Consider the following 57,671-nt stretch of genomic DNA (forward strand, 5'->3'; position numbering starts at 1 on the left):
AAGCACGGGTCAATCTGCGGGCAATATGACCTGTGGAAAAACCTTCACGTCATAAAGCATAAATCTGATATCTTTCTTCTTGAGTGAGATGAGAATAGTTCATTGAGCAACTTTGACTTTGGTCGGTCTGGAAGCAAAATGCTATCTCATCTTGCTTCCTGGCTAAATTAATCTCTGTTGCACTTCATCTGAGAATCTAAGCTTTATAAAAACCTTATAAAACACGATGCTTATAAGTAAAAATATAATGATGTCGAATAAAACAAATATCGGTATTGGTTTGGTTGCAGCAATACTGGTTGTTACTTATTTGGGTTTGGAACAAAACCAGCAAAAAATGAATCAGCTTCGCCCATTATTCAACCATCCTCAGAGCAAACTCCTCATACACAGCTTCCAAAACAATATGACACACAGCACCAAACCGCAGAGCCGGGTCAAGACAGCCAAAATCAAGCGGGTATACGTGTTATTCAAAAAGCTTATGAAAGCAAGTTAAGCAATATTCAGGTATGGGCTACCGGACGAGTCAAAGCGGTTTTAGCGGATGATAATAACGGTTCACGTCATCAAAAGTTTATTTTGGAATTGGGTAATGGGCAAACGGTATTGGTCGCTCACAATATTGATTTAAGTCCGCGTATTGATGGTTTGCAAAAGGGGGATGCAGTCGAGTTCTATGGGGAATATGAATACTCTGAAAAAGGTGGTGTAATTCACTGGACTCATCATGATCCACAACAAAGACATGTGGATGGTTGGTTGAATATAAAGGAAGAACCTATCAATAAAGGTTCTTCAGAAGGCTAAAACGATAATGGGTCTTAAATTGCGTTGATTTGCGATTTTTGACGTGTTTTATATTTTGGTAGTAGTTTGCTTAGATAAGAATTCATGCACCATGCAGGGCCAATGAGGAGGAATTGGAGGTCTTTGAAGAATGAAGGCTTTTTTTCTTCGACTTTGTGTCTGTAAAATTGCCCAATCCAGGCTAAAATGAAAAGCGCAATATAAAATCCTGTTCCTACAGGTAAAATAAAAATGAGCCATCCCATGACTGCAATAAGAGCAGTCATTGCGACAGCAAGGACTAAGTCTAGGCGTGCATAAAAGAGCAAAGTTAAAATCAAAAGTAGGGCTGTCAATAACGCGCTGAAATGAGCCAAAATGCCAATAATGGAAAACAGGATGGTGGGCACGCAAACCCAGTGAATGGCTTTGTTGGTTTTGTTCTGATGGCTCTCACTATATTCATCTAACCATTCTGTCATTGTTTTCATTTTTCACTCCAGTTTTTTATTGATGAGCATCCATCAATCTAAACCTTTTTTATTGAGATAAAATATAAACGAGAAAACAGTGCCGTTCAAAATTCAGCACCAGCAATTCATCACTCATATGATGCACGGTGGAGTGATGCTGCATCACAAAGTGAGGGAGAAGGCGGAGGGATTGCACTTTTGGCCAGGCATTAAAAAAGCCACAAGAGGTGGCTTTTAAGTCAAATGTATCAGGAGTCTGGCAAGTTCTTATGAATTTGGACCATCTACACGTTCGATATTCACTTTTGCAGTACCTGCATTGGTAATACCTAACTGTTTTGCAGCGCCATAAGACAAGTCTAGAACACGGTTACCATGGAATGGGCCACGATCGTTTACTTTTACGACTACGCTCTTACCATTGTTTTTATTGGTTACGCGAATATAACAGTTCAATGGCAAGCTACGGTGAGCTGCAGTCAAACCATTCATATCGTATGTTTCACCACTTGCAGTTTTACGGCCGTGGAATTGACGACCATACCAAGAAGCGGCACCAGTCTGGCTAAATTTACGTACTGTGTTAGATGCGACAGTATTTAGCTTTTCAATCACTGAAGGCTCATCGTTAGGGATTTCAATTTTCGAAGCAATGGTTTGACGACGAATTTTATCACCAGAACGCTCAGTGATTGAGAGGCTGTTTAAGTTTGAAAAGTGCGAGTTAAACGTTTGAGCATCTTTATTTAATACACGCGTGGCTAAACGTGAGTTGTCATGATCCGTATTGAATGATGACTGTACCAGTTCTGCTTGAGACTGACTCAGGGCAAAAGTGGCCGATAAGGCTAAAATATATTTTATTGAAGACTGCATTATTAAACTCCTAAAGACCGTTGCTTTTATTTCAATTAAGCGATTGAAAATTAAGCTATCAAGTCTGTTAATTCTCTTTTGCAACTACATTCGACGAGATGGATAATATTCATGCCAAGCTAAAGCTGTCTACTCTTTAATTAAAATAATTACAAAAACCACAGAAATACATCGTTTTTTGATCAAAATATGATCAATATTGTAACATTGTATGTAAAAGGTCTAATTTGTGAGCTAATTTATAAAAAAAATTATTGACTTTATTACTTTTTGGTAAAAGCCAGCCTTAACGGCTGGCGATTTCAGTGCCTAATTGCCATACCGCTGTGGCATACATTCGACTCTTGTTATACGTCGTAATCACCTGAAAATTTGGATAAGTAATATAGTAAATAGGGCCATAACTATCTTGAAGTTGAATAATATTTACCATATCCAGGTCATCAATTTTTACAATCGGATTGGTTGGAGTAATGCCTTGACTTTTTAAGGCACCATAGGGAGTAGGTTGTTCCAAATCTTTGGCAATAATAGAAGTAGGATTATTGCCGCTATAGCGGCCAGCAAAGCCGATCGGTTGGTTACGTTGCCATCCATGTTGGGCCAAATAGTTGGCAATAGAACCAATGGCATCCACGGCAGAATTTCTTAAGTCGATATGTCCATTTGCATCATAGTCCACCCCCAATTTCGTAATGTTACTCGGCATAAATTGCGGATAGCCAATGGCACCGGCATAGGATCCTACCACCGAGCTGGCAGGTACCCCATCTTTATAGGTCCATGCAATCAATGCCGCGAGTTCATCCTGAAAATATTGCGCACGACGTTCATAACCAAAACCTAGGGTCGCCAAGGCATCTCGGGTGATGAAATTGCCTTTATTGGCCCCAAAACCGGTTTCTACCCCTAAAATGCCTAAAATGACCGACTGTGGTACACCAAACTGCTGTTCGGCACGGTTTAAGGTATCGGCATACTGAGTTTTAAAGCGCACCCCACGCTGAATGGTGCTTTCGGCCATAAAATTGGTTTTATATTCGTACCAGGGCTTACTTTCCCCAGGGCGATTCATAATATTGATGATATTAGGCAGGTTTTTTGACCCATTCATGGCCCAGTCGACTTGTTCTGCACTTAAGCCATAGGTCTGCATGGTTTTTTGCTTAAAGCTGTTATAAGCAGGATCGTTGTAAAAATCATTGGCCTGGCAGAAACTGGTGATGGAAAGTGCACCGAGAAGTAAAGGAAGACGTTTCATTTTGTTATAAAAGTTGATACTTAACATATTACTCAAAGTTCCAAAAACATAATCAGTGTGTGTAAATCGACATCACGATGCTAAAAGACAGCATTACAAATATAATTGCCGAAAATCCATCTCATGAAAGATAACGGAATTTTTCTAAGGGGCTAAGATAGCATTGACCAAGGCTATATCAACAAGTATGCATACAAAAAAAGACAAACATGGAGAGACTGCGCGTAAATCCACCTCTCAGGCGGATACTCTAAGCCGGGCTTTATTATCCTGATCAGAACAATAAAAAAATTGAGCAATTTTCATCAATCTGACCTAATCTTTACATGACTTATCATAATACGAGCTATCTCGGTTTCGAGTAAGGAATTTAGTCACGATTGGACATTTTCAAATGGTGTTTGGTTGAAAAACCGTCAGTCTTTATCACTATTTAAAAAGTTAGAAATAGCACACTTACGTATCAATAATAGCTAAGGATGTGGAAGTTTAATCTTGCTCTTTATTCACCTTGCTATAGAAGTTGGAATAGGTAAAATTTAGGAATAAGTCATACTCTAAGAGAAAACAAAATCGGGCAGAATTCAACTTTCATCATCACTTTATATAGCAATAATCTGGATATAAAAATAAAAGGAAAAAAGTAATGCAGAAGATGTTTCTGAAATCAATACAGTAAAAATCGTAAAGTAGGAATTGAGTCAAGTTAAAGGCTCATAAAATGATGAATTCTTTATCATTTGAGCATGAAATTGGACAATAAAAAACCTAGCCATGGCTAGGTTTTCGATGGTTTTATAAATGCTTAAGCATGGAATAAAGTATCGTGATATTCAGCAAGTGCCTTCAACTCATCTTTATTCAGATTTGGAATGATTTTATCCACTGCAATATGCACGGCTTTAATCACTGCAGCAGAACCAAGATCTGCCGCTTTGCGTTTAATCATGCCTAAATCAAGGGTCTTGTTAAAGTCGCTCATAAAATGACGTACAGTCGCTTCAGCAAATTGCTTATACGATTCCGTGAGCGCTGCCTTATTGACGTCATTCCCGGCTTTGATTTCCGCATAACTATGCTTAAGATTAGTCACCAGGCTTGCATCTAATGACTCACCTACGCGGAAGTTGCCTTCAGCATCTTTAAACAAGCTTTTTTCAGAAAACTCAATCGATTGCTTGACCACATCATTTGAAGATTTACTCATTAACTGTTTCAATAAAACAGCAACGGTTGATTTGATATAACCCGCAAGTTTTTCAGCTGTATCACGTTTATCACTGGCTGGAAAACGACGCACAAGCTCAGTCAAAATAGCATCAATGATTTCTTCATTAATCAGCAATGCTGTTTTGTCGCGTAAAGGGTAAAGCGGTTCGCTGGAATTTCTCTTTTCCTGAGCTGTTTGAATACTGGTTAATAATTCTGCAGTCGGAATAAAACCAAAAAATGGCATGTTAAAAAACCTCAATATTCTTCATTTTATTGTCGCGCCAAACGAATGGGGCGAGGCATCCATGTCGCATCCGATACACGGCAAGGGTTGATGTCTAATCCGCCACGACGTGTATAAGTTGCATATACCATCAGTTTATCTGGAGCAAGGTTTTGCCAGATGTCGGCAAACATCTGTTCCACACATTGTTCATGGAATCCATTATGCTGACGGTAAGAAATAATATAAGCTAAAATACTGCGATAACAAGGTTTTTTACCCTGATATCGAATAAAAACTGTGCCCCAATCGGGCTGGCCAGTGACTGGGCAGTTACTGCGTAATAAATGCGAATAGAGTTGAACTTCAACTTGTTCACTATTTTCTGAATCTAACTTTAATAAAGTTGGGTCTGGATGATTCTCTAAGCGTTCAGGGCTTAAATCATCAATACAGATCCCTTCCGGTTGGGCAATGGTTAACTCATCGGTCTTAAATAGAGTCAGGGTGATAGGAGCGCCTGCTGCCGCAGATAAATCTTTTTCAACTGTTGCAATAAAAGCGTCTTTTGAATCAAATTGGGTGAAGTTCATACTATTAAAGTAGAGCTTTAATGATTTTGATTCGATCAGGTTGGGAGAAGATGCTGGCAAAGTGATACGACCAATCGCAACTTGAGGAATGCCGGTCGCATTGAGCCAGGAAATTTCAAAAACATGCCACCAGTCTTTACCTTGCTGAATGCCTTCAACATGGGCATATTTTTCACGCGCTTGTGCACGTGCAATGGGAAACAGAATATCGGGCTGATATTCTGTTGGATAATTGGTGTCTTTACCTAATAGAGAATGTTCTACACTCATTATTCACGCATTCCTGAACCACGAGAAAGTAAATAGTAAGCTATACCGTAAAGCACAACACAGCATAGGGTAATAACAGTCAATGAAATGGAAACATTGACATCACTATGACCCAGAATGCCGAAACGGAAGGCATTGACCATATATACGATCGGGTTAATTAAAGAGAGATTTTGCCAAAAAGGACTTAAAGCACTAATGGCATAGAATACACCACCTAAATAGGTGAGTGGAGTCAGCACAAAAGTGGGAATAATTGAAATATCATCAAATGATTTTGCATAAACTGCATTAATAAAACCACCTAATGAAAATAAGAAGGAGGTAATAAGTACTGTATATATAGTTACGAACCAGTTGGTAATATATAAGTCGGTAAAGAACATGCTCATGGCAGTCACAATAATGCCGACCAGTACACCACGACACACCCCACCAATCACATAGCCCCAAAGCACCATATGTAAAGGTACCGGACTCATAATCAGTTCTTCAATGCTTCTTTGGAATTTGGCACTAAAAAAACTGGAAGACACATTGGCATAGCTGTTGGTGATCACCGCCATCATGATCAGGCCAGGGACAATAAACTGCATATAGCTAAAGCCACCCATTTGGCCAATTCGAGAACCGACCAGATTACCGAAGATCACAAAGTACAGACTCATGGTAATGGCAGGCGGCAATAAGGTTTGTGGCCAGATGCGCATAAAACGGCGCACTTCTTTATGCACAAGGGTATAGAGCGCAACGCTGAGTTGATTAAAGTTCATTGCGCAGCTCCATCAAGATTTTTTTCGACCATTTTCACGAACAGTTCTTCCAGGCGGTTCGACTTGTTACGCATACTGCGGACTTGAATGCCTTGCGCTTCCAGAAGTTGAAACAGTTCGTTCAAGGTATGAGCTTTGTCCATAGTCACTGCTAAGGTGACAGGATCAATTAAATTAAAACGAACGCCGATAATTTCCAGATGCAGCGGTTGAATCGGTTCAACCAAGTCGAAAATAAAGGATTCTTCACTAAGCTGATTGAGGAAAGATTTCATGCTGGTATCTTCCTTAATTACACCGCGGTCGATAATGGCGATGCGACGGCACAGCATTTCAGCTTCTTCTAGATAATGCGTAGTCAGAATAATAGATGTGCCTTTTTCATTCATTTCTGTGAGGAAATCCCACATGGAACGACGCAGTTCAATATCGACCCCGGCAGTTGGTTCATCCAGAATCAGCAGTTTAGGCTGATGCATCATGGCACGGGCAATCATTAAGCGACGTTTCATCCCGCCAGAAAGCATGCGCCCCTGTATACCGCGTTTTTCCCATAAGCCTAATTTTTCCAGATATTCTTCAGCACGGCTTTCTGCAGTTTTTTTAGGGATACCGTAATAGCCGGCTTGAGTGACCAAAATATCAAAGGTTTTTTCAAACTGGCCAAAGTTAAATTCTTGCGGCACCACACCTAAGCATTGTTTTGCTGCTGAAGGATGGGTATCCAGATTGTGGCCAAAAATTTCCACTGTACCGGAGGTTTTTTTTGTCAGTGAGCTGATAATGCTGATGGTGGTTGATTTTCCTGCACCATTAGGACCAAGAAGGGCATAGAACTCACCATCGGGTACCGTTAAATTAATACCTTTAAGTGCCTGAAAACCGTTGCGATAGGTTTTAGATACGTCCTTCAAAGTCAATGCATCAGTCATGAAATTCTCACCTGGTGAATAGTATGAGTATTGTGAGTGATCTGGCTGAATAAACCAAGTAAATAAGCAGGAATTGTGTGTTGCAATTCTGGAACATTGATCAAAGTGTAAGCACAAAAAATGATGAGTTCTATATAGTTGCTTTACCTTGCTGATTTTTTTGTTATGATGTGCACGCGCGCTCATAGCTCAACTGGATAGAGTACAGGTCTCCGAAGCCTGTGGCGTGGGTTCGAGTCCCGCTGAGCGTACCACAAATTATTATAAAATCAATAACTTATATATACTTTGGCGTAATATTGGCGTAATCCATTTTTTTAGACAAGAAAAACCCTGCCATATTTTCCGGGGTCTACCTACTGCTTTTTTCAAATCTTCCGGCCTTTCATTTAACCAGTCAGATAATTTTTTCAAGTTCCATCTTCGGCCTTTTACAGTTTCTGTAACATACTTTGGTTTTGGGAATCCTTTTAAGCAAATAATAGATGCTTTGAAATATCCTTTTTCATAACTTAAAAATTCTGCCGCCTGATTATCTGTCAACCAAATGTCTGAAGGTGGTAGGGCAACAATAAAGTTACCCCTGTTTGCCATTGCTGTCATTGATTCACCTCTATACAACTTTCTATATCTGGCATCTTCATAAAAGTAATCCAATGCGTATTTACTGTTGATGTGGTGTCAGCATTCGATAAGCCCACAAGGTCAGCAGCCACCTGATCAACCAGAACATCAAGACGAGCCGGTTCAATTTTCACTAGGTCGATATTCAGCAGCGGAAAACAAGGAGCGAACAATTCAGGTTTAGTTTGAGCGTTCATGATAGGTCTCCATAAGTTGCCAATTGCATTGCAACTCTTTCCTTTTTCCCATTTAGCTAAAGCTTCTGCTTTTTCTTGCTCAAGCTTTTCTATTTCAGCTCTGCGCTCAGCTACAAGTTTGTAGAAATCTTGCTGCCAAGGGCCTTTATGAATCCAACCATAAAATTCAGTCCAACCAGGGTGACCACCAAGAATTCCATAAACCTCAATACAACCATGTGGCGCATTAATTCCCCCTAGTTTAATCTGAAAACCTTCAGGAACGACAAATATTTGGAATGTTTGTCCACGAGCATGGTGAGGAGAAAGAAGGTAGAGATTCCCATACTGAGCAGATTTAAATAAACCTGCATATTCATGTGCACCATTCATTTCCCTACCTCCATCTGAAACTTAACTACCTGCACAGCTTGACGATCTGCATCATCTGAACAGCTGCGAACTGTAAATAGGGTTGAAACAACGGTGATGCCAATTAAAGAAATAGCAGCAAACTCTTTTAAAACCGCCTTAACCTTGGCAACTTTATTTGCCTTAGCAATCTGCTCACTTGATGGTGGCTGTTGGTAAAGAATCCCTGTTGATGGGATGTGGCTAAACTCTGGGGTTTGACTATCCAAAAATATGAAGTTGTGCGATGCCACAGATCAGGCTGAAGTGTATATACGGAAGCCAAAGAATTGAATTTAAGAGCTCACTAAATAGGGGGCTTTTTTAATGCCCTGAGAAATGTTCTGTGTAAGCAATATCAGGGCACCTTATGGCGGCTTCCCTTATTCGTAGTGGTTTAAGATTAATTGCCGCCACTAGATTTTTTTTGATCACAAATTTATATAAAAAATTAACAACACAGAAAGATGGCACTTCTATAATTCTTTGGAAAAAAATAAAAAGAGTTATTGGAAATGTCTAAAATTTTTATATTAAAAGAAGTAAAAGCTATAAGTCGTTGTGGTATGAAGATAGTGGTAAAGCGGGTGTTTGAAAAGATTTTCAATGAATACGGAACAAAACCTGTATGTGTACCTTTGCCTCAAATAGTGATTAATGAAAAGGTGATTGGTCTAAATGATGAAAATACTTTTATTCATCCTGGAACAAAAAAAAGAGTTCAGGGTGACAAAAAATGAAGTAATGTTTAAATCAAAATTGCCATACCTTAAAAAGAAAAATAACCCAAAGTAGACGAGTAAAAACAGTTCCTGTGCATTCTCAATACTTTGTAAATCAAAGCATGGTGATATATTTTTTTTGCTCCAAAGAGAAAGTGCAATAAAAATAAAAAAGATGATACCCCGTACTAGTCCGCTTAGCTTCCCCAGGTTAAGCGGACTTTTTTAATATTTAACAAATAATTAATTATGTTTTTATAATATATTGATTTATTTTGTATTATCTTAATTTTTGGAATATTCAGCCAGTGAAAACTATTTGAATAGTGTACAAAATAACCAATAGAAACTGCTGTAGTTTCTGAATGACCTCCCAAGGTCCTTAGTTTATAAGCCCACATCACTTTCCTTGAGTGGGCTTTTTTTTTGCATGTGGGAAAGCTGTAGACCTTATTTAATTCCAATTCCCAATAGTACTGTATGTTTAGATTGTGAGTTGGGTGTAGGGAATTCAGTTAACAAGATGGTGGGGTATGATTAAGAGAATTATCAAATCTATTTTTTGTAAGCATGATTACAAGCTGATTCGAACTATTCATGGGGGATCAGATTAACCATTTAAATGCTCGCAGTGAGTGGCAATGTGGGAAGTGTAAATGGATTACATATGGTCGCTATTTAGATCGAATTAAATAAATCCTGTTTCACCATGATTAAAATATCCTGATGGTACCTTCACAAATGAAGGGACCATATCGTTGAGGGTAATATATGCTCCGATTCTTAATGTGTTTATTCGGCCTGCATGGTGCGACAGAAATCGATTACACGATTGATGATGAAGAAATTAAAGTGTGTCAGGATTGTTTGAAAGAGGTTAAGTAATAATTGATCAAAAAAAATGCGATTAATTAAATTAATAATCATGTTTTTTTTATTTTAATAATGTTGAAATAATTTAATCCTATATTTAGTGAAAACAAATAATAACTCCAAAAATTCTAAGGTATTAGTGGAATTAGGCCTGTTTAATTTGGGAGAGTTAAGCAGGTTTTTTATTGAAGATTTTTATATTTTGTCGAAAGTATTACGACATATAAGCCTCGTCATTCATATGTCGGGGCTTTTCTTTTTCTAGGATATGTATAAAAACCAAGGCATGAAAATACTCTGGTTTTTATTTATAAACTTTCATTTTTTATAGATTTGGTAGTTTTTGCTATTCATATATTTTAAATACATGTTTATAATACGCCAACGAATTGAAACGCTGTAGTTTCTCTTGTTTTAGTCCTATGCATCCCTCGCATGGGACTTTTTTTTTGGAAAAAATTATGCTCCAATTCTTAATGTGTTTATTCGGCCTGAATGGTGCAACAGAAATTGATTACACGGTTGATGATGAAGAAATCCAGGTGTGCCGGGATTGCTTGAAAGAAGTTGAATAATACCAAACCAGAAAACATAAGCCTGATCATTAATTTGATTGGGCTTTTTTATTGCCTAAAGGATAGTGAATCAATGAAAGCAAAACTACTAGCAGTTGGCTTGATGTGTGCAATTGGAATTGTAGGTTGTTCGCGTGATGCTCAAGTTGCTTCGCGTAACTTGTCATATGCAGCTGACAACTTTCAGCTAGATCCGCCGTATTGTTTTCTACAATGGCATCACTGGTGAATACATCTTAACAATTGAAGGTAAGTGTTCTTTTGATCCAGTTGGTGAGCGCAAAGTTGATGTGACTTGTAAGACTGGTGCGGATGAGTTCAAGAAACACTCATGAGGTATTTCCGATAATGTCACTTATTTCTCCGAGCAACTTAATGGCAAAGGTGTGAGTACATATCGCTATAAAGTTGATTTCAGACCAAGTACTGTAATTCCAGACGTTGATTTGAAATTACCAAAGTAACTTTTGCCGGACGTATTTAGTAGCAATGCTATTTTTTAGTACTTATAAAATAAGAAAATTTTAAATCTATCTGCCAAAAATTTTGATGATTGTTGCATATAAAACAGTAGTTCAACATTTTTTAGAAAAAAAATAAACAAGGCGCTGTATGTCTATTAAATAAGTGGTTGATATTATTGATAATGATAGTTGGCACATAAATTGAAATAGATACTGCAATATTTATTCAAGTCTCACATTGTTTTTACAAACGATATGAGGAGGAAGTTTTGCAGAATGTCGGCATCTATGCACAGTCTTATTTCTTTGTTGGCTTATCACGCACAACTTAGACCGAAAGCAATAGCACTCAGACATAAAAAATTAGGTCGATGGGAGCAATGGACCTGGCATGAATTACTAAAAAGAAGTGAAAAATATGCATCAGCATTGGATAAATTGGGTTTAAAAAAAGATCAGGTTTTTTTAATTTGTAGTAGTCCCAATGTTGATATTGTTGCAATCAGTCTGGCCATACAGGCATTAGGTGGCAAGGTTCAATTATTTGATCAAAGCTTTGAAAATTCCATTAAGCATGATTTTGTCAAATATTTAGCAGCATTAAAACCTGACTATATTTTAGTTGAGCAATTGGAGTGGCTGGTCTCAATCGAGTCTTTAAATTGCGATCCAGCGTATATTTTTTATCTTGAACAAAATAATCTGAAGCAGATTCAGCATGAACATATTGTCGATTTGACAAGTTTGCTAGCTGAAAATAAAACGCCATTGATTGATTTTAACAGTATAAATATTCCAGCTTCACAACTTGCATTTAGTTTTGAACATTTTGAAAACAATCAAAGATTCAGTATTGATTACTCACATCAAGATCTAATTCAGGAAGCAGAGTTACTGGTTCAAACCCATGAACTAAATGAAGATGAAGAAGCATTTATTGCTCGAGCATTTTCAAGTATTGGGCATATTCGTTATTTGTGGTCAGCATGGTTACTTGCTGGATTCAGCTTAAATATTCCTGAGACTTTGCAAACACGGGATCAGGATAGACAAGTGATCGCACCTACCTTGGTACTTGGAACGAAGTCAACTTATGAGCGTGTTGAACAGCTCATTATTCAACGTTTGCCACAATCAGGCAGTTGGCTCAGAAAAGCTTATTACACTGTATTACTGCAAGCTCAGCAGCAGTTACCGCTGAGTCTTCTCCAAAAAATTCTTCTTGGATTATTCAAACGAGCCATTTTGGAAGAGCTTGGATTTTCTCGATTAAAAACAGCTTTGATTGTAGGGGAAGGGCTTGATGAAATTACTCAACATTTTTACGAAAACTTAGGCGTAAAAGTAGAGTATTGGGGACAGCAGGCAGAATGGAATATCACCCAGTTTGCTGACTTTAATCATGAGACAACAGTAATTTCAGTCAGCGTAGTGCAGTAGGAGATGAGTATGACATCAATCACTACAACCTATTTAGAAGTCAAGGATATTGATCTGGCTTTTGGTACATCTAAAATACTGAAAAAACTGAGTTTTAAGGTAGATAAAGGACATATTTGTTCTTTGATCGGGCCGAACGGTGCAGGAAAAAGTTCTGTTATTAACATTATAAACGGTATTTACCAGCCACAGTCGGGCCAGATTATTTTGTCAGGAAAACTGCTTAATCATTACAAAGCGAAGCATGCACCGCATTTAGGAATCGCTCGGACCTTTCAAAATCTGGCTTTATTTAAACAAATGTCGGTATTGGATAATGTCCTGGCGGGGCGAGTATTAAAAAGTAAGTATTCGTTATTTGCTGCCATTTTATCGTTACCACAAGCTAAAAAAAATGATGATGAGCAACGTCATAAAGTCGAAGAAATTTTAAAACTGCTTAATTTGCAGGAATATCGTGAGCAGATTGTCAGTACCTTATCGTATGGCTTGCAAAAACGGGTTGAACTAGCACGTGCTTTGGCAGCTGAGCCTGAGTTATTGCTTTTGGATGAGCCAATGGCGGGTATGAATCATGAAGAAAAGCAAAGTATTGCTAATTTTATTCAAAAGATAAACCAGTGTTTGGGAATCACTATTTTAATGATTGAGCATGATTTAGGTGTGGTTATGAATATTTCGGATCACATTGTTGTACTGGACTATGGGCAAAAAATTGCAGACGGCTCAGCAGCAGATATTCAGGCACATCCAGAGGTGTTGAGTGCTTATCTGGGAATGCAAGAGATTGACGCCAGTTAAATACATAAAAATTCATTAAAAAATTGAGGTCTATTTCATGTCTTTCTTTCTTGAAGTATTACTCGGTGGGACTTTCGCAGGGGTTATGTACTCTTTAGTCGCCATCGGTTTTGTGTTGATTTATCGTGCATCTGGAGTATTTAACTTTGCTCAGGGAGCGTTAGTACTTTTTGCTGCATTGACCTTTGTTAATTTAACAGAGCTCGGCATTCCATTCGTTGTCGCATTCATTGTGACTTTATTCTCGATTTTTATTTTAGTTTTGCTGATTGATGCATTGATTTTACGGCATTTGATTAACCGCTCTGTGATTACCTTATTTATGGCAACGCTGGGATTAAGTTATGTCATTGAGGGTGTTGCACAAACCGTATGGGGAACACAGGTTCATGGTCTAGATCTGGGAATTTCTGACACCCCTATTGATGTCTTTGGAATTATGCTCAGCAAATTTGATCTTTTTGCGACTGCGATAGCAGGAAGTTTAGTCATCATTTTATCTTTACTTTTTAGCAAGACACGTTTTGGTATTTCCCTTAGAGCAGTTGCCGATGATCCACTTGCAGCTCAGTCAATTGGGATTCAGCTCAATAAAATTTGGATTCTCGTCTGGACTGTAGCAGGCTTTGTTGCATTAGTTGCAGGTCTATTGTGGGGAGCTCGTTTAGGTGTGCAATTCTCATTATCACTGGTTGTACTGAAAGCATTACCGGTGTTGATCATCGGTGGCTTTACTTCAATTTCAGGCGCTATTGTGGCAGGGCTTATTGTTGGTGCAAGTGAAAAGCTCGCAGAAATCTATTTAGGCGGATTAATTGGTTCAGGTATAGAAAATTGGTTCCCATACTTACTCGCTATCCTATTTCTATTGGTACGACCAACAGGCTTGTTCGGTCAGCAGCAAGTTGCGAGGGTCTAATATATGTTTCTTTTTAGTCAATCAGGACAATATTCTCAGCATTATCAAGATGAACAGCGTATTTTTCGTTTAAAAGAACATCGTATTTTGTTCTATTTTGGTCTGTTAATCGCTTTTGTCTTCCTGCCTTTTGTGGGTTCGGACTATTTGTTTAATGCCATTTTAGTCCCTTATTTAGTGTTGGCACTAGCAGGTTTAGGGTTGAATATTTTGACTGGCTATGCAGGGCAATTGTCATTAGGATCTGCGGCGTTTATGGCTGTGGGAGCATTTGCAACTTATAACCTGGAGTTACGTGTTCCTCAATTGCCGTTACTGCTGAGTATTCTCTTGGGGGGACTTATTTCCGCTGTCTTTGGGATTTTGGTGGGTTTGCCTAGTTTGAGAATTAAAGGATTTTATTTAATTGTTTCTACGCTGGCTGCTCAATTTTTTGTTCCCTGGTTATTCACGCAGTATGGCTGGTTCACTAATCACAATGCTTCAGGGGTGATTTCTGTCCCACCTATGGAAATATTGGGTTATTCGCTGAGTAGTCCGGCTGAACATTATTTGCTGACATTGAGCATTGTGGTCGTACTGACTTTTTTAGCCCGCAATCTTATACAAAGTCAATATGGGCGGAATTTTAGAGCCGTCCGAGACATGGAAACAGCTGCCGTCACTATTGGTATCCCAGTCGGAAGAACCAAGTTACTAGCATTTGCCATCAGTTCCTTTTATCTCGGAATTGCCGGTGCACTGTGGGCCTTTGCCTATCTTGGAACAATTGAAGCGAATGGACTTGATCTGAACCGCTCATTTCAAATTCTATTCATCATTATTATTGGTGGGCTAGGCAGTTTAGCAGGCAGCTTCTATGGTGCCGCTTTTATTGTATTGCTTCCGATTTTTTTGAGTGTATTTGGCCAAGCTATTTTTGGTCAGGGGATTGACCAGGCGCTATTACAAAATCTGCAAAAAATTATTTTTGGTGCTTTGATTATTTATTTCCTCATCAAAGAGCCTGAAGGTCTGAGCCGTTTATTACGCATGCTTTATCAACGATTAAGAGCCTGGCCATTACGTTATTAATTACTTTGAATGAATTCCATTGATTTACTTATCTATTTAGAGGCATAAAATGAAATTGTTTAAATCCTTATGGTTCTGGTTGGTTGCTATTGCGATCATCCTTGTAATCATTGTTTTGGTCACCAAAAAGGATAAACCTGAACAACCATTAGAAAAAGCACCAGCACAGGCACAAGCAACTGCTGTAGAACCAGCACAATTGTCAGATCAGAATGCACAATATTTCCCATTGCAGAGTTACCGTGTTGGTCCTTATGCATCAGGTGGAACAGGTTTCTTTGGCGGCTTTATTGATTATCTCAAAGCGATTAATGCCAAAGGCGGCGTGAATGGTGTAAAGATGGTCTGGTCAGAATGTGAAACCGAATATGTTGTTGAAAAAGGGGTTGAGTGCTATGAACGTTTGAAAAAAGGTTTAAATGGAGCACCAGCAGCAGCTACCAATCCATTATCTGTGGGAATTGCCTATGCAACACTAGAACGTTCTACAAAAGATAAATTGCCGTTGATTACCATTAACCATGGTCGTACAGATTCTACAGATGGTCGTGTATTCCCTTATGTATTTCCCTTGCAGTTAAATCCATATAGTGAAGTATCTGCCATTGTGAATTATTTAGGACAACAAAGTGGTGGAATTGAAAATCTTAAAGGCAAGAAAATTGTCGTGCTTTACCATGGATCACCTTATGGTAAAGAAACAATCCCTGTAATTGATATTTTATCTAAAAAATATGGTTTTGAAGTCACCCATATTGAAGTACCGCATCCAGGGAATGAGCAGCAATCACAATGGTTGAACATTCGACGCATTCAGCCAGACTGGGTTATTTTACGGGGCTGGGGTGTAATGAATCCCGTTGCTTTAAAAACGGCACAAAAAGTTGGCTATCCAACAAATAAAATTATTGGGAATATCTGGTCAAACTCTGAAGAAGATGCAGCGCCAGCAGGTAATGCTGCAAATGGCTTTATTTCTATCACAACCCATCCATCAGGAACGAATTTCCCAGTATTACAAGAAATCAAATCTTTAGTTTTAGATAAAGGACAATCAGATCTAGCTGATAAAAAACGTTTTGGTACGGTTTATTATAACCTTGGCGTTGTGAATGGTATTTTAAATGTAGAAGCTGTTCGTGTAGCTCAAGAAAAATTTGGTAAGCGTCCTTTAACGGGTGAAGAAGTTCGCTGGGGCTTTGAAAACATTCATTTAACAGATGAGCGTTTAAAAGAACTCGGTGCCTATGGTTTGGTACAACCTTTAAAACTGTCCTGTGAAGATCACGAAGGTGGTGGAGCAGTGCGTTTCCAACAGTGGGATGGGCAATCTTGGAAAGTGATTAGTGACTGGGTACAGGCAGATCGTGAATTATTGCGCCCTATCATTGAAAAATCGTCACAACAATATGCTAAAGAACAGGGTATTACTGTCCGGAACTGTGCTACTGAAGGTTAAGAGAGGGATTGAGGCATGTCCGGATTATCAAACACGATTGAATCAGCCAAAACTGGGCCGCTATTAAATGTCAAAGATATTGAAGTTGTTTATGAAGAAAGCATTTTAGCTGTAAAACAAGTCAGTTTGACTGTACCTAAAGGTTCAGTTGTAGCCTTATTAGGTGCAAATGGCGCAGGGAAAAGTACGACACTCAAAGCAATATCGCAGCTGATTTTTGCAGATAATGGAAAAATTCAGCAAGGTGAGATCGAATATCAGGGAGAGTCAATCCGTGGTAAAAATCCGAGTGATATTGTGAAAAAAGGCTTGGTTCAAGTTCTTGAAGGCAGGCATTGTTTTGCACATTTAACAGTGGATGAAAATCTACGGACAGGCGGCTTTATACAACACTTATCTACGAAAAAACTCAATCAGGCTTTGGAAAAAATTTATCATTATTTTCCAAGACTGGCTGATAAAAAGCAGACATTAGCTGGTTATACTTCAGGTGGAGAACAACAAATGTTGGCCATCGGTCGGGCATTGATGACTGAGCCTGAATTGGTTTTACTGGATGAACCATCTATGGGATTAGCACCAAAAATCAGTTATGAAATTTTCGAGTTAATTCAACAATTACGTCAGCAGCAAGGAACAAGTTTTCTGGTTGCAGAGCAAAATATACGTTTGGCACTTGAATATACAGATTATGCTTATGTAATTGACAATGGATCAGTTTATGCTTCAGGCCAAACAAGGGAATTGTATGAAACAGGCGAAATTCAAAAGGCCTATTTAGGTAAAGCAGTATGATTCTGTGGATAACAGTTCTTTAAGTCATATTTCAAGGTAACTTGAAATATGCTGCTAAGTTTTATAAAAAAGCGCTGATTTATCAGCGCTTTTTTTTGTATGACAAAATGAATAAGTGTTGTTAGGGGAACACTATTCCAACAAATAATGTATTTAAGAAGAAATAGGTTTTAATATTATTTTATTTAAATTATTGAAATATAAGTATAAATATATTGGCATGATTTTCGCGTATATAAACCTAAACAGAATACTGATTTATGTATTTTAAGCCCAATTCAGGTTATTTATGATGAGTTTAATATCTTCTTTTCACCCTTTAAAGCTAGTGGCTGTTACAGGCTCAGCTCAAACACCTTCAAAAACAGAAGCATTGGTCGATGCAATATTAGCTGAGTTACAGCAACACATTGATATCGAAATAAAATATGTAAAATTAAGTGAAATTGGTCATTTAGTGAATGGTGCCACCAGACGGGATTTACTTGCAACTGAAGTTCAGGATGCACTTGATCTTATTGAAACAGCAGATGCTTTGATTGTGGCTAGTCCAGTATACCGGGCTTCATATACGGGGTTATTTAAACATTTGTTCGACTATGTCGATCAATTTGCATTAGTTGATAAGCCAGTATTATTGGCTGCATCTGGGGGCAGTGAGCGTCATGCCTTAATGCTTGATCATCAATTTCGTCCCCTATTCAGCTTTTTTCAAGCCCAGATTTTACCTATAGGCGTGTTTGCAACAGACAAAGATTTCGAAAATTATCAAATCGTAGATCAATTATTGATTGAAAGAATCAAACTTGCTGTGAGCCGCTCAATTCCCCAATTGTTATTTGCCAGCAATTTAGCTTTTAGTAGTAAAGATCAGGATGAGAAATATATTAAGTTTAATCAATATATTAGCGATAATCGCACGCCCTATTTCTTAAACATATTCAAAATTTAAAAGTGACCCAAAATGTGGGTTAGTTCTTATCTATTTAATTTATTTTCTAATGATACAAATTAAGGAGTTTTAACATGGCTATAGAAAATACGAATAATTCTCACGACATCCGTTTTGCATATTGGGTGCCTAATGTTAGTGGTGGCCTTGTAGTCAGTAATATTGAACAACGTACTGAGTGGAATATTGATTATAACCGTCGTTTGGCACAGGTTGCAGAAAAAAGTGGTTTTGATTATGCATTGTCTCAAATCCGTTTTACTGCGGGTTATGGTGCTGAATTTCAGCATGAATCAGTTTCATTCAGTCATGCAATTTTGGCTGCAACTGAAAAATTAAAAGTCATTGCAGCTATTTTACCTGGTCCTTGGAAACCCGCATTAGCTGCGAAACAGTTGGCAACAATTGATCATTTAACTCAAGGCCGTATCGCTATCAACGTGGTCAGTGGCTGGTTTCAGGGGGAGTTTGATGCGATTGGTGAAGAATGGCCTACGCATGATGAACGCTATGCCCGTTCTGAAGAGTTTATTCGCGCCTTAAAAGGAATCTGGACTCAAGATAACTTTAATTTTAAGGGTAAATATTATCAGTTCAAAGATTACACATTGAAGCCAAAACCATTGCAGCAACCGCACCCAGAAATCTTCCAAGGCGGGAGCTCACGTGCTGCACGAGATATGGCATCAAGAGTATCGGACTGGTACTTTACCAATGGAAATACGGTTGAAGGTATCGAAGCACAAATTCAGGATATTCGTGAAAAAGCTCAAAAAAATAATCATCAAGTCAAGATTGGTGTGAATGCTTTTATTATTGCTCGAGATACGGAAGAAGAAGCAAGAGCTGTTCTACAGGAAATCATAGATAAAGCCAACCCAGAAGCGGTTCATGCATTTGGTGATGCAACGCGTCAGGCTGGTGCAGCCAGTCCAGAGGGTGAAGGTAACTGGGCAAAATCAACTTTTGAAGACCTGGTGCAGTATAACGATGGCTTTAAAACCAATCTTATTGGAACACCGCAGCAAATTGCTGAGCGTATTGTTGCATTAAAAGCGGCGGGTGTAGATCTGATCTTGTCTGGTTTTTTACACTTTATTGAAGAAGTTGAATACTTTGGAGCAAAAGTTCTGCCTCTAGTGCGTGAACTGGAAGCACAAGAAAAAGAGAAAATTAAGGCAGCGGGTTAAAATTAGCCAAATCAACCATAAGAAAATTCTATTTTTAACATCTTGTTTAAAGATGTATACAGGAAGCAGATATGACAACTTTGCAAAATATTACTGATTTAAACCATAGTGCGGATTATGAAGTACTTGCACAAAAATATCGTCCCATTTTTACTAAAATTGCAGAAGGGACAGTACAGCGTGAACAGGATCGTATTTTACCTTTTGAGCAGATCAATTGGCTAAAAAAAGCAGGTTTTGGAGCAGTCCGTGTACCAGTTGAACATGGAGGGGATGGTGCTTCTATTCCTCAATTGTTTAAGCTTTTAATTGAGTTGTCTAAAGCGGATTCCAATGTAACTCAGGCATGGCGTGGTCATTTTGCATTCGTAGAAGATCGACTGAATGCGCATCGGGATATAGATCAGAGCCATTGGTTTCAGCGTTTTACTGATGGTGAAATCATTGGTAATGCCTGGACAGAAGTTGGTCCGGTAAAAATTGGTGATGTGATTACCAAGGTCTTTCAGGAAGGTGAAAAATGGTTAGTCAGTGGAAAAAAATATTACACTACTGGTAGTATTTTTGCGGATTGGTTAGATTTATATGCTCAAGATGCTGATACGGGTGAATCTGTTATTGCTGCAACTCGTACAGCACAGCACGGGGTGAAAATCGAAGATGACTGGGATGGTTTTGGTCAACGAACTACGGGAAGCGGAACGACAATCTTACTGAATGCTGAAGTAGATGAGATTATTCCATTTGATACTAGATTCAAATATCAAACCGCATTTTATCAGTTATTTCATCTATCTACACTTGCAGGTATTGCACACGCAGCTGTTGAAGAATTTAGTCATCAAGTCCGCCAGAGGACACGCGTGTTCAGTCATGGTAATGGGAATCGTGTGGATCAGGATGTTCAAGTTCTGCAAGTCATTGGGAAGGCATCTGCTCAGGCCTATGCAGCTGAAGCTATAGCTTTACAAGCTGCCAGAGCATCTCAGCAGGCATATCAATCACATTTTTCTCTGGATCAGGAATCTGAAAAACAAGCTAATCTTCTGGCCGAGATAGAATCTGCACAAGGACAAGTTGTGATTTCAGATTTGGTACTAGAGCTCACCAGTAATTTGTTTAATGCATTGAGTGCATCAGCAGCGAGTCGTGAAAAATCCTTAGATCGTTTCTGGCGTAACGCTCGTACAGTGTCTTCTCATAATCCACTTATTTATAAAGAAAAAATTATAGGGGACTGGGAAGTTAATGGAACAGAACCGATTTATGTATGGCAAATAGGTGGTGGAAGTAAAGAATAGAATCAAAGTTCTCAATAGTAGAACATGCAGCTCTAGGTGAAAATCAGAGTTGCATGTTTAAAATTCTATAAATTTCAATTATTCTGCTCCACGTTTGCTCACAATGAGTTCACCTAATTCAATAAGACGTGATCTAATTACATTGCGGCTAAGTCCCAATAGTTGTGCTGTTTTAACCTGATTTTGATGACAATAATGATATGCAATGCGCAATAATTGATCTTCAAACTGAGCATAAACTTTCCCTTGATGTTGCTGGAATAGGCTATGAAAAACTTCTTTTAATTTTGGATCAATTACTGGTTCAATTTTATGTTCATCTAGCTTAGGTTGATGTGACTGTGAAGGTGATTTAAGTAGGCTAAGGTCATCACTTTCAATCATGTTATTTTGACAAATAAGCAGGGCATGATGAATCGCATTTTCTAATTCACGGATGTTGCCAGGCCATGAATATTTTCTGATTTTATCTTTTGCAGCATCTGAAAATTCAGCTTTATTATAACCAAGCTGGGCATGGTACTTATCAATGAAATGATAGGCTAGGGGTAAAATGTCCCCTTTACGTTCACGTAATGGTTTAATATTTAATGTAATAACATTTAATCTATAATATAAATCTTCACGGAATTGGTCAGCGAGGATAGCCTGCTCCAGATTAACATTGGTTGCTGCCAGTACTCGAACATTGATGGGAATGCTTTTACGTGAACCTAGCCGTACAACTTCACGTTCTTGTAATACTCGAAGCAATTTGACTTGAATGCGTTTTGATAGGTCTCCAATTTCATCCAATAATAACGTTCCTCCATTTGCTGCCTCAAACCATCCAGCATTACTTGAAAGTGCTCCCGTAAATGCACCTTTTTCATGGCCAAAAAGCTCACTTTCAACCAGTGTTTCTGAAAATGCACCGCAGTTGACTGCAATAAAAGGTTTATTTCTGCGATGACTATGATCATGTATTTGGCGTGCAATCAGCTCTTTGCCTGTACCGGTTTCCCCATGAATGAGTACACTGGCTTCACTTGGGGCTATTTGTTTAATATATTCCAGTAATTTTTTTGATTCAGGATCATGAAAAACCTGTGCTGTCGCTTTATGTGAATGGCTCCGTTCCTTAATTTCGGGTAGCGTAATAATATCCTGATGCATCTAATTTATTCCTTCTTCCATATACTTTATGGACCGATCTGTTCTTTATGAGAGATTTGCTGAGTTTTAATATGATTATGAATAGAAGGATGCTTTGGGATAAATATCATTCAATGCCCATTGCCCCAAGTCCTTAATTTTATATTCCACGGGATCATGCAGACTTTGGGTTCGAACATTACGCCAAAAACGATCCAAGCATAAAGCAGCATGTGTGGCTCGGGCTCCTGTAACCTCAAAAATGCGATTACTGATGTCCAGGCTGGTACGAGTTGCCGCTACTTTTGCTGTAGCTACAGCCAGAGCAACCTCTCCACGTTGTGCTTCTGTTAAATTTTCAGCGATATCCCATGCCTGCTGTAATTTAGCTATAGCATTTTGATTAAGTAATTTTAATGACTCTAATGCTAACCAAAATTCACCATAATGACGCAATATATATGGGTCTTCATTTGCTTGATCAACACCTGATAAAAACCAGGCCTTAGATTCATTTCTTGTATAATGCTTGGCTTCTGTAAAAGCACCTTCTGCAACACCCAAAAACATGCTGACAAAAACCAGCTGGGCAATCAGAGGTCTAAGAGAAGAAAAAGGGGTACTTAACGGCCCAGGATCAAGCAGCATATCTTTAGCTTCGACACGCACGCGTTCAAAAATTGAACTTCCACTATCTGTTTGGCGTTGCCCAATATTATCCCAATCATGATAGAGAGTAATACCTGAACGGGAAGTAGGCACAGCAGCAATCAGTAATTTACCATTATTTTCATCAATCCCTGATGCAATCAACATCTCAGAATCTAAAGCCCCAGAACAAAAACTTTTTTTCCCTGAAAATTCGTACCATCCATCTTGATGTTTAACAATTGTCCGTTTATCAAGTGGGTTTAAGGCATTACCCCAAAACCATGATTTTTCTGCAGTGACTTTATACCATCGTTGCCATTGTTGAGCATTGCCAAATAGGCGGATAGTTGCAAGTAATAAGTGATGGAAACCAAAGACATGAGCGATTGAACTGTCAGCCTGAGCAAAAATTCGGACAACGTCAAAGGTATCTTTCCATGTACCTGAAAAACCACCAAATTCCTGAGGAATGGATAAAGACAATAACCCACTTTGACGGATTAGATCTCGTTCATATTTGGGCGTACCACCAGTTCTATCTCGGTGTATAGCAGTTTGGGCGAACTGTTGAGCTAAAAATTGTGCAGATGGAATGACATCTGAAAGACTACAAAGACGATGACTCTTATTTAAAATATTCACAATTTTTTATCCTGTATTTGGGTTAGCATTAGGTTAGAAATATAAAGAGGATTTTCATTTCAAATTTTTGATATGAATTGAAATGAGGATCACATTATGAATCGTCACATGAACGTCCAGTTAGAATAAGAAAGCCGTACTATCCCAAAAGTATCCGCACTTAGATTTGTTCTCAGAAATTGCCTATTACCATAGGTAAGTAAAAAACAAAAAATATCCATGCTTTATTCTCAAATTTATGATCTCATTTAAGCTGAGTACAAACATTATTCCAATGAAATAATTATTTAAATTCAATTATTTATAATAAAATTGTGGCTCATTGGTATTCTCCAAAAGAATGAAATGTTGATTTTCTGTTGAAACAGAAACACTTATTAACCCGAATCGCGGATAAGGTTTTTTCTTTAAAATCATAAAATAACTATAATTTTATGATTAATTTGAATCAGTTTTTAGTGTTATCAGATCAAATCATAGGCTTTTTTATGCTCAAACTGATGGATAAGTCTCAAGATGAATGATCTCTCTTCCTTAAGCAGGATTCGGGTTTATTACGAATATTATAAAGAGTGTGGAATAAATCAGAGTAAAAAGGTAAATAATTAAATTTAATATTAATAGCAGTTAATATTATTGGTTTCTTATTATTAAAACTTATTTAATAGCCATTACTGACCTTATTTACTGATGTAATTATTGAAACATCATATATAAGACTTCTTTCATAAATTATTTTAAAAACTAAAAATTGTTCGTAAAGCTGAAATTGAAAATAGATTTTAGTCGATATTAGAGTCATGAATGTGGCATGGATGCCACACGTTTCCCATCACGACAAGGATGTCGTGTATGGGAAACAAAAGGTTTTTGTCTACTTTTGACCTTTCAAAAGTAGAAAGATTGCCTACGAAAAGGTAAAAAATTAAATCCATCAAATGAGGCCGTGCTGATTTAAAAAATCAAATATTGAACATTTTTTGATTTATGAAAGAGATCTATAGATCATTTTTTCTTTATCAATATGATTATATTTGATAAATCGGTTTACATTTAACTTATTTATTTTGAATTTTGGAGATTAATTTGGATATCGTAAAACATCCCGAATCTCGTCAACTGATGCGTACGGTGAAAGCCAGTGCATATGTATTTGAGGACCAAAATTCAAAACGGCTTATGTCTTATATTGAACAAATTGCTCCGAGTGAGGCGACTGCTCTGATTATTGGTGAAACAGGTACTGGTAAAGAGTTGGTTGCTCGGAAAATTCATTTACTTTCAAACCGAAAACATCAGCCTTTTGTCGCGGTAAATTGTGGTGCGTTGTCCGATACTTTGGCAGAAACAGAACTATTTGGACATGAAAAAGGTGCTTTTACAGGGGCGATTAACCAGCAAATTGGTTGGTTTGAAGCAGCACAGGGAGGAACGATTTTTTTAGATGAAATTGGAGATTTATCACCTAACATTCAAGTTAAGCTCTTACGTATTTTACAAGAAAATGAAATCGTCCGTTTAGGTTCTCGAAAGACGCATAAGATTGATGTCCGGATAATTGCCGCAACAAATATTCGCCTTGAAGAAGCCGTATATGCTGGAAATTTTAGAGAAGATTTATATTTTAGATTAAAAGTCGCATCTTTGAATATTTTGCCATTACGCTTACGTATAGGGGATATCCTTCCATTAGCACAACATTTTATTGATGATTACTCACAGAGTCTGAAACGTAAATCACCTGAATTGAGTCCAGAAGCTCAACAGTTATTGCAAGATTATCATTGGCCTGGAAATATTCGTGAATTAGAAAATGCCATACATCATGCTTTGCTGGTGTGTAAAAATGGTATGATTCAAAGTTATGATTTTCAGCTATCAGGTTTCAAACATTCTTTGTTATCTAGTGAATACAATTTGTCTATTTATCAAAATTCGGATCAAACACTAAAACATATATTATTTAATTGGTTTGAGCAGGGCATTGAAGATCTTGATGAACTGCTGGAAGCAGAGATTACAGAAGCAGCTTATGAGTATTGTCATCAAAATCAATTACACACGGCTAAATTATTAGGTGTAAGCCGTAATATTATTCGAGCTAGATTAATTAAACATGGCTTATTGTCACCGAATACACGTATACAAGCTTCCGCATAAAATACTGCTTTAAAATATTCATGACCTCAAGAGATTACTCTTGAGGTTTTTTTATTGAGTATGAAATTCCTATTTTTCAATAGATGCATTTTTTACGAAAATTTAAGCTTTATAAAATTCACCGAATATTTTGAGAAATACTGGTTTTCATTAATTTGATGATTTTTTTAATTTTATAATACACATTAATTTGTGCTGTTGAGTGAACAGCAGTTATTCATCAATATTAAAATAAAATTGAGCAATATAAGTATATATTTTAAATAAAAATGTAATAAATACAATATCTTATTTTTGGTACGTTTTATGCAAAACAGATAATGTATTTATTGAAAATAGGCATACAAATGAAAGGTAAAATATATTTTACATTGTTAAATACCATTCTAATTTTAGGGTCAGTTAATACTCAGGCGAATGCCGCTGACTATCGTTGGCAAATTCGTGGCGCAGTTAGCAATATAGATCCAACATCATCTCCAGGAAGTATTTTTGATAAAACTGCAAAAGTTGATATTGAAGATACTTTCGGATTAACAGGAACGATTGGATATTTTGTTACTCCGAATGTTGCTTTAGATTTGTTGGTAGGCTTACCTCCAAAACACGACATTATTGTTGCTGGTGCCAATGCGGCGACCACTAAACATTTACCTCCCATTTTAAGTGTGCAATATCACTTTTCACCCAACGCAAAAATTAGCCCCTATATTGGTGCGGGGATCAACTATACCTACTTCTTTGATGAAAAATTGAAAAGTGGAGGGGATTTACATCTTTCTAGCTCTGTTGGATGGGCTGCACAGCTTGGTGCGGATATTCGCTTAACACCAGAGTGGAGTGTGGGTGCAGATGTTCGTTATGCTGATATTAAGACTGATGTCAAAATTAATGGCGATAAAGTGGGAAGTGTGGATGTAGATCCAACTATATATAGTTTAAATGTAGGCTATCGTTTCTAACAAAAAAACAATTTTTTATTGGTTATAAAATCTTACTGAACAGGAAAATAAAATGACAAACTTAAATATCGATCAATTTATTCAAACTTTGCCTACACAAGCAGCACATCGTATTCAATCAGAGGATGAGGCAATTCGTATAGCTCAACAATTGGCTGAACAATTTGCAAAAGAAGCATCTCTACGTGATCAAAAACGGCAACTACCTGTTGATGAATTGAATGCTTTTTCACAAAGTGGGTTATGGGCGATTACAGTTCCTAAACAGTATGGCGGTGCTGGTGTTTCATGGCGTACTGCTTTAGAAGTCATCAAAATTATTTCATCTGTTGACCCATCATTAGGCCAATTACCACAAAATCACTTGGTCATTTTGGAACATATTCGTTTAGATGGCACAGAAGCACAGAAAAAGTTCTTTTTTGAGTTAGTGCTAAATGGTGTACGTTTTGGTAATGCATTCTCAGAAATAGGCAATAAACATGTTGCTGATTTTAAAACTATTATTAAGCCTGTAGCAGATAATGCTAATCAATATGGTTTTGAAGTGAATGGTAAAAAATTCTTTGCGACAGGTGCTTTATTAGCACATTGGGTACCTATCGTGACAGTGAATACAGATGGTCTTCCACATTTAGCATTAGTTCCAAGAGAAACTCATGGTTTAACTGTGATTAATGATTGGTCCGGTTTTGGTCAGAGAACCACAGCTAGTGGTACTGTGACAATCGAGCAAGTAAAAGTACCTGTTGAACATGTTGTTCCAATTTATCAAGCATTTGCAAATCCAACAGTCGCAGGACCTGTTTCACAAATTATTCAAGCGGCTATAGATGCAGGAATTGCACGAGGCGCTATTCAGGAAACGATTCAATACGTTAGGCAGTATGCTCGCCCCTGGATTGATGCCAATCAAGAAAAGGCAACAGATGATCACTATACGATTGCAGCAATTGGGGATTTGAAAATTAAGTTGCGTGCTGCTGAGGCAGTTCTAGATTTGGCGGCAGACCAGATTGAAGTAGCCACGAATCAAGCTGATGAAGAAAGTGTTGCTGAGGCATCTGTGCTGGTTGCTGAAGCGAAGGTACTAACAACGGAAGTAGCTATTCTTGCAGCGAATAAATTGTTTGAATTAAGTGGTACACGTTCGACTCTGGCAGAACTTAACCTTGATAGACACTGGAGAAATGCGCGGACTCATACTTTACACGACCCAGTGCGCTGGAAATATCATTTAGTAGGAAATTACTTTTTAAATGGTGTTAAACCACCACGACATCCTTGGGCATAACCTATCAGTGAAAAGCTCCATTATTAAAATAATGGAGCTTTCTTATTTTTTAAGCCGATAAAAATAGGCCGGCGTAACAGAATCAATTAAAAAGAAAAGGATTTACTTAATCCAAGGATCACTTTATTGTCATGACCATCAAGATCAATTCCGACATAAGAGAATTTTGCAGAAATACCATCATTAAAGGATTTGGTTAGAGAAAGAGAATATGTGAAAAACTCATCTAGACCACCAATGCGTTCCTGATCAAAGGTATCACCGAATGCATAGCCAAGTTGTGGAGTTAATGTCACACTTGGTTTGAGCTGAATATCTGCCTGAGTTGTAATATACCATGCAGATTCATCCTGATTCTTTGGATCTGGTAAATATGCATTACGGTCAGGTGTAAAATGTACTTTCGCACTTAAATTAACAGGATGTACATTTTCTAATTTGTAGTTAAGTCCAGCATATACTTCATAAGTATTGTATTTTGTTTGATTGGGATAATTTAAATAATATAAACCAACATCAACTCCCAAATTGTTATTAAGCTGAGTTGCATAACCTCCATAAATATCCCATTCAACATCACTGTCTACATTGCCATCACCATCTTTATCATACCATTTTACATTAGAAGCAAAACTGCCTAAATAAAGACCAGAAGCATGATGGTAATCAATGCTGCCTTGAAGGCTTACTCCTCCAGTTTGATCCAAACCCCGGGCATAATAATCACTCACTGCACTAATATTTCCAGTAGTCGCTGCATAACTGTAGATACTTGATAAAGACATAATGGCCAGTAAACTAGAACGAATATAGTGCTTAAGATGTGATTTTGATTGAGCCATAGTAAAGTTCCATAAAAAATAAGTCTTTTGTATTGGCATTTTTCATGCCATAATTAAATTATTGATTTGTAATAATTATTTTTTATTTCATAAACAGTAGTTGTATATTTTTTTTAATATTTGTGGATTTAATGTTGTATTTTATAAATGGTGAAATTATTTATTCTGAAACTTTTTCATAAATTGAGCTTCATCATTAAGATTTAAAAAAGGTTTCTTAAATTTTTTACAATTGCTGGAGTAAAGAATAAGGTGGATTTAATTTAATTTTTAAAATTTCAAAAATTACCTTATCCGTAAGTATGTCTAAAATAATACATCAAAAAAAACGTTAAATTAATGATATGTCACATCATTTTTATATTACTGTCAATGCCGATGCAATCAGTACACCATTTCAAATCCCAAGACAGGATTTGAACAAGATTTTTAAGTGATTCAAAACACTAAATCTAATTTGGGTACAAGATTTTTAAAAGTATTAAAAATGCTTTTAAAAATCATTGGTTTATAATTGGAGTTGTTTTATTAAATCTTATAAAGATTTTAATTTTCCAAACAATGACAATCATAATTAAAACACCAACTGAGTATGGTCTTTAAAAGGTCTCACAATTTTGTGAGGTTTTTTGATTTTTCAGAGGCATGAATTTGAGCAAACAGCTAAATTTTTTAATGCATGGTGAAGCTGAAATTTATTTTAATAATGATAATTCTTGTCTGACAAGAATTAAGAAATAACTCAAAGCAAACGTTGGAAAACTATTTCTGCATATTCTTTGTACTTTGCTTTGTGGTGCTATCTTTTAATCAACTCAAAGAAAACGCGCTCAGTAAAAAGAATTAAATGGTTATAAAGTACTAGTCCGCTTACCTCCACCTGGTTAAGCGGGCTTTTCAAATATTTAATAAATCATTAATTAAGTTTTCTTAATAATGTGATTTAATTAACATTATTTTATATTTTGGTATATTGTGCCACTGAATATTATTTGATTAGTGTACAAAATACCCAATAGAAACTAGCTGTAGTTTCTAAAAGGACTTTTCCATGGTCCTTATTTTATAAGCCCCATACCAATTCTAAGTGTGGGCTTTTTTTTATATGAGGGAAAGCTGTAGATCTTATTTAATTCCACTTAACACTGGCACTGTATTAGGCATGGGTTGTGAGTGGAGTTTAAGGAATTCAGTTAAAAAAACGGTGGGGTATGATTAAGAAAATTATCAAATCTATTTTTTGCAAGCATGATTACAAATTGATTCGAACTATTCATGGGGATCAGATTAATCAATTAAATGCCCGTAGTGAATGGCAATGCAAAAAGTGTAAGTGGATTACCTATAGTTGTTATGTAGACCGAATCAAATAACATCATATAACAAATACTATCTCTATCGTTGATATTTGATATGGCATTTTTAATGCTTGATAAATCATTAATTAGCATCGATTAATAGTTTGATTTGGTTAATATTATTTTATTTTTGGCATATTATGTCACTGAAAATTTATTGAATAGTATGCAAAATAACCATCAGAAACATCTGTAGTTTCTAAATTACCCTCCAGGAGCCCCAATCCCCTGGAGGGTTTCTAGTTTATATAAGTCCCATCACCCTTACCAAAGTGTTTTTTTTTTTGCCTGGAGAAAAATGATGCTCCAATTCTTGATGTGTTTATTCGGCCTGCATGATGCCACTGAAATCGATTACACGATTGATGATGAAGAAATCAAAGTGTGCCGAGATTGTTTGAAAGAAGTTAAGTGATAATTGATCAAAAAAATACGATTAATTAAATTAATAATCATGTTTTTTTTATTTTAATAATATTGAAATAATTTAATCCTATATTCAGGGAAAACAAAAAATAACTCCAAAAATTCTAAGGTATTAGCGCAATTAGGCCTGTTTAATTTGGGAGAGTTAAACAGGTTTTTTATTGAAAGATTTTTATATTTTGTCGAAAGTATTACGACATAAACCCCGTCATTAATTTGTCGGGGTTTTTCTTTTTTAAATTGATCATATTTTGTTACGGTTTAAATAACGTATGTAATTCATTAGTTTAGTGTTTTTGATTAATAAATTATATTAACTTGTTGTTTTAATAGAATAATTATATTTATTTTAGGTTTTTTGTAGGTGTTGTTGCTTCATCACCTTATGAAAATAATGGAGCTTTAAGATGAAAATAGCAAAATTTACAACCACATTTGATGATCTATTTGGCTGCTATTTCCGCCGATGGAATCTTCCTGAAGATGGAATTATTGAAACAGAAGTATGTGTATCTTGTTTGGTTGGAGATGCTTTAAATAGATTTCTAAATTATTGTACCGAGCATGGATATGTACACAGTGTTGAGGAGGTCAAAGATAATTTGATTTTACTTACTGTTCACTTGAAATGATTGGATTGAAGCCGAAACCCCCTCTTACTTTGGTGATGAGGGGTTTTTCTTTTCTTATTGGTGATTCCATGACAGACAAAGTGCAAGCGAAACAAGACTTAGAATTTTGCAGTGCTGAGCTGTCTAAGTATTAGGGTTTAAACCGGGCCGGGTTGATTCGAAATGAGTTGCTGGCGATTGATGGCCTCATGATTAAGCTGAAAGAGCGTATTAAGAATTTAAGATAGGCTTCGTATGCGTGACCATAAAAGACTGGCTGCGGTTCGGTTATTGCCTTGCATAAGGTGTGGGAATCCAAATAGCCAAGCGGCTCATTCGAATAGTGCTAAGCATGGTAAAGGGCGCGGAATTAAAAGTTCAGATTTATTCACGGTACCGATTTGTGTAGTTTACCATCAAAAATTTTACCGTTTTGAATTGGGCACTCAGGCCTAGAGTGAAGCTATGTTTGATCGGTGGTTGGTGAAAACCAATCGGATATTGCAGATGGAAGATAGAGAAGTTTTTTAGTGTATGATTATTGTGCGACTAGGGTAGCTCCCGAAAAGCATTTAACCTGAATGCCTGTCGCACCAATCAATCAGATTTTTTGATAGAGGTATCAAAATGAATTTACGTATCGAATTTGAAAATGATATGCAGGATTGGGTTAACGCTTTAGGTCATCCGAAATGGAATGATGAAGCTGGACTTTATGAAGAACAAGAATGGCAACTTGCGTGGGTAGCTTACAAAAGATCAAAAAAATCAAACTCTAGTATTTTAAAAATAGTTAAGGCTAACGCACCAGAGGAGGCAACGCATTTTACATATGAACCAGACCTTAGTGTTGTTAGCTACTGGCGCATAGTAGATGGTTGTGTTGAGTCATGGTCAGATGATGATCATTGCTGGATAACCTACCAAAATTCCGTCAAAAGCTATAATGACTTTATATTATCTCAACTAAAGTCATTATGAATTTTAAGTGAATGAACCAAGCCACCATTATGGTGGTTTTTTTTTATGGGTTAAATCTATGACCTGTCCAGCCTGTAAACAAAGCCGTGAATAGATGAAGAAACAATATAAGCGATCAAAAGAAAAAGAATGCTGCTGTGCCTGCAACAGCTTAGTGGTCGAGCTACTTTTAAATAAGGAAAGCTCACCATTGTGCGTGCTCATCAACACAGTACCGGAAAAAAAAAGATCAGGCGATCGGACGCAGTAAAGGTGGCTTAAGTACTCAAATTCATGCCCGTACTGATGCTTTAGGCAATCCAACAGGATTTTATCTCACTGCCGGACAGGCTCATGACTTAAACGGTGCTGATGTGCTGCTTGACTTATCGTTAAGTCAGACTTGGCTCATGGATAAAGCCTACAATTCCAAGGATCAGGTGATTGATCCAATTCATAAGATTAATGGTCAGATCGTGATGCCGTCCAAAAGTAACGCGATTGATCAGCGTGATTATGACCAACATCTTTATAAGGCAAGACATCTGATCTAGAATTTCTTCGCCAAGCTCAAGCAGTATCGAGGTATTGCCACACGCTATGAAAAATTGGCTCAAAACTTCCTGTCAGCGATTTACCTTGCCTCAACAATAATCTGGCTTAATTGATGACACTCCCTAGAATAAAAGAGACCGTGGCTATAGCCACGGTCTCTTTTATTTAGATGGGGTAAATTGGGGTAACTCAATTTTTAAAAATAACTATAGTTTAGATATTTAAATGCCTAGTTAAACTACCGCCATCATTCAAAAAAGCCTTAAATCTTTAGATTTAAGGCTTTTTTATTGGCTGATTCTGTCAGTTACAAGCAACAGTTTGTTATAAGTAACAACGTCACCATTTTGAAGTTTAACCGTACTTGCTTCAGTGTTGATTTTTTATGAAGGCATGGATGGTTTCGATGTTGCTTATGTCATTAGGCTGTTAACTCTGCAGACACGATGCCGAAGCCCGCAATCCACTCACTGATGTCTTCATAGCAGTGCGTTGTCATTTCGTATTCGCCAAGTTCACTAAATGCCGCAAATGCAGCCATCCATGCACGAACTTCCTGACCACCACGACCACCGTCACGACGGATTTCAGCTTCAGTCATTGCCTCTAATGCAGCGAAATCCGCGTTTTTGAATTTTTCAAGCAATGCCAGATCCCACTCAGGGCTTAGGGGTACAGAAACGCTCTTATCACCTGCAGCCAGACGCTGACCAACAGAAATCACATTTGCCTGACGGGCGTTACGTGCTTCCACTGTCGGGTTACGACCCGCAATCAGGAATTCTTCCACTTCTGGTGGTACAGAACCCATTTGTGGAGTCGGTGGATCGTGTGACAGACCACCTGTACCCAAGACAAGTACTCGCTCATTTTCAAGGTTTAAAGATTTGATAAACTGACCTACAGCACGACCTAATGCGATGGTACGCTTGGTGGTGGGCATGGGTGCTGCAGCGCCATTAATAAAAACAGGAATCGTTGGATAACGATCAAGTTGGCCTTCGCACAGAAAATGCAATGGCTGGGTCACCCCATGGTCGGCTTGCATGCGATAAGAATACGCAACATCCACACCTTCATCCAGTACACGGCGAACCAAAGCCAGTGCCTTGTCTTCAGGTACATCAATACGATCATTGTCCTTACCATAGTCCCAGTCACCTGCCGCTTTGGCACGAATGCCCACGCAGAAACTTGGCATCAGGTCATAGAAGAAACCATTAAAATGGTCAGGGCCAAAAGTAATGATCAGGGTAGGGTCATAAGCTTTGACTTCAGCTGCCAGTTTAGCAAAGGCATCACGAACCACCTGTTCTTTGCGTTTTTCCTGAGGTGAAGCAAATTCCATTAACGGGCTATGAGATGCACAAATAAGTTTAATAGCCATAAGAGACTCCTTAAAAGGAAGGCAGCCTAAGAACAGGCTGCCGATAAGTCCGTTTTGATCAGACTTGATTTTTATTCATCAAAGCATCTGGCATGCAGCTGGCGGAAACCACGAGTGTCCAGATTACAAATTGACAAATAAAAATCTTATTCATTAGAAGAACACACTCAGGTTATGTGAGCTATAAGTCACCTGATCAAGGGTGATTTTACGGTTGAAGATCTCAAAGCCTTGAGCCGTATCGACTTTACGGATCTTGTCGTGACGCTTACCACAGTAAATCGTAATATCTTTCTCTTTTTGAGAACGGTATAACAGGTAAGTCACGTACACATCGTATTCGCCTTCTACTTCAGTCGGCTCTACGATTACATTGCTCACCATGTGAGTGGTTCGTGATGGAGGCTCTTCAGCCCATGCCATACCTGTCTCAAGACGAGCTACACGACGCTCTAACAGGAATTTATTATCGTTGAACACCCAAGTTGTAGGTGGTTCAACTGAACGGCGACGGTCACGTGTCTGTGCATTAGGGGTAGTACGCAGGACGTAAGAAACGTCGTCTGCCATAACATCTAGCCACTCACGGAATTTCCAGTCGTCCAGCAATTTTGCTTCACGATAAAGAAACTGACTAATTTCGTGTTGAAGTTCTAAACTGATCTGACTCATTTCATAAGCTCCTTCTCATATTCGTCAGCTGCTTTTTCCACATCTTCCCATTTTTCATGGATTAATAAATCTGCCCAACGACGGTATAAGCCACGTGCTGCAGTTTCAGAGAAAATATAGCTGGTAATACCAGGGACACCATCTTCACGTACTTTTTCGCTGCCTTTACCCATCTCAACGATCAGTTTGTTTTGACGAGCTTTGTAACCGCGAAGTACTTTCTGGATTTCTACCCAGTTCTCAGAGTCATCTTGCTCTAGGAAACCAGCAGGACCGAAGGCACGCGTTGCAGAACGTTCAAATGCGTCTTTTACTTCTTGTGATGCGTCAGCATCACAGATACAGAATGCCCAAACTTCAGTTTTGTTTGGACCACGTGGGTGCCATACGCGAAGTGTTGCGGTACCGTTCAACCATGACAATGTCGGGAACATGGTGTTGTGACCTGCAAGACGCAGCGCACGAACTTCACCAAGACGTTCTTTCACTTCTTCGTAAGTTTCACGGAAGTAGTTGGCAACTTCACCATCCACCCATACGTTTGCATCTGGTTTTTCTGTGAAGAAGAAGCCTGAACCGTGACCGCGTGAACCAAATTGAATCGCATCTTTGGCAGTTTCCCAGACTGGACGAGGTGTTTGTGCCGCACCTAAGGTCTTGGTAGATTCATCATCTGGTTTTGCACCCAGTACCTGTACTGCAGAGGCGTGTGAGAAGAGGGCATGGTATTGGTCAGACGCGAACTGCTCAGCTGCGAATTTCCAGTTACATTCAATTTCCCATTTATGTACACCACCTACGATGCAAGTACCACCTTCACGACGATCAAGCACACCGTCTAAGTACCACGCCATGTCGCCCATGTAGTCGATGAGGTCAGGTGTTGTTTCATCCCAGCAGCCAAATACCAGGCCTTTGTAAGATTTAACACGGGTTACTTCAAGTAATCCCCATTCTTTTTTACAGGCACCCTGTGGGTAAGCACGCTCTTCAAGCGGGATGTCTTTTAAAGAACCATCAATACCGTAAGACCAGCCATGGTATGGGCAAGTGAACGCACGCGTATTACCACAGTCAGCGAAGCTTACACGCATAGAACGGTGACGGCACTGGTTTAAGAATGCTTTGATTGAGCCATCTTTTTGACGAGCCACAATAATTGGGTCTTCACCCATGTAGGTGTTGAAGAAGTCACCAGCTTTAGGAATCTGGCTTTCATGGCAAAGGAATAACCATGTACGACCGAAGACACGTTCAAGTTCTAATTCGTAAATGTCAGGATCTGTATAGATCGATGGCGTGATACGTCCATTTTGTGCATCGACTAAAGCGTCGATTTCGCGCACATCAATTTTTCCACTCATGAAAAGCTCTCCTGTGACCAGTAATGGCACAAAGTAATAGACTCAACTTTTCAACGATGATGAAATATTTGGGTGAATTTAAGGAAATATTTTTTTTATTTTAATTGATATATTTCACGGATTATTATTGTGGTAATAATTCCTATTAAATTACTCGTGATTATAATTTATTTTTTTAATTTAACGAGTATATTTTTTTGATTTTTATGATAATAATTCCTACTAAATTACTTGTATTTAAAATGGGTTTTTTTAAAAAATATTTAATTAAAATATGGTATTTTTTTGTTAAAATACAGTATTTTATAATAAATTATTTTATTTAATTGATATGTTTTTCAATTGTTGTGGTAGTGATAATTCCTACTGAATTACTTGTATTTAGGATACATGATTTTATTTTAAAGGAGATGTTTATAAATTACTGTGGAGGTAATTATTCCTACTAAATTACTTGTATTTAAAATAGGTTTATTTATTTTTAAAGTATAAATTTTTTGATTAATCGACGAGCCAGCTTTATAGAATTACGACATCTGCGTTAATTTATTATCTTTTGCTAAAGAATTGAACGTCAGTAAAGGGGTTCTCAAAATTTATATGACTCAGCTTTCTCTCAGTCAACAAAGCAAGGATTATGAATAAGACGTTGATTTTAAATGCCATACCGTACCAAACATAAAGAGGAGTTTACCGAGGAAGGTGTGTTTTCCTTAAGCAGGTTCGCTTGACCCTGCACAACGCGATTCTGGACTTTACCAAAGCTCAGGGCATTGAACTCAAGATTGTACAAAAGGCTATAATATCCTGTCTAACATCCATCAACTCGATCGGGATAGGCTTAGATTGTACTACTTTGCTGGATTATATCGTGCCATTGATCATGAATGAACGCATGATTCACCATGGATATAAAGCTGCTTTATCCTTTCGGTAGATACAAACGTACTTACGGAGAAGCTCAGAGGTACATTTTTATTTCTTTTGAGAAATTATTTATTTTTTAATCTAAAGAGTGCCCAGATTTTGCAATTTTAGCTATTTTTCTAATTGGAGAGGCATCTAAAAAAACTATTCAAAAGCCCATTTTAATTAATTCCTAGGCAAATACCCTCTATCTTTTACTACTTAAGTCTAATGCGGTTTTCATGAATGAAAATAGGGATTTAGACGCCAAAAATATTGCGTAAATTATGTTTAACTCTAAATCAGCACTTAAGGAAAGTAGTAATCATTTAATTATCCCAAGTCAAGGCTCAAATTTCTTTGGTAAAAAATGAATTAAATCGTTTGTATTATCATGATAATGAAAAATTATTAGGTGGTGCTTGTTAATTATTAATATTTCAGAATATATATAAGCTGTAGGATTACCCTACAGCTTATTGTTCTAATTGATAATGTAGTACAAGCTGATCTTTTATTTTAAAGACCTAAAACCACTTGATATGGTTTAATCCTTCTGGAACAGCATTGGAAACCAATTGGATAAATGTTTCAGTTTTTCCATAAGCCATCCACTGATCCAAAGCTTCATAATAAGCCAGTCGATTCTCAACAGTGATTACACAAGATAGATAACCAACTTTAAGCAATTCTAGGTTCATTAGTAGAGGTGTTGTGCGACCATTACCATCAATAAATGGATGGATAAAGGGGGCATTACCCAGCCCCCCGTTCTGTTCAGGGCCGTCCTGTGGGTGCAGTATGCAGACATTGTTTTCACAATGCAGCCATCCGCAGAAGAAGCGAAAGTGTTTTATCGGGATGTGAAAGAACGGGTGGCCAAATATGGGCGTAAGCCGGATGAGTTAAAAGTATTCCAAGGTATTACACCTTTTGCAGCAGATACAGCAGTTAAAGCTGAAGAAATTAAAAATAATTTGGATGCACTGACTGATTATGGTTATGCATTGCAAAGATTTAAGCAAATATTCAAAAAACTGGATATTGAGTTAGATCAGCTGGATCAGCAATTGAACTTAGATCAGCTAAAAATTATGTCTGAAGCAGAGCAAAGTACCACAGCGAATAAGCTGCTATCAGCAGGCCTCTTCAGGGGATAGCTACGGGCTTTGTTAAATTCTCTTGTTACAGCGCAGGGCCATTGGATACCTGTAGGGACTGTAGCAGAAATTGCAACGCAGATGCAGCAACGGGTAAATGAATTCTGTGCAGATGGATTGATTGTACTGCCTTCTGATCTTGAGCATGGGCTCGATGGATTCCTCAACAGCATTGTGCCGCATTTAAAACGTCAAGGTGCATTTAGAACAGATTATGAAGGTAGGACATTAAGAGCTCACCTTGGATTGAAAAATTAAAGAAATATTGGAAGAAATCATGTCACAAAGTAAGAGCCATATTGGCTAAAATGAGCTGTTTTTTAATGCTTTTGAGCAAAATTGTGTCTCGTTGGCTTATCATGGTGTTTGGGCCCATCCAGAGTCTCAGCGTTTTGATTACACCCAGCCGGAATTCTGGATTGACTTAGCCAAAACTTTAGAAAGAGGCGATTTTGACAGCATATTTTTAGCAGATGTCGTTGGTGTACATGATTTATATATATAAAGGCGGTTATCAGACTTCGTTGGAACAAGCCATGCAAACGCTTGGTGGTGATTCCAGCGTTTTGATTCCTTTAATGAGCGCTGTAACGGAACATTTAGGCTTCGTTTTTACACAGTCCATTTTGCAGAAACCTCCATTCAATTTCGCGCGTCGTGTTTCTACGCTGGATCATATGACTAAAGGCCGAGTAGGCCGTAACCCTGAAGATATACTATTTTTCCAAGGGTTAACTTTTGTTGTAGGCGGTACTGATGAAGAGGCTAAACGTAAAGATGCAAGTTACCGTGAATATCTGTATGAAGAGGCCTTTGCTGCGCAGTTAAGCAGTGCAGCCGGTCAAGATATTTCGGCAGTAGATTTGAATACTCCGCTAGAAAAAATAAAAACCAATACACAGCAGGGATGGCTTAACAGCTTACGCCAGTCAGCGCCTGATCAAAGCTGGACTTTGGGGGAAGTACTGTTATGGCACCGCAATCGTCAGTTGGTTGGGTGTCCTGAGCGTTTAGCAGATGTGTTGCAAACTTGGAAAGACTCAGGTGTAGATGGCATTAATGTTACACATGTCATTTCTCCAGGCAGTTACGAAGATTTTGCAGATGGTCTTGCACCAGAACTTAGGAAGCACGGTTTATTAAAAACAGAGTATCTGCCAGGTACATTGCGCGAAAAACTATATGGGCAAGGTGACCGTTTAAAGACTAACCACCCGATTTCTAAACGTGAGCTCAGCTATTAAGAGAATGAACAATGGAAAATAATATTAATCTATTTAAACGAAATATTTTGGCGGCTATGGTGGCTTCTGCGGGAGCAGGCACGGTATATGCTGCCGAAGTCCAGGATACAAATCAAAAAGATGAAGTGACCCAACTTGAAACTGTTGTGGTTAAAGCGGAAAAAAAATCAAGTTTGCAGGCAGCCAAGAAAGCTTTAGAAAAAGTACCTGGTGGCACTAATTTGGTTAGCGCAGCGCAGCTGGAGAAAGGCAAGTCTGGCACCAATGAAGACGTATTAGCGTTACAGCCCGGGGTTTATGCAAAATCGCCAGGCAATGAAGGTACGAAAGTATCCATCAGGGGGTCCGGTATTAATCGTGGGCCAGGTGCACACGCTTCAGGCGTTCATACCCTTCTGGATGATATTCCTTTTACAGGGCCAGGTGGAACGCCTTATGAATTGCTTGAGCCATTGTGGCTAAACAGAGCTGAAGTATTTAGGGGGGCTAATGGTTTTGATAAAGGTTCTTTGGCTCTAGGTGGGGCAGTCAATTATGTGACTAAAACTGGAAAAGATGCTGAACGTCTGCAGCTTCGCTATGAAGCCGGTAGCCGAGGTTTCCAAAAGTATGCGCTGAGTTCTGGCCAAAAAATTGACGATCTTGATTATTATGTATCGCTTAATGGCTCTACCTATGATGGTTACCAAAAGCATAGTGAAGGCGATAGCAAAGGTCTTGCAGCGAATGTTGGCTACCAGATTAATCCAAATCTAGAAACTCGTTTTTATTTACGTTACCGTGAAACAGAGCATCAGACGCCTGGCCGTTTAACTAAACAGCAAATTAAGAATGATCCTAAGGCAGTAAATGCCTACAATCTGCAATATGACGCAAAACGCATTCAGCCAGGCAGTACTTGGCTGGCCAATAAAACAACCTTAAATTTGGATAATGGCGGCACATTGCAAGCAACGTTGGCTTATCACAATTATCCTATGGATTTGCAAGAAAGTCCGTACCGTACAGATGTGAAATATAGTGATATCTCTGCAAGCCTGTCATATCTGCAACCTTATGATTTGTTCGGATTGAATAGTGTAGCAAAGGCATCAATTCGCAGCACTACACATCGCCCGGATTCAGGTGTCACAGAATCGCTTCGTTTCGATAGAAACGGTTATGAAGCTGGAACGATTACCCGCAAATATACATATCGTGGTTCTGACAATGTGATTCAATTGAGCAATGAATCTGAGATACAGCCAAATCTATGGTTAAGCACAGGTTTAGCAGGCATTTATACCAAACGCGGCAGTGAAGTTTATTATCCAGTTACTAATGAAGAATTAAGCGAAAGCGATTGGGACTTTGCGCCAAGGCTGGGCTTGCGATATGAAATTAATCCAGACCTTCAAGTTTACGGTAATATCAGCAAGAGTGTAGAACCGCCACATCCATGGTCATTAATTTGGGGATCAAATAAATACTTTCCGCAAGGTAGCAGTCCTGCTGCTGGCCGTATGCGTGCGCCTATCCATTTGGATAATCAGGAAGCACAAACTTTTGAAATTGGTGGTCGCGGTGAAAGTACAATTGGGGGCTGGGATTTAAATTATTACTACTCTAAAGTCAAAAATGAGTTGTTGAGTGTTGAGATTTCTCCAATGCCGAATCCTGTTGTTGCCGAATCAAATGCAAGCCGCACCATTCATCAGGGGATAGAGGCAGGCCTGAACAGCTTATTGTTGAGTCAGGATGGCTTGGGCGATTTATCACTTCGCCAGTCTTATACCTATAGTGATTTTAAATACAAAAATGACCCTGTATTTGGAAAAAATCAGCTGCCCGGGTTACCTAAGCATTTTTATCAGGCACAGCTTAGAATGGATTTCTACAATGGCATATTTGCCAGCGTAAATACTGAATATGCCTCTAAAGTACCAGTTGATTATGCAAATTCATTTTATTCAGATGCTTACAATACTTGGGGCATCAGTCTAGGCTATCAGCCTGAAAGCAAGAAGTGGAATGCATGGATTGACTTCAAAAATATTGGTGATGAGCGCTATGCTGCCACGGTTACACCAGGTTACAACGATAATGGTTTAGATGTAGCACGTTCTACACCAGGTGAAAGTTTCTCAACATATGCTGGTATTTCCATTAATTTCTAATTAAGGCCTGCTTCTCTATTTAAGAGAAGCAGCCTATTTAAATAAGCAGTAAAAATTCAGACCTTGCTAATGCATATTCATAAATTGCTGACTCAGAAAAGTATAAATCAATAGACTTAGCTTAGTGCTCAAATGTTTCATGATAGTAAATATCTTTGTTTGGCAATTTACGGATAACAAAACTTGAAGTAAATAATCATGAGTGACTTGAGAAGACCTATATAAACAGGCTGTGTTGGCACATATTCATCAAAATGTTGCAAGTGTACAGCCGCCCTTGAAACGTTTGATGCTGTGAAATCTATATCACCTGCTTTGAATCGTAAAAAAATGGTATTGGTTGTTGGTTTACTTGCCGTGGGTCTTTTGCATATTGGGTTATATACAATTACTCAGCTGAATCAAGCTGTTGAAGCGCCGAAAAAGAAAATCACACCTGTTGAGGTGGAAATTATTAAATTAAGCCTGATTCGAATCATAAAATTTCTTCCCGGTTCTACCAATAGTGAATAGTTCTAACTGTGTTGAGAGATTCTTACTAGACAGTAGGAATACAGTATGATTCATGTCTACTTCACAGACAATAAAAAGCCCAATATTGAATTGGGCCTATGCTTTACTCTTCGATTTCGATGGGATCTCCATCCTCTGGGCGAATATGACGCACGCCATCATCTGCGGGATCAACACTTGAACCATCTTTAGTAATAGCGTTGTACATCTCATCCTCTTTCTTATCATCGATAAATTCTTCATCTTCAAGATCCAGAGGTTCGTTATCATCATCGAAATCTAAAGGCTTTTCTTCATCTTTCATGGCGATCCATCACTTATTTAACAAGACAATATCATGCTCAAACATTTGATAGAGTTATTCAATAGTCAGCAATCATCATTTGTGTAACTAGCACTTTAGATTACAGCTGATGCCTATATGGGAACGAATAGCCAACACGGCTTTTTGCATTTTCCAGCTATTTAAAATTATCGTAATAAAAAAGCCCTATTAAGTGCCTTTTTAGATTCAAAAAAATCATCTGGCAGTTAAAGCTGGTAACCTTTTTCTGTAGATGAAATGCCTGCAAAGCAAAATTTAGCTTTGGGTACAAAATTCGTTGCGGTTGGTGTAGATAGTAGTTTACCAATTAAATCGGTGACACAATTGCTGTCTAAATTTAAAGATGGCGTAGCACCTGCTCTAAGCGCCGTGCCAAGCGTCTATTAAGGAGAATATAGATGCAACTAAATAATCCAGACTTGCTGAAACAATAAGTATTTATCGATGGTCTTTGGCTTGATGCAGCAGATGGCAAAAGTTTTGCTGTGACCAATCCTGCTACGGGTGAAAGCATTGCACACGTACCAAGTGCCTCAACCGCACAAGTGGAGCAGGCTGTACTGGCTGCCGAGACCGCACTTCATTCCTGGAAAAATACCACGGCGAAAGAGCGATCAGTATTACTGCGTAAATGGTTTGACCTGATATTGTGGCCAATCAGGAAGATCTGGCAGTCATTTTAAGCACGGAACAAGATAAGCCATTAACAGAAAGCCGAGGTGAAATTCTGTATGGTGCGAGTTTTATTGAGTGGTTTGCAGAAGAAGCAAAACGTACCTATGGTGATGTGATTCCACATGACAAACATGGCCGCCGTTTAGTCGTGATCAAACAGCCGGTGGGGGGGGCGCAGCGATTACACCGTGGAATTTCCCGAATGCCATGATCACGCGTAAGGCGGGGCCAGCACTTGCTGCGGGCTGTAACATTATTATCAAGCCAGCTTCAGAAACACCATTGTCTGCATTGGCTTTGGTAGCGCTTGCAGAACAAGCGGGTATTCCGAAAGGGGTAATAAATGTAGTAACGGGTAGCTCACGTGAAATTGGTGGGGTACTGACCACGCATCCGGTCGTGAAAAAATTATCTTTCACAGGCTCAACTCAAGTGGGTAAGTTGTTGATGGAACAGTGTTCTTCCACCATGAAAAAAGTCAGCATGGAATTGGGCGGTAATGCACCCTTGATTGTATTTGAAGATGCTGATTTAGAGCGGGCGGTAAAAAAAGGTGCAATGGCATCGAAATTCCGTAATAGCGGTCAAACCTGTGTATGTAGTAACCGTATTTTGGTACATGCCAATATTCATGATCAGTTCCTAGAAAAATTGGCTGCTGCCTTGCAAAAGTTAAAAGTTGCACCGGCCTTTGAAGCAGGTGCAGAACAAGGTCCTTTGATCAATGAAAAAGCGGTTGAAAAGATCGAAGAACATATTGCCGATGCTGTGGGTAAAGGCGCAAAAGTCATAGTGGGTGGCAAACGTCATAAATTAGGTCAAACCTTCTTTGAGCCACCAGCATGTCAGATGTGACATCTGACATGCTGGTGGCTCAAAATGAAACCTTCGCACCGCTTGCACCGGTATTCAAATTCAGTACAGATGAAGAAGCGATCCAAATGGCAAATGATACTGAGTTTGGTTTGGCCTCTTATATCTATACCGAAAGCTTAAGCCATGCCTGGAAAGTTGGGGAAGCGCTTGAATACGGTATGGTCGGTATTAATGAAGGTCTGATTTCGACTGAAGTTGCGCCGTTTGGTGGGATTAAGGAATCTGGCACAGGATGTGAAGGTTCAAAATACGGTATTGAAGACTATCTACAAATTAAATATATGTGTATGGGTATTTAAGCAGGAATTATGGAAAATAAGGATCAATTGATCCTTATTTTTTAGCCCAAAATTAGAGGATGAAAATATGAAACAGCTTCTCACTTTAAGTTGAAATAAAAAACTTAAAATAGATTAAATGATCAATGATTTTAGCTGAGATAAAGGCTTACAAAGTTGAACAGAGTGATGTTGTAAAATGTTATTAAAGAAATTATATGCTGTTGATTTGACTTATTTTAAATAAAAAATATAGATCATCATTATTATGAAAATGGCAGATATAAAGCAATAAGTATTAGATCCACTTTCAGGTTTTATGTAAATCTAAGCAGCTGATATTAAAACAGCATCTATTTTGCACGAATTTATAAAATATACAATTATAGTTTGATTGAATTACTGTGTATAAATGTTGAGCAGGGTTGCCTATTTCTTTCTCGAGTTTTATATTAAAAATACAGTAGGTCGAGAGACGCTACAAAGTGGTTGGACGGATCAATGACAGCTTGTTGAGTTTGCAACCTTCGGGTTGAAACAAAAAATCAGCACTAGCCTTCCAACATAAAAGCCCGCAGAAATGCGGGCTTTCTTATTTTAATGAGCAAAAACGCTTTGCGAATGGCCCGGTTATAGCAGTAATCACTTTAGATCATTAAGGCTGATTAATATGATTTATTCTAAAAGTTAAGTATTTTCTGAATAGTATATTTAAAATAGATATCATCTATTAGTTTATAAAAAATTACATTGCCAAGAAATCTAACATCTCTAAATTATGGATAAATAAAACGTATGCTATAAAAAAGACTGGTTAAATAAAGATGGCAGAGAATAATATGACTCAACTGATTGAGGTGAAGGTTAAAGACCAATTTAGCAATATTTATGCAGTCCAAGCATTATTACGGGTGATTCCGGAAAATTCGGCCTTACATAAACTCTCATTATTTCAAAAGATTGAACATATCGTTGTGAATGGCGAAATTATTCGTCCAAGTATTGAGTTGCTTTTTGAAAGCCGTATTTCCGACAGTATTTATCGTATAGTTGAATAGTGAAAATATTTAAAAAAGCTCAGCAGACATCATTGAGGAAAGATAAAAACTCACTTATTTCTTATTTATGAGTAATAAGTAAAGGTGAGTTTTTATAATGGGAAAAACCAAGCTTAATAAATATTTTCAAGAAATCAATACGATTAAAAAAGCTCACTGCCGTGAGCTAAAGACCCATGCTTAAATTAAATTTAGCTCTACATCATATTTATTAAATTCCTGCATAACGTTTTCAATCACTTTGATTCCAATTGCATCATCACAACTAAAAATTTCATCATGGCCTTGTGTACTGTCATAACAGATGATTTGCTGGATTAGCCAACGATTTTCAACTTCTGTTTGTTCAATAATGACCCGAAGCGGTTGCAAATTTTCGCTGACTTGGCGGGGCAATACACTGGTAATAGCAAGTTGAATATGGGTCAGGTCTTGTTGAGGACTTAAAAATGTAAGCACCCAGTTACCTATTTTTTTTAAGTACATAGGATTGTCTGCTGGATGAAATTCTAAATAATGTAAGGATGTCATCATGAATTCCCCTGAAATATTTACTATATGGGGCTTTTAGCGAATATTTGCCATTCAGCTAAGGTCTTATTTAGAATAAAGCAATTGATTGTAGTTTAATCGAGCGATAGTGAAATAAATCCAATCTTATTGTTTTATAAGTATAAAAATGAATATTACCTAAATGGCTAAGACCTTAAATAAATAATAAAACATAAAAAAGCTCTTAATCTTGTTCAGCTCATCAGTTTCTGTAAAGAAGAATTGATCTGGCTGAGGCATCGGTTTAATTCCTGTGGTGCAATGCGACTTTCCTGTAATGTGGTGATCCATTGCATCTGACACTGTTTTAAACTGCGTAAATCGGTAGTTTGAAGAATGCGCGTGATCAGCTGTTTGGCCATTAAACCGCAGTGCTGTTGTAACAGTTGTACCATTAGCTGTTTAACTTGTTCAAAGTCCAGTATTTCTGCACTAAGTTGCATTTCATTTTCATGAGATGGTTGCTGTGCACTTGAATCCCTTATTGACGATTGGGAAATGCTGATCGGTTCGGCAAAGTGATCTTTAAGTTGAGTACTTTGGAGGGGAAGATCGGTTTCAATTTCTGTATTCAGGTTATTGGGTGCGAGTGTTTCCTGAATCTGCTGCTGAGCAGGGCAGCTAATTAAACCCATCTCGAGCAATTGTTCGAGTAATTCTGGCGGGGCAATACGACGTTTAAATTGTTCAGAGAGCAGATCAAAATCATCGGTGCCAATCAATAGTAATAGTCTGCGCTGACGAGCATTCAGATTCATTGAACGCTGTTTTAAACTTTCAATGCCTAAATCAGTTTTATGAAATTGAGTCATGCTTTAATTTACGTTGTAATAAATTAAGGCTGATTGTAGGGTTTAATCATGACAGGAATGTTAAAAAATATTACAAATCATAAGATTATAGCGTAACAATATTGGCATTCTCGAGTGCCTTACGCAAATAAGGGTCCAGATCTTCCTGACGAAGTAACCATTGCTTATAATCTGCCGGTAAATCCGCGATAGTAGTTCCGCGGTGTTTGCCGAAATTAATGCTACGGGGAATACGTGCTTCTTCCGATTTATTATAAAGTTCTTCAATGCTTTGAATATTTAGATGATGGATTTCATGCATTAAAATATTGGCAGTTAAAATAATATCCATATCGGCACGGTGCGCTTTTTTAATCATCTCGCGGGCTTTTTCACTGCCTTTGCTAATCATGTAAATAAGTGCAGAAATATTGTGTGCTTCGGCATCTGGCCAGACTAAACGTGCCAGTGCAAGGGTACAAATGGCTTTAATCTTGCTGGTATCTACGCCGCATTTTTCAATGGCACGAATATCATAATCAATATTGTGGCCAATAATATAAGTGGTTTCCTGTGGCAGGCTGAAAGTGCTGTAGTGAGGTTGGCCGACCAGCTCGGATTCCAGAATATGATGCACTGCCATGGCGGCAAAAGAGATCGGTTCATCGACACTATACAACTGGTCGAAAATTTTAGTCTTATCCAGTGTAAGTTTGCTGTCATGGATTTCAATCGGGGCATACGCAATTTCAATCGGCTGTCCATTTAAAGTATGGGTTTCGGTATCGAGAATAATTGCTTGCATGACTGGTCCATAACCGTAGCGATTGTTTGAGTCAATTTAACATTTTCAAATATGCGGAGACAAACTGAAAATACAGCCTTTTATCCATTCATGATTATTTCCGCACCGAGATGCTGTTTAAATGTGCTGCTTTGATGTCAGTACCCGAAATTAAAGCTTTATATTGATAAAAGCTAGCTGGTCTTTATGAATGAGTGTCATTTTTTGAACAGCATTAGGATATTTCCATATTGCTGAGAATCAGCATATTTCAAAATCATCAAAACATTTTTAAATGCGATTTAAGCATGGCAAAAGGTTGTCTATAATCATGGTAAAAATAAGCGTTGATTCGGTTTTTAAATAATCATGTTGTTAGTGATTTTTATCTTTAAAATTTTACCCTCACAAAAAACCGCAAAATATAAGTTCAAGCAAGAATATTTTACTAAATTGATATTGTTAGATATTTGTAAAAGCATAAAAACCATCACTTTAAAAATCAATTATTTAACATTCAGTAAAATCCATCCTGTTTTTATGCTGTTCATTTGGTCTGAAATTGCATTGTTCCAAATGCGGAAGAGGGGTAATAGTTTGTATTCATGATTACTTAAATCATCAAAATAAAAACATATAAGGAAATGCAAACATGAAAAAAACATTTGCTACGGTGTTGCTAAGTGGTTCGGTCATTCTTTTAACAGCATGTGGAAGTGGAGATGGCGACTCAAATTTTATTCCAAGTAATGGAATACCAATAAACAATATTCAAAATCCAGTGGTGCGAGTGGATGCTTATACTGATCCCAATACCGGAGATGAATACCCAGATCTAAATGCAGACAGGCAATTACTGACTTACAAAATGTTAGGTGTTGATGACAAGGAAGTACAGGCGACTTCTTTAGTCTTTACTCCAACCACTGCCGTTCCTGAAAATGGATGGAAAATTGTGGTGTGGGCCCATGGAACGACTGGTGTGGCTGATAAATGTGCGCCAAGTGAGCAAGGTTTGGGAAATACAACAGTTTTGATTCAAAAATTACTGGATGCTGGCTATGTGGTAGTTGCCCCGGATTATGAAGGTTTAGGATCGGAAGGAAATCATCCATTCCTGAATCTGAAAAGTGAAGCTTATTCCATTACCGATGCTGTAGTTGCGGCACGTAAATATTTAACCGATCAGGGAGAAAAAGTATCTACAGAATGGCTGACGGTTGGGCATTCTCAAGGCGGGCATGCAGCTCTGGGTGCTGCACAATATGCATCCCGAGCAAATTTAAATTACAAAGGCACCATTGCGGTTGCACCGGCTTCAAATTTGGCAGCTATTTTGACAGGAGGTGAAAACTCAGTCAAAGGACTGCCAGGAAATGTACAAACCCCTGTATATGCCAAGTTAGATATGTTTACGGCTTTAATTGTGGCGGGTATGCAAGGACATACTGTGTCTGTAAATTACAATCAGGTATTTAAACCTCAATCAGCCGCGATTGCGCCAATTGCAGAAACAGAATGTGCCCCTGATGTTGCAAATACCTTGGGTACTGCGATGGGACAATATGCAGCAACTCATAATAATTCATTGGCCGATTATGGTCGTACTCAAGACAACTTTATGACTGTGCCTGTGATTAACAATTTTCTGGTCGGTGATTCGCAACCGGGCAGTGTTAAGTTAAATCAGCGGGTGATTATTTATCAGGGTTCAAATGACACCACTGTACCTGAAGGGGCAACCTTATTGTTAAAGGCTGTGCTTGCATCTAAAGGAACGACATTTGAATATATTGACGATAAATTTATTACAAATGTGGCCGATCGTTGGGATCACAGCACAGTCGTGAGTGCAAATGTCGACAATATTGTCACAGATGTAAAATCTCTAATGCCAATTCAATAACTTGATGTGACTATCAATGCTCATGCTTTTTTCAAGGCATGAGCATTTTTTATTTAAAACTGAGTAAAGTTCATTCTCAATATTTATAAACTTCATGCTACAATACGCGCCAATCTTAGCACGGCTTAAAAGCCCTAATTTAATAGGACCTCGCTAATGTTTGCCAATATCTCTATTGCTGAATTTGATCCGGAAATCGCTCAGGCAATCGCTAACGAAGATGCTCGCCAAGAAGCGCACATCGAGTTAATTGCTTCTGAAAACTATTGCTCACCAGCAGTAATGGAAGCACAAGGATCAAAACTCACTAACAAATATGCAGAAGGCTACCCAGGCAAACGCTATTACGGCGGTTGCGAATACGTAGACGTAATCGAACAATTGGCAATTGACCGTGCTAAAGAACTCTTTGGTGCTGACTACGCTAACGTTCAGCCACATGCTGGTTCACAAGCTAACTCAGCTGTTTACTTGGCGCTGCTTAACCCAGGCGACACAGTTTTGGGTATGAGCTTGGCTCACGGTGGTCACTTGACTCACGGTGCAAAAGTAAGCTTCTCTGGTAAAACTTATAATGCTATTCAATACGGTTTAAACCCGGAAACTGGTGAAATCGATTACGAAGAAGTTGAACGTTTAGCTGTAGAGCACAAACCACGCATGATCGTTGCTGGTTTCTCTGCATACAGCCAAATTGTAGACTGGCAACGTTTCCGTGAAATCGCGGACAAAGTTGGCGCTTACCTATTTGTAGATATGGCTCACGTAGCAGGTTTGGTTGCTGCTGGCGTTTACCCAAGCCCAGTTCAAATTGCTGACGTAACTACAACGACTACCCATAAAACACTGCGTGGTCCACGTTCTGGTTTAATCCTTGCGAAAGCAAACGAAGAAATCGAGAAAAAATTACAATCAGCTGTATTCCCAGGTAACCAAGGTGGTCCATTGGTTCATGCTGTAGCTGCTAAGGCAATCTGCTTTAAAGAAGCAATGGCACCTGAATACAAAACTTACCAACAACAAGTCGTTAAAAATGCTCAAGCAATGGCTGAAGTATTAATTGCTCGTGGTTATGACGTGGTTTCTGGTGGCACTAAAAACCACTTGTTCTTGTTGTCTTTAATCAAACAAGACATCACGGGTAAAGAAGCTGATGCCTGGTTAGGTGCTGCTCACATCACTGTGAACAAAAACTCTGTACCTAACGATCCACGTTCTCCGTTCGTGACTTCTGGTATCCGTATTGGTACTCCAGCTGTTACAACTCGTGGTTTCGGTGAAGCTGAAGTACGTGACCTTGCTGGCTGGATCGCTGACATCCTGGATGCCAAAGGTGACGAAGCTGTAATTAACGCTGTTAAAGCTAAAGTTGAAACTGTATGCGCTAAATTCCCTGTTTACGCAAAATAAGTTTCTTACTTAAAAAAGTCTCCTGTATGGAGGCTTTTTTTTGCATTTTTTTATGACACCAGCTGTGGAATGTTCTGTTGCATGGCTTTTGGATAAGGGAGTTTACTCGGTTTGTAATATTGTGCCCAAATTTGGGAAGCGGCTGGGCGTTTTTGTTCGCTATCTTGAATACCTTTATAAAATGCACCCATTGCCCGATAAATCTCGGTTAAATTTTTGTTGGTAATTGCATCACTACTCAGAAAATAAGGCTGCAAAATACAAAAGCCACGATAGTCAAATATCTGAAAAAAGGGTATGACCAAATGAATATTCATCTGCTGTTCGCCATAATTACGTACATGTAGGGAAATGGCATCAGTACGTATATGCGGTAGGCAAGCATACATTTCATAACCCAGCACATTATAGGGGTATTTTTCAGGGTTGGTATCCAGCTGCCTTAATGGTCCATCCGGTCCTTCCATATGGCTAAAAAAGGTATGACCCGGTGGAAAACTGGTGGGTGTCAGGCTTTGCTCGGGAGAGGTACGGGGAACCATTCCGTGAATATGCAGCAACAAAAAATGGCATAACTGACCTGCACGATATAAAGCGTCATAAAATGGTGATTGATGTAAATTGCTATTGGTTTTTTGCGTATCTTCCGCCAAATAAATAGGATTTCTGGTGGCTTTGATGGTTTGCAGGGCATTTAAAACATATTGTTTGCTTGATTCAGAAATGACCGGTTCAAATAAAAACTGGCAAATATGCTGGGTCACAAAAAAAATTGAGGCATTAATCTGGGCAATCCGACAGGTAGTTAAAGCATCCGAGATTTGCTGCCCCAGCATCTGGCTGACTTGCTCAGGACGGAACCAGCGTAGCGAAGTTTCAGCTTGCTCAGCAATGACTTGTCCAACATAAGCAGATAGAAACAAAATAAAGAAAAAATTGGCATCATCTTCCAAGAATTTATCAACTGAAACCATATAATTCTGGCGAATTTCACGCATCAGATCATCTAAACGATCCAGACTAGAAATGCTATGGTCAAGGTTAGAAATCTGGATCAGATTTTGAAAAGCAGAGCCGCAAAAGAGTGGATAAGCTTTGAAATACATGCTTTGTAAATCGTGCATTTGTTCTGTAAATTTATGGCGTTCATCTGCAAATATAATTTGATAATTCAAAATAATTGCTTCAATTTCCTGGCTGATGCTGAGCGGTAAATCATCTTCACAAAAATGTTTTGCCACATAGTGCAGCGGTAAAATAATTTGATTATTGCAATTCAGCGCATAGCTATGTAAAAAGTTATTGGGACGATCGCGAAATTTTATAAAATTGGTTTGTAATTCTTCAAAATTTTGCCATTTTTCATCAAAGCCCAATTTCTGGCTGATAAATTGCCCTATATAACTGGCGATCAGGTAGACTGTCTTCAGTTTTAGCGGATCTTCAACAAAATCTGCAGTTTGTGTACCTATTTGCTTTTTAAATGCTGTAAATAGCTGATCCAGTCGCTCAAAACTGGCAAATGTACCATCAAAATTAACGGTTTTAAGTGCAGAAGCAATATAAAATTCATGTTGGTGTTCTGGAGTTTGAAAATGACTGCGAATATTCTGCATAAAATCGTGAGAGCCAGGCTCCACTGCTGAATGAAGTTCAGTAAGCGACATCGTATTATTCTTGTTGAGTAATTATTTATATACATATGTATACTTGAAATAAATTATAAATCAACTAAATAGTTAGCCTTATTATTACTGAATGAAAAAAAAGTGGAAAAAGAGGAATTTTAATATGCAAAGACCCACAATTGTTATTTCACAACAAGATCTTGAACGTTTAGAAACCATGCTTGAGCATCAATCTAAACTGACACCCACGATGCAACATCTGGAAGATGAGCTTGCACGTGCTGAAGTGGTTGCTCCAAAAGATATGCCGGCAAACGTGGTGACGATGAATGCACGGGTATCGATTATCATTGCGCCTGCAAGTGAACCCACAACCATTACCCTGGTTTATCCGCATGATTTTCTCGGTGAAAAAGGGCAGGTCAATGTACTTGCACCTGTCGGTGCTGCCATTTTAGGATTGGCTGAAGGTCAGGAAATAGAATGGCCGCAGCCAGATGGTCACATTATGAAAGTTAAAATAGAACGCGTGTTGTATCAACCCGAGCGTGAAGGTGATTATCTATAATCAAGCTTTATTGTCTTGGTGAGAAAAAGCCCCAACTCAGGGGCTTTGAATATTTGAATGGGACAATTAGTGTTTACTGATCTTATCTAGATATCCCATCATAAATGCAGAGAACACAAAGGTCAGATGCATAATGATGTACCACATGATTTTGTCATTCGGAATATTTTTAGCGTCCATAAAAATGCGTAGTAAATGAATGGATGAGATGGCGACAATCGAAGCAGCAACCTTGAGTTTAAGCGAGTTGGCATCCATTTTTCCAAGCCAGTTCAGGTGGGTATCTTCATTTTGAATTTTCAGTTGTGAAACAAAGTTTTCATAGCCGGAAAATATCACCATCACAATTAAACCTCCCACCATGGTCATATCGACCAAAGATAAAATCACCAGAATTAAGTCGGCTTCAGAATATTGCAAAATATGCCGCAAAACATGCCAGACTTCCTGAAAAAATTTAATCGCCAACAGCAGCAGTGCAAATGAAAGCCCAAAATAGACCGGGGCTAAAATCCAGCGTGCTGCATACATGGTATTGTGAAAGAAACGTTCCATTCATTCATTACGTGACATTCTTTATGTTTTGACTCGATCAAAAATAATTCAATTTTAAAATTCGAGAATTATTTATTTTTTTTTAATGGCTTGTGATTGTTTAAGTATTCATTTGGTTCCACAGTTGATAGATCTAAGCTTTAAACCTTAAATCAGAAAATTTCAAAACTTCAGCACGTATTGTGCTGTTCACTGTCAAACGTTTGACAGTGTTTATCACGCTTTAAGGGCAGACTGTATTTCAACAACACAACCTTGCAATAACAATTGAAATATAAGGAATAGCCATGAGCCAAACTCAGACAAAATCATACGATCCGAATGACCAGTATCAGCATATTCAGGTCAAACCGATTACCGGCCGTATTGGTGCAGAAATTGAGGGGATCAAACTCTCTTCAACGCTAGATCAAGATACGGTCTATGAAATTAACCATGCTTTGGTCAAGTACAAGGCAATCTTCTTTAAAAACCAGCAACATTTAACCGATGATGAGCAAGAGGGTTTTGCGGCATTATTAGGTAAGCCTTTGAACCATCCAACCGTTCCGGTAAAAAGCGGAACAGCACATGTACTTGAGCTGGATTCACGTGGCGGACGTGCCGATACCTGGCATACTGACATCAGCTTTATTGAAGACTATCCAAAGGCGTCCATTTTACGCAGCATCGTTGCACCGGCGGCAGGCGGTGATACCGTTTGGGCAAACACCACATCAGCTTATAACGATTTACCGGCAGAACTGAAAATTTTGGCAGATAGCTTGCGTGCTGTGCATAGCAATGATTATGACTATGCCTCTAAAGTGACGACCAACCCACGCATTGATGCTGAAAAATATCGTGCACTATTCAATTCAACCGAATATGAAACAGAGCATCCATTGGTGCGGGTACATCCTGAAAGCGGAGAGAAAACCTTGTTGTTGGGTCACTTCTTCAAACGCTTTGTCGGTTATAACAGCCAAGATTCACGTCGCTTATTTGAACTTTTCCAGGACTATGCGGTAAATTTAGAGAATATCGTGCGTTGGCGCTGGAGCGTAGGGGATGTGGCAATCTGGGATAATCGCGCAACTCAGCACCGTGCCATCAACGATTATGGCGACGACCTGCGTGTGGTACGCCGTGTCACCATTGAAGGCGATATCCCGGTTGGGGTGGATGGTCGTCCAAGCGTGAACTTGAAGAAAGTGGTGAAACAGGACATTTCTAATTTTACTTTCGAAAATGGTCAAATTTTAGAAAAAGCCTCTTAAAGACTAAATTAACCAATTGGCTATCTAGAATCGTAATGATCTGAATTCGAGATATACATAGCGCTAAAAATTGGTTGGTCTAAAAATATAAAAAACCTAGTATTTGTTTACTAGGTTTTTTTATTTGAATGAGATCGATAAATTTCCATGCTCAGTCGCGCAGACAAATTACAGCAGATCTTTGCAGAGGATGCGGTCTTTTCCGGATTCACAGCACAGTCACATCAAACATTATTGCAGCAGGTGAAATATCTGCGCTTTTTACCACAACAACAGATTTTGCGTTATCAGCAAAAACTGGATGATATTTATGTGTTGCTGTCTGGAAGGATGCAGATTGGCTGGTTGCTCAGTGAGGGCGAGTTTAAAGTCAGTGACTATGTGAAAATGTATTCGGTGTTTAACTTGGTGCCATTTTTACAGCAAAAACCGCTAAATTTCGATTTTTATGCCGTAGAGCAAGTCGAAGTCGCCGTGATTTCAGGTCAGGTTTTTCTGGAGCAATTACAGCAGCGGCCACCAGCCATGTGGCAGATTATTCAGTTACTGGGAGAACGAATGTATGGCTTGATGGAGAAAAACCGTTATTTACAAACCGCGAGTATCAATCAAAAAATTGCGCGACATTTAATCATCTTGGGACAGCAGGCAACGCCCCTAAGTCAGACCCATTCAACCATTCAATTTAAAATGAGCCAGCAGGATTTTGCCGAATTACTGAATGTATCGCGGCAAACTTTAAATAAGCAACTGCAATATTTTATCCAACAACACATTGTCGAGTGGAATTATAGCCAGATTCGAATTCTCGATATGCAGCGCTTAAAACACATCAGCCAGTTATAAATCTGTTACTTAAAAAAGTAATGAACGGAATTTTCTTTGCCCAATCCATTTGCACTCAAAAATTCAAGGCAATAAAAAAGGCAAAGTAAACACTTTGCCTTTTCTGACCGGTGTCGATCTTAGTGGTGATGACCACCTGCACCGTGTACGTGACCGTGTTCTAATTCTTCAGCAGAAGCTTCACGAATTTCAACGATTTCAACTTCAAAAGTTAAATCTTGACCAGCAAGTGGGAAGTTTGCATCTACAACAATATTCTCGCCTTCAACCGCTTTAACAGTAACGATTTGAACGCCATCGTCAGTTTGAGCTTGGAACTGCATACCAGGTTGGATGTTGTCTACACCTTGGAACATTTTAGCTGGAACTTCTTGTACTAGGTCAGGATTGTATTCGCCATAACCTTCAGCAGCAGGAACGTTTACAGTGAATTTTTCACCAACAGTTTTGCCTACTAAAGCGTTTTCTAAACCAGGGATGATGTTGCCTGCACCGTGCAAATATGCAAGTGGCTCACCTTGTGATTGGTCGAGAGTTTCTCCCTCTGCGTTAGTCAACGTGTAGTGGAAAGAAACTACGAGGTCATTTGCAATAGCAGTCATGTTATTGATCCATTCAATTTTTTAAGGGTACATAATAAAGTGAAAAGCGAATTTTGTAGACTAAATTTAGCAAAAATCTGCATTTTCCATACTTTTATGGCGTTTTTTTAATAGTGGGGATGGTTTTTCTAATTTCAATACAATTTTTTCATTGAAACTGTATTTCTGATCATAAAACAACGCATCTTGATTCACCCTCCGTCATACTCCAGCAATTTGATGATGGTTGAATGACACAGTGAAGCTTTGGGGCAATTTGAGCATGTTTTGAGGGGTATTGAATTTGTGCTTCTATGATATCCAGCATGAATTTTCGGCCCAAAAAAAGAAGATGGCTATATATACCATCTTCAATTCATTGCTTTTATCTAAATGATTATTTGATTAATTTGATAGTTAGATCGCCTGGCTGAAGTCTATCCATTAACCTAGAGGATACATTTTGACTTCAGCTTTTTCAGCGGAAAATAAACTAAACAGTTGCTTGAACCAGATGGCAATTTTTTGCAAGAAATTGGCTTCTTCAATTTGTACATGATCTTCAATGGCAATGGTTCGGATCAGCTGATTATTTTGATAAACCTGTACAGTGGCCAGTTGCATGACTTTGGCAAGCGGGGCAGAAAGCAATTGCTCATTGATTTTCACATTTAAGTGCGTTTTGGTTTCTTGTAAGGGTTCGATCGCCTGAATGGTGCCATTGCCTGTATTCAGCATAATACGTTGATTGGCTGTGTCATAGGCTTGCAAGTCAATGGCATAGGGCTGATCGTATAAAGACGTGGTCACAATTTGCGGTTTTTGGGTTTCCAGTTTAAACATTTTTAAAGTAGATTTAATCACCGGCAATTCAGCAATTAACTGTTTATCTTTAATTGCTACTTCATTGCGAGTGTAGGTATAGGCCATGTCTAAAAGGGTATGGGCAACCTCAGCACGTTTTAAAGCATTTTTTGTACCCATAACCACCACAATCAAACGACGTTCAGGCATTGTGGGATTAGCGGTCGGACGGTGTGCAGTGAGTGCCAGGTTATAACCCGCCGCTTTGGTAAAACCAGTTTTTAAACCATCCACACTCGGGTCAAATTTGAGCGCCAGGTTGGTTGCACGGTGAAAACGTTTGTTATAACTAAAACTTGGCATCACTGAATAGTGCAAATATTCAGGGGTCTGAATAGTCAGTGCTTGACCCAGTAGCGCCATGTCGTGTGCAGATGAAAAATGATCCGGCATGGTCACACCAGGTGCATTGGCAAAATGCGTATCGTTCATTCCCAACGCTTTGGCTTCCTTATTCATGCGTTCGATGAAAGCTGGAACATTGCCTGAAATACGTTCTGCCAAAGTCACAGCCGCATCATTGGCTGACATCACCACCAG

53 protein-coding genes, 1 tRNA gene and 6 pseudogenes (1 of these 60 running past the window's edge) are annotated in these 57,671 nt (G+C 38.3%); 35 read left to right on the forward strand and 25 right to left on the reverse strand.

Going from position 1 to position 57,671, the window contains the following annotated elements:
• Positions 1-250 precede the first annotated feature (250 nt).
• Positions 251-791, forward strand: a pseudogene (locus WAE57_RS09855) (DUF3465 domain-containing protein).
• Positions 792-824: 33 nt separating this feature from the next.
• On the opposite strand, the gene WAE57_RS09860 reads toward WAE57_RS09855, so the two are convergent.
• The 7 genes from WAE57_RS09860 to WAE57_RS09890 all read right to left on the reverse strand — a co-directional run bounded on the left by WAE57_RS09860 (position 825) and on the right by WAE57_RS09890 (position 7,402).
• Positions 825-1,280 (reverse strand): Mpo1-like protein, encoded by a 456-nt coding sequence (locus tag WAE57_RS09860; RefSeq protein WP_337710515.1) that lies wholly within the window; start codon positions 1,278-1,280, stop codon positions 825-827.
• 249 nt (positions 1,281-1,529) lie between these two features.
• Positions 1,530-2,138, reverse strand: coding sequence for a septal ring lytic transglycosylase RlpA family protein (locus WAE57_RS09865; RefSeq protein ID WP_086175305.1), 609 nt, complete (start codon positions 2,136-2,138; stop codon positions 1,530-1,532).
• 286 nt (positions 2,139-2,424) lie between these two features.
• On the reverse strand, positions 2,425-3,426 hold the full coding sequence (mltB, locus tag WAE57_RS09870) for a lytic murein transglycosylase B (protein WP_337710516.1): 1,002 nt from the start codon (positions 3,424-3,426) through the stop codon (positions 2,425-2,427).
• 778 nt (positions 3,427-4,204) lie between these two features.
• Complete coding sequence (locus WAE57_RS09875) at positions 4,205-4,855, reverse strand: hypothetical protein (protein ID WP_237787919.1); 651 nt, start codon at positions 4,853-4,855, stop codon at positions 4,205-4,207.
• Positions 4,856-4,881: 26 nt separating this feature from the next.
• Complete coding sequence (gene queF / locus WAE57_RS09880; RefSeq protein ID WP_337710517.1) at positions 4,882-5,697, reverse strand: NADPH-dependent 7-cyano-7-deazaguanine reductase QueF; 816 nt, start codon at positions 5,695-5,697, stop codon at positions 4,882-4,884.
• On the reverse strand, positions 5,697-6,470 hold the full coding sequence (locus WAE57_RS09885; protein WP_086199852.1) for an ABC transporter permease: 774 nt from the start codon (positions 6,468-6,470) through the stop codon (positions 5,697-5,699). The genes queF and WAE57_RS09885 overlap by 1 nt, the downstream gene beginning before the upstream one ends.
• On the reverse strand, positions 6,467-7,402 hold the full coding sequence (locus WAE57_RS09890) for an ABC transporter ATP-binding protein (protein WP_337710518.1): 936 nt from the start codon (positions 7,400-7,402) through the stop codon (positions 6,467-6,469). Before WAE57_RS09890 ends, WAE57_RS09885 begins: the two co-directional genes overlap by 4 nt.
• Before the next feature lie 178 nt (positions 7,403-7,580).
• Between WAE57_RS09890 and WAE57_RS09895 the strand changes: the two genes are divergently transcribed.
• Positions 7,581-7,656 (forward strand) — tRNA-Arg (locus WAE57_RS09895).
• 85 nt (positions 7,657-7,741) lie between these two features.
• On the opposite strand, the pseudogene WAE57_RS09900 reads toward WAE57_RS09895, so the two are convergent.
• The 3 genes and pseudogenes from WAE57_RS09900 to WAE57_RS09910 all read right to left on the reverse strand — a co-directional run.
• Positions 7,742-8,005, reverse strand: a pseudogene (locus WAE57_RS09900) (hypothetical protein); the annotation flags it as partial.
• Positions 8,002-8,595 carry a hypothetical protein gene (locus tag WAE57_RS09905; protein WP_337710519.1) on the reverse strand — a complete coding sequence of 198 codons (594 nt, stop codon included), beginning with the start codon at positions 8,593-8,595 and terminating at the stop codon, positions 8,002-8,004. The pseudogene WAE57_RS09900 and the gene WAE57_RS09905, both read right to left, overlap by 4 nt.
• On the reverse strand, positions 8,592-8,867 hold the full coding sequence (locus WAE57_RS09910; protein WP_337710520.1) for a hypothetical protein: 276 nt from the start codon (positions 8,865-8,867) through the stop codon (positions 8,592-8,594). The genes WAE57_RS09905 and WAE57_RS09910 overlap by 4 nt, the downstream gene beginning before the upstream one ends.
• A gap of 116 nt (positions 8,868-8,983) precedes the next feature.
• Here WAE57_RS09910 and WAE57_RS09915 point away from each other — a divergent pair, with 116 nt between their 5' ends.
• The 12 genes from WAE57_RS09915 (at position 8,984) to WAE57_RS09970 (ending at position 21,178) form a co-directional block, all read left to right on the forward strand.
• Positions 8,984-9,136 (forward strand): hypothetical protein, encoded by a 153-nt coding sequence (locus tag WAE57_RS09915; protein ID WP_237787877.1) that lies wholly within the window; start codon positions 8,984-8,986, stop codon positions 9,134-9,136.
• The gene (locus tag WAE57_RS09920) at positions 9,129-9,353 is read left to right on the forward strand and encodes a hypothetical protein (protein ID WP_337710521.1); all 225 of its coding nucleotides are present in this window, start codon (positions 9,129-9,131) and stop codon (positions 9,351-9,353) included. Before WAE57_RS09915 ends, WAE57_RS09920 begins: the two co-directional genes overlap by 8 nt.
• Before the next feature lie 1,503 nt (positions 9,354-10,856).
• Positions 10,857-11,012 carry a hypothetical protein gene (locus tag WAE57_RS09925; protein ID WP_337710522.1) on the forward strand — a complete coding sequence of 52 codons (156 nt, stop codon included), beginning with the start codon at positions 10,857-10,859 and terminating at the stop codon, positions 11,010-11,012.
• A 511-nt stretch (positions 11,013-11,523) separates the two neighbouring features.
• Positions 11,524-12,687: an AMP-binding protein gene (locus WAE57_RS09930; protein WP_337710523.1), complete on the forward strand. Its 1,164-nt coding sequence runs from the start codon at positions 11,524-11,526 to the stop codon at positions 12,685-12,687.
• Between the two features lie 3 nt (positions 12,688-12,690).
• Positions 12,691-13,488, forward strand: a complete 798-nt coding sequence (locus WAE57_RS09935) for an ABC transporter ATP-binding protein (protein ID WP_347343743.1) — start codon at positions 12,691-12,693, stop codon at positions 13,486-13,488.
• A gap of 37 nt (positions 13,489-13,525) precedes the next feature.
• Entirely contained in the window at positions 13,526-14,407 is an 882-nt protein-coding gene (locus WAE57_RS09940; protein ID WP_237787873.1) for a branched-chain amino acid ABC transporter permease, read from the forward strand.
• 3 nt (positions 14,408-14,410) lie between these two features.
• Entirely contained in the window at positions 14,411-15,481 is a 1,071-nt protein-coding gene (locus WAE57_RS09945; protein ID WP_337710525.1) for a branched-chain amino acid ABC transporter permease, read from the forward strand.
• A 49-nt stretch (positions 15,482-15,530) separates the two neighbouring features.
• A complete protein-coding gene (locus WAE57_RS09950; protein ID WP_337710526.1) occupies positions 15,531-16,940 on the forward strand; it encodes an ABC transporter substrate-binding protein in 1,410 nt (469 codons plus the stop codon).
• Positions 16,941-16,955: 15 nt separating this feature from the next.
• Positions 16,956-17,735 carry an ABC transporter ATP-binding protein gene (locus tag WAE57_RS09955; protein WP_337710527.1) on the forward strand — a complete coding sequence of 260 codons (780 nt, stop codon included), beginning with the start codon at positions 16,956-16,958 and terminating at the stop codon, positions 17,733-17,735.
• Positions 17,736-18,027: 292 nt separating this feature from the next.
• Positions 18,028-18,687 (forward strand): FMN reductase, encoded by a 660-nt coding sequence (gene msuE, locus WAE57_RS09960; RefSeq protein ID WP_337710528.1) that lies wholly within the window; start codon positions 18,028-18,030, stop codon positions 18,685-18,687.
• Positions 18,688-18,761: 74 nt separating this feature from the next.
• Positions 18,762-19,877, forward strand: a complete 1,116-nt coding sequence (gene sfnG, locus WAE57_RS09965) for a dimethylsulfone monooxygenase SfnG (RefSeq protein WP_237787869.1) — start codon at positions 18,762-18,764, stop codon at positions 19,875-19,877.
• Between the two features lie 71 nt (positions 19,878-19,948).
• Entirely contained in the window at positions 19,949-21,178 is a 1,230-nt protein-coding gene (locus WAE57_RS09970) for a monooxygenase (protein WP_337710529.1), read from the forward strand.
• A gap of 78 nt (positions 21,179-21,256) precedes the next feature.
• Here the strand turns inward: WAE57_RS09970 and WAE57_RS09975 are convergent, their stop codons facing one another.
• Together WAE57_RS09975 and WAE57_RS09980 are read right to left on the reverse strand one after the other, a co-directional pair.
• Positions 21,257-22,333, reverse strand: coding sequence for a sigma-54 dependent transcriptional regulator (locus tag WAE57_RS09975; protein ID WP_086176596.1), 1,077 nt, complete (start codon positions 22,331-22,333; stop codon positions 21,257-21,259).
• Between the two features lie 75 nt (positions 22,334-22,408).
• Positions 22,409-23,605 carry an acyl-CoA dehydrogenase family protein gene (locus WAE57_RS09980; protein ID WP_237787867.1) on the reverse strand — a complete coding sequence of 399 codons (1,197 nt, stop codon included), beginning with the start codon at positions 23,603-23,605 and terminating at the stop codon, positions 22,409-22,411.
• A 1,086-nt stretch (positions 23,606-24,691) separates the two neighbouring features.
• Here WAE57_RS09980 and WAE57_RS09985 point away from each other — a divergent pair.
• The 3 genes from WAE57_RS09985 (at position 24,692) to WAE57_RS09995 (ending at position 28,021) form a co-directional block, all read left to right on the forward strand.
• Positions 24,692-25,765, forward strand: a complete 1,074-nt coding sequence (locus WAE57_RS09985; protein WP_337710530.1) for a sigma-54 dependent transcriptional regulator — start codon at positions 24,692-24,694, stop codon at positions 25,763-25,765.
• A 347-nt stretch (positions 25,766-26,112) separates the two neighbouring features.
• Entirely contained in the window at positions 26,113-26,727 is a 615-nt protein-coding gene (locus tag WAE57_RS09990) for an OmpW family outer membrane protein (protein WP_237787865.1), read from the forward strand.
• 52 nt (positions 26,728-26,779) lie between these two features.
• On the forward strand, positions 26,780-28,021 hold the full coding sequence (locus WAE57_RS09995) for an SfnB family sulfur acquisition oxidoreductase (protein WP_337710531.1): 1,242 nt from the start codon (positions 26,780-26,782) through the stop codon (positions 28,019-28,021).
• An 86-nt stretch (positions 28,022-28,107) separates the two neighbouring features.
• On the opposite strand, the gene WAE57_RS10000 is transcribed toward WAE57_RS09995, so the two are convergent.
• The gene (locus tag WAE57_RS10000; RefSeq protein ID WP_337710532.1) at positions 28,108-28,863 is read right to left on the reverse strand and encodes a TorF family putative porin; all 756 of its coding nucleotides are present in this window, start codon (positions 28,861-28,863) and stop codon (positions 28,108-28,110) included.
• Between the two features lie 2,191 nt (positions 28,864-31,054).
• Here WAE57_RS10000 and WAE57_RS10005 point away from each other — a divergent pair.
• The 4 genes and pseudogenes from WAE57_RS10005 to WAE57_RS10020 all read left to right on the forward strand — a co-directional run bounded on the left by WAE57_RS10005 (position 31,055) and on the right by WAE57_RS10020 (position 32,772).
• Positions 31,055-31,279 carry a hypothetical protein gene (locus tag WAE57_RS10005; RefSeq protein WP_337710533.1) on the forward strand — a complete coding sequence of 75 codons (225 nt, stop codon included), beginning with the start codon at positions 31,055-31,057 and terminating at the stop codon, positions 31,277-31,279.
• Between the two features lie 234 nt (positions 31,280-31,513).
• Positions 31,514-31,789 (forward strand): annotated as a pseudogene (locus WAE57_RS10010) (hypothetical protein).
• A gap of 96 nt (positions 31,790-31,885) precedes the next feature.
• On the forward strand, positions 31,886-32,239 hold the full coding sequence (locus WAE57_RS10015; RefSeq protein ID WP_337710534.1) for a hypothetical protein: 354 nt from the start codon (positions 31,886-31,888) through the stop codon (positions 32,237-32,239).
• A 173-nt stretch (positions 32,240-32,412) separates the two neighbouring features.
• Positions 32,413-32,772, forward strand: coding sequence for a transposase (locus WAE57_RS10020; protein WP_337710584.1), 360 nt, complete (start codon positions 32,413-32,415; stop codon positions 32,770-32,772).
• A 422-nt stretch (positions 32,773-33,194) separates the two neighbouring features.
• Here WAE57_RS10020 and WAE57_RS10025 read toward each other — a convergent pair whose 3' ends face one another.
• From WAE57_RS10025 to hcaE, 3 genes are all read right to left on the reverse strand, one after another.
• Complete coding sequence (locus WAE57_RS10025; RefSeq protein WP_337710535.1) at positions 33,195-34,160, reverse strand: 3-carboxyethylcatechol 2,3-dioxygenase; 966 nt, start codon at positions 34,158-34,160, stop codon at positions 33,195-33,197.
• A gap of 153 nt (positions 34,161-34,313) precedes the next feature.
• On the reverse strand, positions 34,314-34,832 hold the full coding sequence (gene hcaF / locus WAE57_RS10030; protein WP_337710536.1) for a 3-phenylpropionate/cinnamic acid dioxygenase subunit beta: 519 nt from the start codon (positions 34,830-34,832) through the stop codon (positions 34,314-34,316).
• A complete protein-coding gene (hcaE, locus tag WAE57_RS10035) occupies positions 34,829-36,196 on the reverse strand; it encodes a 3-phenylpropionate/cinnamic acid dioxygenase subunit alpha (RefSeq protein WP_237787859.1) in 1,368 nt (455 codons plus the stop codon). Before hcaE ends, hcaF begins: the two co-directional genes overlap by 4 nt.
• 548 nt (positions 36,197-36,744) lie before the next feature.
• On the opposite strand from hcaE, the pseudogene WAE57_RS10040 reads away from it, so the two are divergent.
• Positions 36,745-37,097: pseudogene (locus WAE57_RS10040) on the forward strand (hypothetical protein); the annotation flags it as partial.
• A 524-nt stretch (positions 37,098-37,621) separates the two neighbouring features.
• Here WAE57_RS10040 and WAE57_RS10045 read toward each other — a convergent pair.
• A pseudogene (locus WAE57_RS10045) lies at positions 37,622-37,860 on the reverse strand (Fic family protein); the annotation flags it as partial.
• Positions 37,861-37,923: 63 nt separating this feature from the next.
• Between WAE57_RS10045 and WAE57_RS10050 the strand changes: the two are divergent.
• The 5 genes from WAE57_RS10050 (at position 37,924) to WAE57_RS10070 (ending at position 42,175) form a co-directional block, all read left to right on the forward strand.
• Complete coding sequence (locus tag WAE57_RS10050; protein WP_337710537.1) at positions 37,924-38,262, forward strand: hypothetical protein; 339 nt, start codon at positions 37,924-37,926, stop codon at positions 38,260-38,262.
• Positions 38,263-38,271: 9 nt separating this feature from the next.
• Positions 38,272-38,520 carry a hypothetical protein gene (locus WAE57_RS10055; RefSeq protein ID WP_237787857.1) on the forward strand — a complete coding sequence of 83 codons (249 nt, stop codon included), beginning with the start codon at positions 38,272-38,274 and terminating at the stop codon, positions 38,518-38,520.
• 230 nt (positions 38,521-38,750) lie between these two features.
• Complete coding sequence (locus WAE57_RS10060; RefSeq protein ID WP_337710538.1) at positions 38,751-39,506, forward strand: hypothetical protein; 756 nt, start codon at positions 38,751-38,753, stop codon at positions 39,504-39,506.
• A gap of 11 nt (positions 39,507-39,517) precedes the next feature.
• Positions 39,518-41,662, forward strand: a complete 2,145-nt coding sequence (locus tag WAE57_RS10065; RefSeq protein WP_337710539.1) for a TonB-dependent receptor — start codon at positions 39,518-39,520, stop codon at positions 41,660-41,662.
• A 294-nt stretch (positions 41,663-41,956) separates the two neighbouring features.
• A complete protein-coding gene (locus WAE57_RS10070) occupies positions 41,957-42,175 on the forward strand; it encodes a hypothetical protein (RefSeq protein WP_337710540.1) in 219 nt (72 codons plus the stop codon).
• Positions 42,176-42,278: 103 nt separating this feature from the next.
• Here the strand turns inward: WAE57_RS10070 and WAE57_RS10075 are convergent, their stop codons facing one another.
• Positions 42,279-42,479, reverse strand: coding sequence for a hypothetical protein (locus WAE57_RS10075; RefSeq protein WP_086175941.1), 201 nt, complete (start codon positions 42,477-42,479; stop codon positions 42,279-42,281).
• Positions 42,480-42,737: 258 nt separating this feature from the next.
• On the opposite strand from WAE57_RS10075, the gene WAE57_RS10080 reads away from it, so the two are divergent.
• The 3 genes and pseudogenes from WAE57_RS10080 (at position 42,738) to WAE57_RS10090 (ending at position 45,387) form a co-directional block, all read left to right on the forward strand.
• On the forward strand, positions 42,738-42,887 hold the full coding sequence (locus WAE57_RS10080) for a hypothetical protein (RefSeq protein WP_237787854.1): 150 nt from the start codon (positions 42,738-42,740) through the stop codon (positions 42,885-42,887).
• Between the two features lie 53 nt (positions 42,888-42,940).
• Positions 42,941-44,350, forward strand: a pseudogene (locus WAE57_RS10085) (NAD-dependent succinate-semialdehyde dehydrogenase).
• Positions 44,351-45,168: 818 nt separating this feature from the next.
• Positions 45,169-45,387 carry a hypothetical protein gene (locus tag WAE57_RS10090; RefSeq protein WP_237786602.1) on the forward strand — a complete coding sequence of 73 codons (219 nt, stop codon included), beginning with the start codon at positions 45,169-45,171 and terminating at the stop codon, positions 45,385-45,387.
• Positions 45,388-45,567: 180 nt separating this feature from the next.
• On the opposite strand, the gene WAE57_RS10095 is transcribed toward WAE57_RS10090, so the two are convergent.
• The 3 genes from WAE57_RS10095 to WAE57_RS10105 form a co-directional block, all read right to left on the reverse strand.
• Positions 45,568-45,918, reverse strand: coding sequence for a hypothetical protein (locus WAE57_RS10095; RefSeq protein ID WP_237786601.1), 351 nt, complete (start codon positions 45,916-45,918; stop codon positions 45,568-45,570).
• A 215-nt stretch (positions 45,919-46,133) separates the two neighbouring features.
• Entirely contained in the window at positions 46,134-46,751 is a 618-nt protein-coding gene (locus WAE57_RS10100) for a hypothetical protein (protein WP_237786592.1), read from the reverse strand.
• An 85-nt stretch (positions 46,752-46,836) separates the two neighbouring features.
• Positions 46,837-47,535, reverse strand: a complete 699-nt coding sequence (locus WAE57_RS10105; protein WP_237786591.1) for a 3'-5' exonuclease — start codon at positions 47,533-47,535, stop codon at positions 46,837-46,839.
• A 631-nt stretch (positions 47,536-48,166) separates the two neighbouring features.
• Here WAE57_RS10105 and WAE57_RS10110 point away from each other — a divergent pair.
• Positions 48,167-49,420, forward strand: coding sequence for an alpha/beta fold hydrolase (locus WAE57_RS10110; protein WP_337710541.1), 1,254 nt, complete (start codon positions 48,167-48,169; stop codon positions 49,418-49,420).
• Between the two features lie 156 nt (positions 49,421-49,576).
• On the forward strand, positions 49,577-50,830 hold the full coding sequence (gene glyA, locus WAE57_RS10115) for a serine hydroxymethyltransferase (RefSeq protein ID WP_337710542.1): 1,254 nt from the start codon (positions 49,577-49,579) through the stop codon (positions 50,828-50,830).
• A 50-nt stretch (positions 50,831-50,880) separates the two neighbouring features.
• Here the strand turns inward: glyA and WAE57_RS10120 are convergent, their stop codons facing one another.
• A complete protein-coding gene (locus WAE57_RS10120) occupies positions 50,881-52,497 on the reverse strand; it encodes a hypothetical protein (RefSeq protein WP_337710543.1) in 1,617 nt (538 codons plus the stop codon).
• A 124-nt stretch (positions 52,498-52,621) separates the two neighbouring features.
• Here WAE57_RS10120 and rnk point away from each other — a divergent pair, with 124 nt between their 5' ends.
• Positions 52,622-53,026 (forward strand): nucleoside diphosphate kinase regulator, encoded by a 405-nt coding sequence (rnk, locus tag WAE57_RS10125; RefSeq protein WP_086175935.1) that lies wholly within the window; start codon positions 52,622-52,624, stop codon positions 53,024-53,026.
• 66 nt (positions 53,027-53,092) lie between these two features.
• On the opposite strand, the gene WAE57_RS10130 is transcribed toward rnk, so the two are convergent.
• Positions 53,093-53,581: a TIGR00645 family protein gene (locus WAE57_RS10130; protein ID WP_337710544.1), complete on the reverse strand. Its 489-nt coding sequence runs from the start codon at positions 53,579-53,581 to the stop codon at positions 53,093-53,095.
• Between the two features lie 287 nt (positions 53,582-53,868).
• Between WAE57_RS10130 and WAE57_RS10135 the strand changes: the two genes are divergently transcribed.
• Positions 53,869-54,840 (forward strand): TauD/TfdA family dioxygenase, encoded by a 972-nt coding sequence (locus tag WAE57_RS10135; protein WP_337710545.1) that lies wholly within the window; start codon positions 53,869-53,871, stop codon positions 54,838-54,840.
• A gap of 147 nt (positions 54,841-54,987) precedes the next feature.
• Positions 54,988-55,686 (forward strand): Crp/Fnr family transcriptional regulator, encoded by a 699-nt coding sequence (locus WAE57_RS10140; RefSeq protein ID WP_337710546.1) that lies wholly within the window; start codon positions 54,988-54,990, stop codon positions 55,684-55,686.
• A gap of 119 nt (positions 55,687-55,805) precedes the next feature.
• On the opposite strand, the gene slyD is transcribed toward WAE57_RS10140, so the two are convergent.
• Together slyD and WAE57_RS10150 are read right to left on the reverse strand one after the other, a co-directional pair.
• Positions 55,806-56,288 (reverse strand): peptidylprolyl isomerase, encoded by a 483-nt coding sequence (gene slyD, locus WAE57_RS10145; RefSeq protein WP_086175931.1) that lies wholly within the window; start codon positions 56,286-56,288, stop codon positions 55,806-55,808.
• Between the two features lie 423 nt (positions 56,289-56,711).
• On the reverse strand, positions 56,712-57,671 hold the 3' portion of the coding sequence (locus tag WAE57_RS10150; RefSeq protein ID WP_337710547.1) for a D-alanyl-D-alanine carboxypeptidase PBP6B. 351 nt of this gene lie beyond the right edge of the window; 960 of the gene's 1,311 nt are visible here — the last part of the coding sequence; its start codon lies beyond the right edge, outside the window; it ends in the stop codon at positions 56,712-56,714.

The organism is Acinetobacter sp. NS-4 (assembly GCF_037402435.1).
Classification (GTDB): Bacteria; Pseudomonadota; Gammaproteobacteria; order Pseudomonadales; family Moraxellaceae; genus Acinetobacter.

What these genes read in the sequence shown, in the direction of transcription:
- WAE57_RS10120 (WP_337710543.1), bottom strand. Translation starts at nt 52,497, where the DNA reads ATGTCGCTTACTGAACTTCATTCAGCAGTGGAGCCTGGCTCTCACGAT.
- msuE (WP_337710528.1), top strand. Translation starts at nt 18,028, where the DNA reads ATGAGTTTAATATCTTCTTTTCACCCTTTAAAGCTAGTGGCTGTTACA.
- WAE57_RS10015 (WP_337710534.1), top strand. Translation starts at nt 31,886, where the DNA reads ATGAATTTACGTATCGAATTTGAAAATGATATGCAGGATTGGGTTAAC.
- WAE57_RS10075 (WP_086175941.1), bottom strand. Translation starts at nt 42,479, where the DNA reads ATGAAAGATGAAGAAAAGCCTTTAGATTTCGATGATGATAACGAACCT.
- WAE57_RS09875 (WP_237787919.1), bottom strand. Translation starts at nt 4,855, where the DNA reads ATGCCATTTTTTGGTTTTATTCCGACTGCAGAATTATTAACCAGTATT.
- rnk (WP_086175935.1), top strand. Translation starts at nt 52,622, where the DNA reads ATGCAAAGACCCACAATTGTTATTTCACAACAAGATCTTGAACGTTTA.
- WAE57_RS09945 (WP_337710525.1), top strand. Translation starts at nt 14,411, where the DNA reads ATGTTTCTTTTTAGTCAATCAGGACAATATTCTCAGCATTATCAAGAT.
- sfnG (WP_237787869.1), top strand. Translation starts at nt 18,762, where the DNA reads ATGGCTATAGAAAATACGAATAATTCTCACGACATCCGTTTTGCATAT.
- glyA (WP_337710542.1), top strand. Translation starts at nt 49,577, where the DNA reads ATGTTTGCCAATATCTCTATTGCTGAATTTGATCCGGAAATCGCTCAG.
- WAE57_RS10130 (WP_337710544.1), bottom strand. Translation starts at nt 53,581, where the DNA reads ATGGAACGTTTCTTTCACAATACCATGTATGCAGCACGCTGGATTTTA.
- WAE57_RS10000 (WP_337710532.1), bottom strand. Translation starts at nt 28,863, where the DNA reads ATGGCTCAATCAAAATCACATCTTAAGCACTATATTCGTTCTAGTTTA.
- hcaF (WP_337710536.1), bottom strand. Translation starts at nt 34,832, where the DNA reads ATGAGTCAGATCAGTTTAGAACTTCAACACGAAATTAGTCAGTTTCTT.
- WAE57_RS10065 (WP_337710539.1), top strand. Translation starts at nt 39,518, where the DNA reads ATGGAAAATAATATTAATCTATTTAAACGAAATATTTTGGCGGCTATG.
- WAE57_RS10140 (WP_337710546.1), top strand. Translation starts at nt 54,988, where the DNA reads ATGCTCAGTCGCGCAGACAAATTACAGCAGATCTTTGCAGAGGATGCG.
- WAE57_RS09920 (WP_337710521.1), top strand. Translation starts at nt 9,129, where the DNA reads ATGTCTAAAATTTTTATATTAAAAGAAGTAAAAGCTATAAGTCGTTGT.
- WAE57_RS09925 (WP_337710522.1), top strand. Translation starts at nt 10,857, where the DNA reads ATGAAAGCAAAACTACTAGCAGTTGGCTTGATGTGTGCAATTGGAATT.
- WAE57_RS09995 (WP_337710531.1), top strand. Translation starts at nt 26,780, where the DNA reads ATGACAAACTTAAATATCGATCAATTTATTCAAACTTTGCCTACACAA.
- WAE57_RS10090 (WP_237786602.1), top strand. Translation starts at nt 45,169, where the DNA reads ATGACTCAACTGATTGAGGTGAAGGTTAAAGACCAATTTAGCAATATT.
- WAE57_RS10005 (WP_337710533.1), top strand. Translation starts at nt 31,055, where the DNA reads ATGAAAATAGCAAAATTTACAACCACATTTGATGATCTATTTGGCTGC.
- WAE57_RS10050 (WP_337710537.1), top strand. Translation starts at nt 37,924, where the DNA reads ATGCAGCCATCCGCAGAAGAAGCGAAAGTGTTTTATCGGGATGTGAAA.
- WAE57_RS10060 (WP_337710538.1), top strand. Translation starts at nt 38,751, where the DNA reads ATGATTTATATATATAAAGGCGGTTATCAGACTTCGTTGGAACAAGCC.
- WAE57_RS09975 (WP_086176596.1), bottom strand. Translation starts at nt 22,333, where the DNA reads ATGCATCAGGATATTATTACGCTACCCGAAATTAAGGAACGGAGCCAT.
- WAE57_RS09935 (WP_347343743.1), top strand. Translation starts at nt 12,691, where the DNA reads ATGAGTATGACATCAATCACTACAACCTATTTAGAAGTCAAGGATATT.
- mltB (WP_337710516.1), bottom strand. Translation starts at nt 3,426, where the DNA reads ATGTTAAGTATCAACTTTTATAACAAAATGAAACGTCTTCCTTTACTT.
- WAE57_RS09950 (WP_337710526.1), top strand. Translation starts at nt 15,531, where the DNA reads ATGAAATTGTTTAAATCCTTATGGTTCTGGTTGGTTGCTATTGCGATC.
- WAE57_RS09890 (WP_337710518.1), bottom strand. Translation starts at nt 7,402, where the DNA reads ATGACTGATGCATTGACTTTGAAGGACGTATCTAAAACCTATCGCAAC.
- WAE57_RS09905 (WP_337710519.1), bottom strand. Translation starts at nt 8,595, where the DNA reads ATGAATGGTGCACATGAATATGCAGGTTTATTTAAATCTGCTCAGTAT.
- WAE57_RS10080 (WP_237787854.1), top strand. Translation starts at nt 42,738, where the DNA reads ATGCCTGCAAAGCAAAATTTAGCTTTGGGTACAAAATTCGTTGCGGTT.
- WAE57_RS10025 (WP_337710535.1), bottom strand. Translation starts at nt 34,160, where the DNA reads ATGGCTATTAAACTTATTTGTGCATCTCATAGCCCGTTAATGGAATTT.
- WAE57_RS09865 (WP_086175305.1), bottom strand. Translation starts at nt 2,138, where the DNA reads ATGCAGTCTTCAATAAAATATATTTTAGCCTTATCGGCCACTTTTGCC.
- hcaE (WP_237787859.1), bottom strand. Translation starts at nt 36,196, where the DNA reads ATGAGTGGAAAAATTGATGTGCGCGAAATCGACGCTTTAGTCGATGCA.
- WAE57_RS10135 (WP_337710545.1), top strand. Translation starts at nt 53,869, where the DNA reads ATGAGCCAAACTCAGACAAAATCATACGATCCGAATGACCAGTATCAG.
- WAE57_RS10095 (WP_237786601.1), bottom strand. Translation starts at nt 45,918, where the DNA reads ATGACATCCTTACATTATTTAGAATTTCATCCAGCAGACAATCCTATG.
- WAE57_RS10100 (WP_237786592.1), bottom strand. Translation starts at nt 46,751, where the DNA reads ATGACTCAATTTCATAAAACTGATTTAGGCATTGAAAGTTTAAAACAG.
- WAE57_RS09940 (WP_237787873.1), top strand. Translation starts at nt 13,526, where the DNA reads ATGTCTTTCTTTCTTGAAGTATTACTCGGTGGGACTTTCGCAGGGGTT.
- WAE57_RS09885 (WP_086199852.1), bottom strand. Translation starts at nt 6,470, where the DNA reads ATGAACTTTAATCAACTCAGCGTTGCGCTCTATACCCTTGTGCATAAA.
- WAE57_RS09860 (WP_337710515.1), bottom strand. Translation starts at nt 1,280, where the DNA reads ATGAAAACAATGACAGAATGGTTAGATGAATATAGTGAGAGCCATCAG.
- queF (WP_337710517.1), bottom strand. Translation starts at nt 5,697, where the DNA reads ATGAGTGTAGAACATTCTCTATTAGGTAAAGACACCAATTATCCAACA.
- WAE57_RS10110 (WP_337710541.1), top strand. Translation starts at nt 48,167, where the DNA reads ATGAAAAAAACATTTGCTACGGTGTTGCTAAGTGGTTCGGTCATTCTT.
- WAE57_RS10105 (WP_237786591.1), bottom strand. Translation starts at nt 47,535, where the DNA reads ATGCAAGCAATTATTCTCGATACCGAAACCCATACTTTAAATGGACAG.
- WAE57_RS09930 (WP_337710523.1), top strand. Translation starts at nt 11,524, where the DNA reads ATGTCGGCATCTATGCACAGTCTTATTTCTTTGTTGGCTTATCACGCA.
- WAE57_RS09970 (WP_337710529.1), top strand. Translation starts at nt 19,949, where the DNA reads ATGACAACTTTGCAAAATATTACTGATTTAAACCATAGTGCGGATTAT.
- WAE57_RS09990 (WP_237787865.1), top strand. Translation starts at nt 26,113, where the DNA reads ATGAAAGGTAAAATATATTTTACATTGTTAAATACCATTCTAATTTTA.
- WAE57_RS09915 (WP_237787877.1), top strand. Translation starts at nt 8,984, where the DNA reads ATGGCGGCTTCCCTTATTCGTAGTGGTTTAAGATTAATTGCCGCCACT.
- slyD (WP_086175931.1), bottom strand. Translation starts at nt 56,288, where the DNA reads ATGACTGCTATTGCAAATGACCTCGTAGTTTCTTTCCACTACACGTTG.
- WAE57_RS09955 (WP_337710527.1), top strand. Translation starts at nt 16,956, where the DNA reads ATGTCCGGATTATCAAACACGATTGAATCAGCCAAAACTGGGCCGCTA.